Annotated in this window: 50 protein-coding genes, 1 tRNA gene and 1 pseudogene (1 of these 52 running past the window's edge); 25 read left to right on the top strand and 27 right to left on the bottom strand. The window is 69.4% G+C overall.

Features of this window, described 5'->3' with window-relative positions:
- Window positions 1-36: 36 nt before the first annotated feature.
- The 8 genes from ACIWVC_RS13295 to ACIWVC_RS13330 all read right to left on the bottom strand — a co-directional run bounded on the left by ACIWVC_RS13295 (window position 37) and on the right by ACIWVC_RS13330 (window position 8,330).
- Window positions 37-1,257: a cytochrome P450 gene (locus ACIWVC_RS13295; protein WP_396454188.1), complete on the bottom strand. Its 1,221-nt coding sequence runs from the start codon at window positions 1,255-1,257 to the stop codon at window positions 37-39.
- 25 nt (window positions 1,258-1,282) lie between these two features.
- Window positions 1,283-2,557 carry an MAB_1171c family putative transporter gene (locus tag ACIWVC_RS13300; protein WP_396446874.1) on the bottom strand — a complete coding sequence of 425 codons (1,275 nt, stop codon included), beginning with the start codon at window positions 2,555-2,557 and terminating at the stop codon, window positions 1,283-1,285.
- A gap of 42 nt (window positions 2,558-2,599) precedes the next feature.
- On the bottom strand, window positions 2,600-3,145 hold the full coding sequence (locus ACIWVC_RS13305) for a hypothetical protein (protein WP_396446873.1): 546 nt from the start codon (window positions 3,143-3,145) through the stop codon (window positions 2,600-2,602).
- A gap of 137 nt (window positions 3,146-3,282) precedes the next feature.
- The gene (locus tag ACIWVC_RS13310; RefSeq protein ID WP_396446872.1) at window positions 3,283-3,720 is read right to left on the bottom strand and encodes a helix-turn-helix domain-containing protein; all 438 of its coding nucleotides are present in this window, start codon (window positions 3,718-3,720) and stop codon (window positions 3,283-3,285) included.
- Between the two features lie 278 nt (window positions 3,721-3,998).
- A complete protein-coding gene (locus tag ACIWVC_RS13315) occupies window positions 3,999-4,781 on the bottom strand; it encodes a hypothetical protein (protein ID WP_396446871.1) in 783 nt (260 codons plus the stop codon).
- A gap of 585 nt (window positions 4,782-5,366) precedes the next feature.
- Entirely contained in the window at window positions 5,367-5,846 is a 480-nt protein-coding gene (locus ACIWVC_RS13320) for a hypothetical protein (RefSeq protein ID WP_396446870.1), read from the bottom strand.
- 101 nt (window positions 5,847-5,947) lie between these two features.
- Window positions 5,948-6,895 (bottom strand): phosphotransferase family protein, encoded by a 948-nt coding sequence (locus ACIWVC_RS13325; RefSeq protein ID WP_396446869.1) that lies wholly within the window; start codon window positions 6,893-6,895, stop codon window positions 5,948-5,950.
- Complete coding sequence (locus ACIWVC_RS13330; RefSeq protein ID WP_396446868.1) at window positions 6,888-8,330, bottom strand: XRE family transcriptional regulator; 1,443 nt, start codon at window positions 8,328-8,330, stop codon at window positions 6,888-6,890. The genes ACIWVC_RS13325 and ACIWVC_RS13330 overlap by 8 nt, the downstream gene beginning before the upstream one ends.
- A 354-nt stretch (window positions 8,331-8,684) precedes the next feature.
- On the opposite strand from ACIWVC_RS13330, the gene ACIWVC_RS13335 reads away from it, so the two are divergent.
- The 17 genes from ACIWVC_RS13335 to ACIWVC_RS13415 all read left to right on the top strand — a co-directional run bounded on the left by ACIWVC_RS13335 (window position 8,685) and on the right by ACIWVC_RS13415 (window position 26,516).
- The gene (locus ACIWVC_RS13335) at window positions 8,685-9,221 is read left to right on the top strand and encodes an ATP-binding protein (RefSeq protein ID WP_396446867.1); all 537 of its coding nucleotides are present in this window, start codon (window positions 8,685-8,687) and stop codon (window positions 9,219-9,221) included.
- Complete coding sequence (locus tag ACIWVC_RS13340) at window positions 9,218-9,634, top strand: hypothetical protein (protein ID WP_396446866.1); 417 nt, start codon at window positions 9,218-9,220, stop codon at window positions 9,632-9,634. Before ACIWVC_RS13335 ends, ACIWVC_RS13340 begins: the two co-directional genes overlap by 4 nt.
- A gap of 151 nt (window positions 9,635-9,785) precedes the next feature.
- Window positions 9,786-10,082 (top strand): hypothetical protein, encoded by a 297-nt coding sequence (locus ACIWVC_RS13345; RefSeq protein ID WP_243718290.1) that lies wholly within the window; start codon window positions 9,786-9,788, stop codon window positions 10,080-10,082.
- Window positions 10,033-10,605: a DUF6879 family protein gene (locus ACIWVC_RS13350; protein ID WP_396446865.1), complete on the top strand. Its 573-nt coding sequence runs from the start codon at window positions 10,033-10,035 to the stop codon at window positions 10,603-10,605. The genes ACIWVC_RS13345 and ACIWVC_RS13350 overlap by 50 nt, the downstream gene beginning before the upstream one ends.
- A 23-nt stretch (window positions 10,606-10,628) precedes the next feature.
- On the top strand, window positions 10,629-11,486 hold the full coding sequence (locus ACIWVC_RS13355; protein WP_396446864.1) for a helix-turn-helix domain-containing protein: 858 nt from the start codon (window positions 10,629-10,631) through the stop codon (window positions 11,484-11,486).
- 166 nt (window positions 11,487-11,652) lie between these two features.
- The gene (locus tag ACIWVC_RS13360) at window positions 11,653-11,829 is read left to right on the top strand and encodes an FxLD family lanthipeptide (protein ID WP_396446863.1); all 177 of its coding nucleotides are present in this window, start codon (window positions 11,653-11,655) and stop codon (window positions 11,827-11,829) included.
- An 82-nt stretch (window positions 11,830-11,911) separates the two neighbouring features.
- Window positions 11,912-14,998, top strand: coding sequence for a lantibiotic dehydratase (locus ACIWVC_RS13365; protein ID WP_396446862.1), 3,087 nt, complete (start codon window positions 11,912-11,914; stop codon window positions 14,996-14,998).
- 29 nt (window positions 14,999-15,027) lie between these two features.
- Entirely contained in the window at window positions 15,028-16,263 is a 1,236-nt protein-coding gene (locus tag ACIWVC_RS13370) for a lanthionine synthetase C family protein (RefSeq protein WP_396446861.1), read from the top strand.
- 23 nt (window positions 16,264-16,286) lie between these two features.
- A complete protein-coding gene (gene fxlM / locus ACIWVC_RS13375; RefSeq protein ID WP_396446860.1) occupies window positions 16,287-18,398 on the top strand; it encodes a methyltransferase, FxLD system in 2,112 nt (703 codons plus the stop codon).
- Window positions 18,399-18,454: 56 nt separating this feature from the next.
- Window positions 18,455-19,519 (top strand): hypothetical protein, encoded by a 1,065-nt coding sequence (locus ACIWVC_RS13380; RefSeq protein WP_396446859.1) that lies wholly within the window; start codon window positions 18,455-18,457, stop codon window positions 19,517-19,519.
- Between the two features lie 87 nt (window positions 19,520-19,606).
- Window positions 19,607-20,155, top strand: a complete 549-nt coding sequence (locus ACIWVC_RS13385) for an ATP-binding protein (protein WP_396446858.1) — start codon at window positions 19,607-19,609, stop codon at window positions 20,153-20,155.
- A 726-nt stretch (window positions 20,156-20,881) separates the two neighbouring features.
- Window positions 20,882-21,937: a MarR family transcriptional regulator gene (locus ACIWVC_RS13390; RefSeq protein ID WP_396446857.1), complete on the top strand. Its 1,056-nt coding sequence runs from the start codon at window positions 20,882-20,884 to the stop codon at window positions 21,935-21,937.
- Window positions 21,938-22,035: 98 nt separating this feature from the next.
- Entirely contained in the window at window positions 22,036-23,265 is a 1,230-nt protein-coding gene (locus ACIWVC_RS13395) for an AAA family ATPase (protein WP_396446856.1), read from the top strand.
- A 53-nt stretch (window positions 23,266-23,318) separates the two neighbouring features.
- Entirely contained in the window at window positions 23,319-25,199 is a 1,881-nt protein-coding gene (locus ACIWVC_RS13400) for a hypothetical protein (protein ID WP_396446854.1), read from the top strand.
- A 118-nt stretch (window positions 25,200-25,317) separates the two neighbouring features.
- A complete protein-coding gene (locus tag ACIWVC_RS13405) occupies window positions 25,318-25,659 on the top strand; it encodes a hypothetical protein (protein WP_396446853.1) in 342 nt (113 codons plus the stop codon).
- Window positions 25,656-26,117, top strand: coding sequence for a hypothetical protein (locus ACIWVC_RS13410; RefSeq protein ID WP_396446852.1), 462 nt, complete (start codon window positions 25,656-25,658; stop codon window positions 26,115-26,117). Before ACIWVC_RS13405 ends, ACIWVC_RS13410 begins: the two co-directional genes overlap by 4 nt.
- Before the next feature lie 18 nt (window positions 26,118-26,135).
- Entirely contained in the window at window positions 26,136-26,516 is a 381-nt protein-coding gene (locus tag ACIWVC_RS13415) for a hypothetical protein (protein WP_396446851.1), read from the top strand.
- 74 nt (window positions 26,517-26,590) lie between these two features.
- Here ACIWVC_RS13415 and ACIWVC_RS13420 read toward each other — a convergent pair whose 3' ends face one another.
- The 8 genes from ACIWVC_RS13420 to ACIWVC_RS13455 all read right to left on the bottom strand — a co-directional run bounded on the left by ACIWVC_RS13420 (window position 26,591) and on the right by ACIWVC_RS13455 (window position 36,580).
- Complete coding sequence (locus ACIWVC_RS13420; protein ID WP_396446850.1) at window positions 26,591-27,202, bottom strand: DUF2637 domain-containing protein; 612 nt, start codon at window positions 27,200-27,202, stop codon at window positions 26,591-26,593.
- A complete protein-coding gene (locus tag ACIWVC_RS13425; RefSeq protein ID WP_396446849.1) occupies window positions 27,199-28,188 on the bottom strand; it encodes an NlpC/P60 family protein in 990 nt (329 codons plus the stop codon). The genes ACIWVC_RS13420 and ACIWVC_RS13425 overlap by 4 nt, the downstream gene beginning before the upstream one ends.
- Window positions 28,188-29,114, bottom strand: a complete 927-nt coding sequence (locus ACIWVC_RS13430) for a replication-relaxation family protein (protein ID WP_396446848.1) — start codon at window positions 29,112-29,114, stop codon at window positions 28,188-28,190. Before ACIWVC_RS13430 ends, ACIWVC_RS13425 begins: the two co-directional genes overlap by 1 nt.
- Complete coding sequence (locus ACIWVC_RS13435; protein WP_396446847.1) at window positions 29,111-31,624, bottom strand: type IV secretory system conjugative DNA transfer family protein; 2,514 nt, start codon at window positions 31,622-31,624, stop codon at window positions 29,111-29,113. Before ACIWVC_RS13435 ends, ACIWVC_RS13430 begins: the two co-directional genes overlap by 4 nt.
- Window positions 31,621-33,492 (bottom strand): VirB4 family type IV secretion system protein, encoded by a 1,872-nt coding sequence (locus ACIWVC_RS13440; protein ID WP_396446846.1) that lies wholly within the window; start codon window positions 33,490-33,492, stop codon window positions 31,621-31,623. The genes ACIWVC_RS13435 and ACIWVC_RS13440 overlap by 4 nt, the downstream gene beginning before the upstream one ends.
- Window positions 33,493-34,488: a PrgI family protein gene (locus ACIWVC_RS13445; protein ID WP_396446845.1), complete on the bottom strand. Its 996-nt coding sequence runs from the start codon at window positions 34,486-34,488 to the stop codon at window positions 33,493-33,495. It abuts the gene before it with no gap.
- A complete protein-coding gene (locus tag ACIWVC_RS13450) occupies window positions 34,485-35,942 on the bottom strand; it encodes a hypothetical protein (RefSeq protein ID WP_396446844.1) in 1,458 nt (485 codons plus the stop codon). Before ACIWVC_RS13450 ends, ACIWVC_RS13445 begins: the two co-directional genes overlap by 4 nt.
- A 347-nt stretch (window positions 35,943-36,289) precedes the next feature.
- A complete protein-coding gene (locus ACIWVC_RS13455; protein ID WP_207933299.1) occupies window positions 36,290-36,580 on the bottom strand; it encodes a pilin in 291 nt (96 codons plus the stop codon).
- Window positions 36,581-37,263: 683 nt separating this feature from the next.
- On the opposite strand from ACIWVC_RS13455, the gene ACIWVC_RS13460 reads away from it, so the two are divergent.
- On the top strand, window positions 37,264-38,268 hold the full coding sequence (locus tag ACIWVC_RS13460) for a hypothetical protein (RefSeq protein WP_396446843.1): 1,005 nt from the start codon (window positions 37,264-37,266) through the stop codon (window positions 38,266-38,268).
- Here the strand turns inward: ACIWVC_RS13460 and ACIWVC_RS13465 are convergent.
- The 3 genes from ACIWVC_RS13465 to ACIWVC_RS13475 form a co-directional block, all read right to left on the bottom strand.
- Window positions 38,232-39,791, bottom strand: coding sequence for a tyrosine-type recombinase/integrase (locus ACIWVC_RS13465; RefSeq protein ID WP_396446842.1), 1,560 nt, complete (start codon window positions 39,789-39,791; stop codon window positions 38,232-38,234). The two genes, ACIWVC_RS13460 and ACIWVC_RS13465, sit on opposite strands and share 37 nt — an antisense overlap.
- A gap of 63 nt (window positions 39,792-39,854) precedes the next feature.
- Window positions 39,855-40,178: a helix-turn-helix domain-containing protein gene (locus ACIWVC_RS13470; RefSeq protein WP_396446841.1), complete on the bottom strand. Its 324-nt coding sequence runs from the start codon at window positions 40,176-40,178 to the stop codon at window positions 39,855-39,857.
- A gap of 3 nt (window positions 40,179-40,181) precedes the next feature.
- A complete protein-coding gene (locus tag ACIWVC_RS13475; protein WP_396446839.1) occupies window positions 40,182-41,273 on the bottom strand; it encodes a tyrosine-type recombinase/integrase in 1,092 nt (363 codons plus the stop codon).
- A 206-nt stretch (window positions 41,274-41,479) separates the two neighbouring features.
- On the opposite strand from ACIWVC_RS13475, the gene ACIWVC_RS13480 reads away from it, so the two are divergent.
- Entirely contained in the window at window positions 41,480-42,364 is an 885-nt protein-coding gene (locus ACIWVC_RS13480) for a TRM11 family SAM-dependent methyltransferase (RefSeq protein ID WP_396446838.1), read from the top strand.
- Window positions 42,365-43,150: 786 nt separating this feature from the next.
- On the opposite strand, the gene ACIWVC_RS13485 is transcribed toward ACIWVC_RS13480, so the two are convergent.
- A complete protein-coding gene (locus tag ACIWVC_RS13485; protein ID WP_396446837.1) occupies window positions 43,151-43,393 on the bottom strand; it encodes a hypothetical protein in 243 nt (80 codons plus the stop codon).
- Between the two features lie 123 nt (window positions 43,394-43,516).
- On the opposite strand from ACIWVC_RS13485, the pseudogene ACIWVC_RS13490 reads away from it, so the two are divergent.
- Window positions 43,517-44,203: pseudogene (locus tag ACIWVC_RS13490) on the top strand (recombinase family protein); the annotation flags it as partial.
- A 551-nt stretch (window positions 44,204-44,754) separates the two neighbouring features.
- Here the strand turns inward: ACIWVC_RS13490 and ACIWVC_RS13495 are convergent.
- Window positions 44,755-44,830: transfer RNA gene (locus ACIWVC_RS13495), tRNA-Glu, on the bottom strand.
- A gap of 73 nt (window positions 44,831-44,903) precedes the next feature.
- Window positions 44,904-46,571: a metallophosphoesterase gene (locus tag ACIWVC_RS13500; RefSeq protein WP_396454184.1), complete on the bottom strand. Its 1,668-nt coding sequence runs from the start codon at window positions 46,569-46,571 to the stop codon at window positions 44,904-44,906.
- Between the two features lie 32 nt (window positions 46,572-46,603).
- Between ACIWVC_RS13500 and ACIWVC_RS13505 the strand changes: the two genes are divergently transcribed.
- Together ACIWVC_RS13505 and ACIWVC_RS13510 are read left to right on the top strand one after the other, a co-directional pair.
- Window positions 46,604-46,945 carry a metallopeptidase family protein gene (locus ACIWVC_RS13505; RefSeq protein ID WP_396446834.1) on the top strand — a complete coding sequence of 114 codons (342 nt, stop codon included), beginning with the start codon at window positions 46,604-46,606 and terminating at the stop codon, window positions 46,943-46,945.
- Between the two features lie 95 nt (window positions 46,946-47,040).
- Window positions 47,041-48,369: an MFS transporter gene (locus ACIWVC_RS13510; protein WP_396446833.1), complete on the top strand. Its 1,329-nt coding sequence runs from the start codon at window positions 47,041-47,043 to the stop codon at window positions 48,367-48,369.
- Here the strand turns inward: ACIWVC_RS13510 and ACIWVC_RS13515 are convergent.
- Entirely contained in the window at window positions 48,366-48,743 is a 378-nt protein-coding gene (locus ACIWVC_RS13515; protein WP_396446832.1) for a PspC domain-containing protein, read from the bottom strand. The genes ACIWVC_RS13510 and ACIWVC_RS13515 overlap by 4 nt on opposite strands.
- Before the next feature lie 139 nt (window positions 48,744-48,882).
- On the opposite strand from ACIWVC_RS13515, the gene ACIWVC_RS13520 reads away from it, so the two are divergent.
- Window positions 48,883-50,034: an acyl-CoA dehydrogenase family protein gene (locus ACIWVC_RS13520; RefSeq protein WP_396446831.1), complete on the top strand. Its 1,152-nt coding sequence runs from the start codon at window positions 48,883-48,885 to the stop codon at window positions 50,032-50,034.
- A 97-nt stretch (window positions 50,035-50,131) separates the two neighbouring features.
- Window positions 50,132-51,151, top strand: a complete 1,020-nt coding sequence (locus ACIWVC_RS13525) for an aspartate-semialdehyde dehydrogenase (RefSeq protein WP_396446830.1) — start codon at window positions 50,132-50,134, stop codon at window positions 51,149-51,151.
- 4 nt (window positions 51,152-51,155) lie between these two features.
- Here the strand turns inward: ACIWVC_RS13525 and ACIWVC_RS13530 are convergent, their stop codons facing one another.
- From ACIWVC_RS13530 to ACIWVC_RS13545, 4 genes are all read right to left on the bottom strand, one after another.
- Window positions 51,156-51,374, bottom strand: coding sequence for a DUF2277 domain-containing protein (locus tag ACIWVC_RS13530; protein ID WP_396446829.1), 219 nt, complete (start codon window positions 51,372-51,374; stop codon window positions 51,156-51,158).
- A gap of 390 nt (window positions 51,375-51,764) precedes the next feature.
- Window positions 51,765-53,282: a M28 family peptidase gene (locus ACIWVC_RS13535; RefSeq protein WP_396454185.1), complete on the bottom strand. Its 1,518-nt coding sequence runs from the start codon at window positions 53,280-53,282 to the stop codon at window positions 51,765-51,767.
- Window positions 53,283-53,358: 76 nt separating this feature from the next.
- On the bottom strand, window positions 53,359-55,776 hold the full coding sequence (locus tag ACIWVC_RS13540; RefSeq protein ID WP_396454186.1) for a M4 family metallopeptidase: 2,418 nt from the start codon (window positions 55,774-55,776) through the stop codon (window positions 53,359-53,361).
- Window positions 55,777-56,090: 314 nt separating this feature from the next.
- Window positions 56,091-57,119: an alpha/beta hydrolase gene (locus ACIWVC_RS13545; RefSeq protein ID WP_396446826.1), complete on the bottom strand. Its 1,029-nt coding sequence runs from the start codon at window positions 57,117-57,119 to the stop codon at window positions 56,091-56,093.
- Between the two features lie 119 nt (window positions 57,120-57,238).
- On the opposite strand from ACIWVC_RS13545, the gene ACIWVC_RS13550 reads away from it, so the two are divergent.
- Window positions 57,239-57,671, top strand: the 5' portion of a protein-coding gene (locus ACIWVC_RS13550) for an isocitrate lyase/phosphoenolpyruvate mutase family protein (protein WP_396446825.1). 299 nt of this gene lie beyond the right edge of the window; 433 of the gene's 732 nt are visible here — the first part of the coding sequence; the start codon lies at window positions 57,239-57,241; the stop codon falls past the right edge of the window.

The raw sequence follows: 57,671 nt of genomic DNA on the forward strand, positions 1-57,671 counted from the left end.
CGTGGGGTGATCCGCCTCTGATCGCCCGGATTGGCTTCAGCTGGTGGGGTTCCAGCGAACCGGGAGAGCGCGTAGGCCGCGCATCATCCGGCTGGGACGCCAGTCGAGCTGTTCGGGTGTGGTGTCCAAGCGCAGGCCGGGGAGCTCGCGCAGCAGGCCGGTCAAGGCCGTATGGGTTTCAGTGCGAGCGAGCGCAGACCCCAGGCAGTAGTGGGGACCGTGGCCGAAGGCCAGATGACCCGGAGAGGCCCCGGTGCGTGTGAGGTCGAGGGCTGCGGGGTTTGGATATTGGGCGGGATCGCGGTTCGCGGCGCCGATGCTGACCATGACGACCTGTTCGGCGGGGATCGTGGTGGGCCCGTAAGTTACCGGCTGGGTGGTGAATCTGACGGTGGCGATCCCAAGAGGGGAGTCGTAGCGGAGGAACTCCTCGATGGCCGGCGCAAGCCGGTCAGGGACGGTGGTCACAGCGGCGTGCTGGGCGGGGTGGAGGAGAAGGCCGAGAACGGCATTGCCGATCAGGTTGGTGGTGGTCTCGTGCCCGGCAACCAGCAGCAGCGCCGCCAACGACACCAACTCCTGCTGGCTGAGGCGGTCGTCGCGCTGACGGGCCGCTATCAGGCTGTCGAGCAAGTCCTCCCCGTCTCGAACGGAGACGTCGCGATCGGCGCATTGGTACTTGGCGGTGACCAGGTGTGTCATGTAATCGGCGATGTGGTGGGAAGCCCGGTCGCGGAAGGCCGGATCACCCGAGGTGAACAGGGCGTTGGACCACTCCCGGAGCAGCGGACGGTCTCGTTCGGGGACGCCCAGTAGCTCGCAGATGATGGTGACCGGCAGCGGTACGGCGAACTCGTTGATCAGATCGGCGGTACCCCTTGGGGAGATCGTCTCCAGCAGGTGATCGGTGATCTGCTGGATGCGAGGGCGAAGCCGGTCCACGGTGGCGGTGGTGAACGCTTGGGCGGCCAAGCGGCGTAGCCGTGTGTGGTCGGGGGGATCGGTGGCCAGCATCGTGTCTCGCAGTGGCGGAGCGATGTCGCGGCGATCGCCGAACAGATATCCGAAGCGGCAGGTGTCCTTGCTTAGCCGTGGATCGGCCAGGGCGGCGCGGGCTTCCGCATATCCGGTGATCAGCCAGACGTGATGCCCGCGGGAGGAGACTCTCACCTGCTGCACCGGGCCGTGGCCGCGCAGCTTGTCATAGATCGGGTAGGGGTCGCGATGGAAGTCGGTATCGAACACGAGGAGCTCCACGATCAAGGTCGGACGGTACGGGGCGTTATCGACATCTAGGACGCGTGTCCTTGGCGAAGTTCCCAGCCGGGCTCGCGGAGATGGAGAACGCCGAGGACACCCGCATCAGCCAGTCGGCCTCGCTGGCCAGGTCGTCGCCGGTACCGCCGTTCCACGTTTCCTTGCCTTGGTGACCGTTCTGAGGATCACGCTCGGTGGGGTCGTTGTTGGAGGTGTGCCCCTCTCCCGGGCGTCCGGACTGGTAGGCGGTCAAAGCCATGCGGACTGAGTTCGCCTCACGCGCTGCCGCTTCCTGACGAGGGTCGAGCGCGGCGCCACACATGGCGGCCGCGGCCTGTGATCCTGCGCCGGCATCCCGATAGGGGCCAAGGAGCAGCAGCCCGTCGCGGATCTCAATCACCCGGCGGTGGACCCCGTAGCGATAGCTGAAGCGATCCCGGCCGTTCCTGGGCAGCACGATCTGCGGCATAGCCGTGGTCAACGCCAGCCACAGGGGGTTCAGTCGACGGTAGGTACGCCTGTACTGCAGCCACCGCACAGGAGCCGCCGCGGCCGGTCCCCAAGCGGGCAAGGTCATGCCGATCGTGATCGCCAGCACCGCCAGTGCAGGAAAACCGACCGAGAACAAGCATCTTGGTGGGTGTAGCGGGCTGGGACACAACCCCGCTGGCTCCGGCAGCAGCGGACGTAGCCGCAGCGCTTGCGTGACCATTACCGCTGTCTTCTCGACCAGGTAGACGACCCCGAGGGCGCATCCCACGCTCACAATCCGCAGCCCGGCCCTCAGTTCGGGACGCGCTGCCGGGCCCGCGTACCGTACGGCGGTGACCGCCAGGACCACCAGTGCCCATCCCGAGAACACCACGTAGATCAGGACGTAACCAACAAGTGTTGGACGGTCGCGGTAAAAGTGGCCGAAGTCGATGACCGGTGGAAGGCGGCTGGACACGAACAGCCCGGTCATGGCGGTCACCGCGACTAACAGCGCCAGTCGCCAACGGCGGATGCGTACCCGGGCCTCCCTGGGAGGACGCGTGACGCACAACACGTGTGCAAGCGCTGCGAAGGCGGCGACCGTCGTACACAGGTTGGACAGCAGGCGGCCCAGATTGGGATACACCGCGTTCTCCACCTGCTGCGCGCCGCTCGAGATGAGCACCAGCGCTAGGCCGACGGTCCCCAACAGCAGGCACGTCGATCCCAGCCCGGGCGGAGGAGAGGAGCCGCGAAGGCCACGTGCTTTGGTTCCCGCCGCTGCGAACGCCGCTGCGGCGACCGTCCAGAAGAAGATGTTGACCAACAACAACCCCCGGATGTGCTTGTCGTCCGTTCGCCCAGGTGGCTAGTGGCCGGGCTTCCCCGTACCACTCGCTGGCGCCCCGATCGCTTCAGCCGCCTCGACCGGCTTGGAACCCCGGGACATCGAACAGCGCCCCCACGCACCCTCCAACTTGTCGAGTACTTCAGCGACGGCCGGATCAGCCGCGACCCGGTGGGCGGCCCTGCGAGGGCGTGAACGCTTGGCGACCAGAGTTGCGAAATACTCGGCCTCTTGCTCTTGCTCGCTGGTGTAGCTGGTACGTCCCAGCACGGCACGCACCAGCGCTGGGTTCAGATCGGGCAGCAGGTCCGCGGCCAGGTCGCTTACGCCCACCCCGCCTTGGTGACCTGCGATCAGATGGCCGATCTCATGCATCGCAATATGTTCACGGTGGAACACCGTGGTTCCCATCGGGATATAGATGTAATCGGCACCTGCGGTAGAGACGTATAGGCCACACAATCCTTCCGGCATCGTAGGGATCTGTATCACCCTCAATGCGCGGCCTGTATGGGCTGCGACGCTTTTGCAGAACTCCTCAAAATTCCATGGGTCGGGAATGCTCAACGCCTCCATACGAGTGCGGCATCGCCGTCGGAGTTCCCCTCCTAGCATTCTCAACCTTCCAGATTCCGTGCTGGGCACTCTTGTTCGGTGACTCGAATGGACATTTCGCTGCCGACTACATCCATGTCATTACTGACTCAGTTGCTCGGCGATGAATCAGTATCGTTCTGCCTACTTCGTTGCTCCAAGCGGGCGGTTGATTCGATCAGTTCACCGACCATCTGCTGCGCCTCGGGCGATAGTCGTAGGAAGTTGCGCAAGTGTGCGCTGCGTACCCCGGTGTCGCGCAAGACAGTCAGCAGTTCGATCTGCTCTTCGACAGCACGGAATACTTCGTCGTCAAAGAAATAGGAGGGAGGGACTCCAAAGAAGGTCGCCAGGGCTTCCAGTACACGCTTGGTGGGATTGTCGTGCTTGCCGGTTCGCAACTTCCACAGCGTATTGTGCGAGACCTTCTCTCCGGTCAGCTCTTCGATCGCGACCGTGGCCTCCTGGAGAGAGTAAGGTCCGCGCCCATCTGGATGCATCCGGCGAAACAGGTAGTCGACCTTGTGAGCGAGCGACGGAACCGCCACGGCATCGTCTCTCCTTTCCGGCGTAGTGTCGCCGCCTACCACAGAACACCCCCTCTCCTCGGACGTTGAAGAGCCTGGTCAACAGTATGTCACCGGCGCTTGGCGCAGGCGCTGAACTTGCCGACCGAGGTTAGTCGGTTGTGCATTTGCTACTTATGTCTTTATAGATCTTTTTGCCCGAGTCGGAGCGCCGCCATCTGCGGCCTGATTCCCCTGAGGCGATCCCAAAAGAATGCACCCGCAGCGGAGAAGCCTCGCTGCGGGTGCAAGCTTGAAATTCAATCCTCCAGGCCCGTGGTGGCTGCGATTCGATCATCTCGAATCGCAGCCAAGAGGCGGGCCTCCGCGTCCTGCCGCCGCTTGTACAGTCGGCTCGCCGGCACGCCCATGTCCCTGGCCATACATTGGATGGACAGGCCGTTAAAACGGGTCGCGATGATCAGCTCGGCACCGGCCGAGGTGATGACTTCCTGCCGCACTGCGTCCAGCAGCAAGGCAATCGGGTCGGTGTCGGAGACAGGTGGGCGACTGGGCAGTTCCCACGGGTCGCAGGGCACGTGACGGACGTCCCGTCCACGAGCCCGCAGCGCCCCCTTGCGCGCCCACAGGATGAGCCGCGCGGCGAGGTGCGGACGCTCGATGTCGATGCGCGGCAGCTGTGCGACGAACTCCGTCAGCAGCTCCGACACGATGTCGTCGATGAGCCGGCTCGGACTGGAACGGATCACGCGGGCGGCCGTGTTCTTCAGTCCCGGCATCGCCACACCTACGCAGCCCACCACCCAGGCGGGGTCGCCGGTCCTTGCTCGTCCGACGAGCTCCCGCCACGCGGCGTCCTTCAAGTCGTCCGACGCGGATGCCTCAAGCAGAAGCGTGCGGAGCTCCCCGAGGTCGATCGCACGGGCGGGTAGGCCGTGCCCGACCGCACGTCCGTCGACCACCAGCGGTCTTGGGCCCGTGGTCAGCAGCTGGAAGGCGCGCTCGGCGACGGCTAGCGCGTTGCCGGTGCGCTCGCCGGCGTTCGGCTGGACCGGCCGCTTGTTGTTGATCTGGTTGCTCATGACGCCCCCGGAAGGTCGTGACGGATCGATGGCGTCAGGTATCCGCCACGCCATGTGCACTTCATGAGCACTCCGTAGGCACCCGGGCGTGCTTACGACGTGCTCATAGGTTGCTCATAATCGCCCTGACCTGCGAAGACTCTGCTCTGGGTGAGGGGTGCGGTCGGGGAGGTAAAGTCAGCGTCTGTGCTTAAAAGCCGCGTGACCTGGCCACTTGTTCAAGGTCCGTAATTCGTTATGGGCTTGGCAAAACTGAACGCGCGCTCGGCTTCTCATCTCGACGTTGCGCGGCGGGATGTACCCCTACACGCCTCGGTACTAAAGAGGTCCACAGGTACGGCTTCCAGGTGCGTCACCTGACGGGGCCTGAACAGGCGGACCGGGAAGCTGCTTATACCGGCACGATCGCGAACTTGCGGCTGGTGGTGATTTCCGGCCAGGTCCGGACGGGCGGACGCAGGAGGTCAGCTTGGGTGATCCCTGACTTATCGCCGGAAATAGCACATGTATGGCATATGTGCCAGGCTTGTTTATGGGCGCGAACTTCCACGGAAGATCCAGGCGGTATGTGGACTCCGCCGCTCGTCAAGGTGATGTCTGACGTACGATCCTTCCAGCTTCCTTGACAAATTCATTGAGCGCGTTCTTCGCTTTCTCTCCGCTGGCCCTCACCTGTTCCTTGGTTGTTGCTTCGTGAATATTCTCTGCGGCATTGAGTGCCGTTTCTGCCAGGCGGAAAAGTTTGATACTGTCGGATGTCAGTTGAACTCGAAACAGTTCATGATGGGCAGTTGAGCGTGCACGGTAAGACTCTCCACGTGCATCATTATGGGCAGCGGATCCAGGTTCGTCTATATTCTTGTGCGCACGGTCGTACTCAGCGCGACGATAATCTACAAGTGCACCAGCGAAACTACTGAAAGCAGTGAGTTGTTCCTCCCGCAACTGGCGCTCTCTGTTGAACTGCTCCGAACGAGAGGTGTTCCATCGCTGCGCCAAAGCAGATACCAGTACACCGAGCAGCGTTCCTAGCACGGCTACGATGCTTCCCCAGATTCCACTCATGGAAAGTATTTGATCACATGCGAGGAGTGCTTTGGTCGGATGTCAACCAATGAGACACGGCCGATCCGTCAGTCTTGACGTGAGCCCCCTGGTCTCGGTGCCTAGCCCTGGGCTTCACCTGTTACTGCTGTCCCCCGGTCCTTCATGTGCCAGCGGGCATGGGTGTCGCCGACCTTTAGGCAGTGGAGGCGGCGGGCGAGTTCTCGACGGGAGAACGGGTCGCCGGGGGCGTTGCGGATGTGGATGCCGATGGCGTAGAGGTCGCGGATCTGCATGAGGGTTTCGTAGCCGTCCCATATGCGCAGGTCATAGCCGTAGGCGGCGGCGAAGTCGTTGACGTCCGTGGGTGAGAGGCCGAAGCGGCGTTCGCCGTGGTAGCTGTGGATCAGGTCCCATTCGCGTGGGCCGGCGGCGACGCTGTCCCAGTCGCCGAGGATCACGTGCCCGTCTCGATGACGGAGCAGGTTGTCTATCCACGCATCGCCGTGCAGAAGTGCTGGTGGTTCGTGGAACGGCAGGCCGTGCCATGCGTCGGTGAGGTCGGTTATGCGGTGGCTGAGCCAGACTTGATCGTCGTGGGTGAGGACGCCGGCCTGGTGTTGGACGGTTGTGCGGATGCTCGCCAGCGGATCCTTCAGCGTCCGGAGCGGGAACGGCGGCATCGGGCTAGCGTGCAGCCGTCGAAGTAGGCGGCCGAGATCGGTTGTGGTGGCCGGGTCCGGGGTTGTGGGGATGTAACGCCAGAAGGTGACGGTGGCGCCGTCAACGCTCAGGGGTTGGTCGGTGATCTCGTCGGCCGGTCGGACGGTGGGGAAGTCGCGGTCGGCGAGCCAGCGGGTGACTGCTAGGACGGTGGGGAGGCGCTCCGCGGCGGTAGGTGCCGTAGCGACACGCGCGATGATCGGCTCGCGGAGTTTGAACACCGCGTTGCTGCGCAGTCGGAGAAGTTCAGCGCCCGTCGGGTCGAGGCCGACCTGGTTACAGGCTTCGCCGAGGATTTGGCGGGCGCGCTCGTGGAGGTTGGGCGCGCCGGTCAGTTGGTTAGGCATCGCGGTGGCCAGGGATTGTGGCGTTGTCCAAGGCTAGGGCTTCTTCGAAGGTGTGTAGGGCCTTGTCGCCTCGGCGGTTAGCGGGGATCGCGGAGCGGACGTCGCGGGCGCGGACGAACACAATGGTCGTGCGTTGTTCGGGCGGCAGTGCCATGAGGGTCTGGGTTGCGAGTTCGCAGGCTTCGGCTTCCCGTGCGCTGCGGGCGAGCGTCGTCGCCCGGTCCAGTTGGATCAGCGCCGGATCGATCCCTGGGCTGTTCGGGCGGCACAGGGCCGAGGCGGTGTCATGCACGGCTTGAGCGCGTGGCCGGTCGGGTAGGTGCGCGTGGGCGCCGCTCATGTACAGGTAGAGGCGCTGCTCGGTGAAGTCGAAGGCCAGCGTTCCGGTGTTGCGATCCTTGATCTTGGAGAAAAGCTGTTGGGCTCGGGCTAGTGCGGCGAGGGCGCCTTGGCGGTCATCGAGGCGGGCCAGGGCACGTCCCTCGGCGGCTGCGGCGAGTGCTGTGGGAGAAGTGGGCTTCGCTCGGCCGAGTGCTTGGGCTTCCCGCGCGAGACTTACGGTTTCGGCTGGGTCGCCGTAGTAGTACGGGAGCATCGCTTCTTGTGCGCGGACGAGCGCGCGGAGTTGGGAATCGCCGGTGTCGTCGGCGGCCGTCTTGGCCGTCCCGTACCAGGCGCGAGCCTGGCGGATGTCGCCCAGCTTCATCAGGGCGTCCGCGCTCAAGATCGCCAAGGCAGCGGCGACGCGGGAGAGCCGACATTGGATCGGGCCTGGTTGCCGCTGAGAAGCCAGGTCGCGAACGTCGCTGAACTCCAGCATGAGCTGGCAAAGCATCGGCAGAGGCGGAGTGATCAGGTAGTTGCGCCGGCACCGGAGGACCATTTCCTCAAGGCGATCCATCTGATCCTCGGTGACCGTGCCGGAGACCAGGGTGCGGTCCATCTGCTGCCGCAGCGTTTGCACTTCAGCCAGTAGGCGGCCATGCGATATACGAGCGCTCCCGGCGAGGACGTCGTTAAACAAGGTTCGACGGGTGGTCTCGTCCTCGGATCCGTGGGACGGGCCGGGGTTGTGCAGGGCGCTTGGCGTGAGCACCGGCACGTCTGAGGTCGAGGACGAGGGAGGCGGCATACGGGGAGCCGGAACGAACGCGGTTTCGTGGGGATCGGCATCATCCGAGTAGTCGGCGGCCAGGCCGAGCCGGACGGGGTTGGCGCGGTACAGCCGTGAAAGGCGGTCGACGGTGTCAGGCCGTGGACGGCCACGGCCGTTCTCCCACACGTTCAGCAGATCGATGTTGGCATGCGGTTCTCCGAGGTGCTCGCGCTCGCATAGCTCGGCCAGACGGTCGATGGCGGTCCTAGCTGTCCAGCCTTGGGCGAGGCGGTGGGCCTTGAGCAGGCTTACTCCACAGCAGTGGTGGATGGCCTGCACCAGTTTCCACGTCCGCCAGTCCTCGGCCTGGGCTCGCTGGCGCCACCGGCGGGCGCATGACGGTGCGTGCTCTCCTCGGGCCATTCGTTCTCCCCATGCCGTTCTACCGAGGCCGGGTACCAGTGGGCTTCAGCGTAGACGCCACTGATCGACCCGGATTCCTTCTTGCCCAGCGTCCGCGGTGTTTCGGTGGACCGGCGACGGGTTCGTAACCGTTTCCGTGGCTGTGCCACGGGTTCTGCACATTCGTGGATTCCCCGCGATTGGCGCCACGCTGACTCTGCGTCACTGTTCTGGCACTCAGACGTGGTCAGAGGGCTGCGAGCCAGCCCGAACCGTTCAGGAGGTGTGGTTGTGGCGGAGTCCTCCAGGCTTGCGTGGGAGGTGATGTCCGGACAGAGCGACGAGCCTGTGAACAACGAAGGGACGGTGTGCGCAGGCTTTCGGTTGGAGGCGCATGACCTCCCAGACGACAGGACAGTGCGTCACGCTAGGGCGTTGGTCAGGCAAGTCCTACGGACTGTCGGCGCGGATGAGAGCGACGTTGACGACGCGGAGCTCGCCGTTGGTGAGCTTGGCGCCAACGCTGTCTCCTACGCCAGCGGGCCTTACGAGATCCGCTTCGTGATCGTCGCCGGACGTCCGACGTGGTGCGAGGTCGTCGACGGAGATAGCGACCTGGTCGGCCTCCCGAAAATCCTCGAGAAGCTCGACCACACTGACGCCTCGGAGTGTTCCTCGGAGGAGGTCCCGCAGGACAGCGGTCACGGCCTGGCCATCGTCCATCGGCTCTCGGGCGGCCGATGCAAGGTGTACCCCACGGTGATGTCCTCGACTGGACGGCCCGGCAAGGCGGTGGCGTTCGCGCTGTCGAGGAGTGGTGCGCGGTGACCAGCCGCCACAACCCCGATGTCGGCAGCACGCATGTGGTTCCGGTGCTTCAGTCGAGCCCGCGCGACCGGTTCGACCTGGCCCGCGACCTCGTTGACCACCTCAGCGACGCGGGTCTGTGCGCCGTCAGCACCTGGGAATGCGCGCCGCCGACCGTCTCGGTGTCGGCACGCCTTGCTGGCACCGATCCGTCGTCCAGTCGAGGTGTCTGGGGCTTGCCGTGGCCCGGACGGGACGTCCTGTATTGGCAGTGGCCGCGGACCGCGTACCGCGGCGGTGTCGTCGCCGGACGCTGGTTCGAGCCGTTGTGCCCGATCGCTGACACCGCTCGGGCCGCCGCCCATCTCGTCGCAGCCGTCCGGCTCATCGCTGCTCCGCCTGCGCCCCGTCCCCGTTCCTTTCGCACCAAATAGTCCACCCGACCTGGGGTCGGGGCCTGAAGGCTGCATCTTCCGCGCTGCTCGACCGTCTCCCGAATGCTCTGCGGAGGTTGGAACGTCTGTCCGTTCGGAGACTGGACGGCGGTCGGAGCGCGGGTGAATGTCTAGCCGACAGGCGTCACCCTTGGTCACACTCGCGACGCTGGAGGCTGTCGTGCGACTAAGTTTCGTTGGTATCACGCCGGACACCCCGACCAATGAGTGCCCGGCCGTCTACGTCGATGAGGACACCGGCGACGTCTGGTTCCAAGGCGAGCAGGTCACCGACCCGCGAGCACTGGCCGAGGTCGACGGGCACAGCCCGATCGGCGAGCACGAGGTGGTGGTGAAACTGCCGCCGGTGATGAGGGACATCATCCTGGAGGCGATCAATGGCACGTACGAGCGAGGAAGACGCGGGCCAGGCCGCCACGGCGAATGAGGAGACCGGGGCGCAAGTCCCCGAATCGTTCACCTCTCTGCTGAGCGGGTGCCGGTTCTCGGCCGTGCACCTGGAGCAGCGGGACGTCTACACCCCAGCCAATCGCGACTTCCTGCGGTGGCGGGACGGCGATCACTTCGACCCGATCGAGTGGGGGCGCGGCTGGATCGACCTGGTGGCGCCGCTGGTCGCCCGTGGGGTGACGGTGCGCCGCGCCCGGATCGTCTCCGAGCCGGTCACCGACTACATCCGGTTCGAGTACGGGGTCACGCCGATGAACGTGGCCGCCGGCGAGCAGGTGCGCTGGCTGCCCCGGCGCCGGGCGCTGGATGTGGCCGTGCCGCTGAACGACTACTGGGTGTTCGACGATCGGGTGGTGCAGTTCAACCATTTCGCCGGGGACGGCTCGTCGCTCAAGCAGCCCGAGAATCGCGACGAACCGGCCCTGGTGTCGCTGTGTCTGACGGCGTTCGAGGCGGTGTGGGAAAGGGCAATCCCGCACGAGGACTACAAGCCGGCCTGATCGAGACCATTGGACGTGCCACCGTGTCCCGCTCGCCCTCGTCGTCGGCGCAGGCTGCCCGGCAAGCGCTCGCCGACCAGCTGAAGGAGATCCGCAGCGAGGCGGGGCTGACCGCCAAGGCGCTGGCCGCCGAGGCGGGATGGGATCGGACGAAGGTCTCCCATATCGAGCACGCTCGCCGCTCACCATCCGCCGAGGACATCCGGACATGGTGCCGCGCGTGCGGGGTTGACGATCGGTCCGAAGACCTGGTCGCGTCGCTGCGGACCGCCGAGGGCATGTGGGTCGAGTGGCGCCGGATGGAGCGGGGCGGGCTGAAGCGGGCGCAGGAGTCCGTCGTTCCGCTGTTCGAGCGGACCCGCATGTTCCGTTCCTACTCGTCGTGGTTGCTGCCTGGGCTGTTGCAGACCGAGGACTATACCCGGGCCGTGCTGCAGGCGGTTCGACGGCGCCGTGGGCTGATCGACGACGTTGAGGCCGCTGTCGCCGTCCGGATGGAGCGCAAGCAACTCCTTCGCCGACCTGGACGCACGTTCGCGTTCCTGGTCGAGGAGTCGGTGCTGCGGACGGGGGTCGGAGGCGCGGACGTGATGCAGGGTCAGCTCGCTCACCTCGCTGAAGCGGGCGCCCAACCATCGGTGTCGCTCGGGATCGTTCCGATGAAGCCCGATCGCGAGATCCGCCAGGTCGAGGACTTCTGGATCTACGACGGTGACCAGGTCAGCGTCGAACTGGTCTCCGGCTACCTGACCATCACCAATCCGCGCGAGATCGCCATGTACGGGCAGGTCTTCAGCGCGCTGGGGGACGAGGCCGTATACGGAGCACGTGCCCGGCACCTTCTTCGGAGCGCTCTCGACGGCCTGAGTGACGGAAAGTGACCTGTCACATCTGGTCACACTCATCGCCTCGGTCGTCCGGCCGCTTTTAACGTCGCACTGCATTGCTCCCTCGCTCCAGCGGCTGCTGGAGCAGCGCCCAACCACCAGGTGGCGCGGCTTGGGCGCGTGTGCTTGTCAGCGTTCCAGCAAGCGGAAGGACCCCCAAATGAGCCACAGCACGATGGAGCCCCTCTCGTCCGCCGGGCAGACGGCGACCGAGGACCCGTTCGACCTGGACATCCGTGTCCTTGAGTTCAGCGACGCCGCCGCATCCCTGATCAACCTGACCGACGACGGATGCGGCAGTTCCTGCCCCAACGCCTGCGCCACCAACGTCGGCTGAAGCCGGCGAGCCACGCCGAGCGCTCAGGCGCTCGCCGGGAGCTGGGCCGCAAGCGGTGAGTTTCGGACGACGGGGGGGCACGATGGACGGCCGGTTGTATCAGTGCGGCGACTCGGCGTTTCTGCGCGCCGCCGCAATGACGGAACTGCCGGTTCCCTTGTGCCCCGATCTCTCCAGCGACACTCCGGAGCACGTCGCCCGGTGGCTCGTGTGGCTGCGGAATGTCTGGACAATCGACGCAGTCACCGACGCGATAGACCATGCCAGCCCCGGGTTGGCGCGGGAAGTGCAGAAAGTCTTGGCGACGGAAGCCTCCGGCGTTCGACGGGTACGGCGAACCGTGCTGTCTGTCGCCCGGTACGTCCTGCGGATGACGAGCCGGGCCACCCCCTTCGGCATGTTCGCCGGGGTGGCTCCGGCTTCGTTCGGGCAGAGGATCTCTTGGCGCTGGGACGACCATCACCGTGTCGTGGCTCGCGCGGATGAGGCATGGCTGGCGGACGTGATCGCCCGGTTGGAGTCGTGCCGGGAGCTTTTCTCGCGGCTCACTGTGGTCGTCAACGAGGTGGGTTTCCGGCGCGGAGATCGGCTGGTCGTTCCGTATCCGCCGCAGAGCCCTGATCGGCAGTGTGCGGCGGCGGCCGAGGTTTCGGTCCGTTGCACGCGGGCGGTCGAGCTGGTCATCGAGGCGGCCCGGTCGCCGATTCGGTGCGAGGAGCTTGCCGCGAAGCTCACGGCCGAGTTCCCTTCAGCATCCTTGCCGTTGATCGAGGAGATGCTCGCCGGCCTGGTGAAGCAGCACGTCCTGATCAGCAATCTCCAACCGGCGGCCACGGTCGTCGATGCCATCGGGCACGTGATCGAGCAACTTGAAGCCGCCGCAGCGGGCGCCATCCCGCAGGTCAAGGAGGAGTTGGCAGGGCTACGCCAAGTCCAGAGCAGACTGGCGCGGCACAACAGCACGACCGAGCCCGCGGCCAGGCGATCTATCCGGGCCGACGTGGTGTCCCGGATGAGTGATCTCAACGCCGAGTCCAACCCGCGGACTGCGCTGAACCTGCATCTCGACACCCATCTCGTTCTGCCTCGCGATATCGCGCGTGAGGCTGAGGCCGCGGCTTCAGTGCTTGCTCAGCTGACGGGCCATCCGTTCGGAACAGTGGCATGGCAGAGGTACCACACGCGCTTCTTCGATCGGTACGGCGTCGGCACGCTCGTCCCGGTCGTGGAGTTGGTCAATCCGGACGTCGGGCTCGGCTTCCCGGATGGATACCTGGGCGTCCCGGCACCGCCTCGTCCGCGAGTCTCCGAACGTGATGAGCGGTTGCTGGCGCTGGCGCAAGCCGCCGTTCTCGATGGACGTGACGAGGTCGTTTTGGACGAGCGGTTGCTCGAACAACTCGCGCCGGGCGAAACACCGCAGTGTCCGCCCCACCTCGAGATGTGCTGCCAACTGCGTGCGGTGTCCGTGGCCGCGGCGAACGACGGCGACTTCTGCTTGGCCGTAACCGGAGTCTCCCGGGGCGCGGCCACCATGACCGGCCGGTTCATCGGCTCCCTCAGCCGTGCTGATCAAGCTCCGTTGAGAGGCTCGTTCGAAGATCTTCCGACGCAAGATGCCGATGCGCTGCCCGTCCAGCTCTCGTTCGCTCCGCGCAACCACACCGCTGGGAACGTCAGCCGCGTCCCCGAACTGCTGCCGTACGTCGTCGGCCTCGGCGAGCACCCGGCTGGGGACAGTACCCGAATCCCGCTGGCCGACCTCGCTGTCGGCTGCGACGGAAAACGGCTCTACCTGGCATCCCGGAGCCTAAAGCGGACGGTCGAGCCGGTTGTGCCGCATGCGCTCGACCTACGGGCGCACACGCCACCGATCGTCCGTTTCCTCGCGGAGGTCAGCAGCGCGCAGACCGCCGTCGTCACGGGGTTCGATTGGGGAGCGGCCGGCCGCCTGCCGTTCCTGCCGCGGATTCGATACCGGCGCACAATCATCTCTCCCGCTCGCTGGATCCTCGATGCCGCGGAACTCCCCGCCGAGGGTGTTCCGTGGCCGCAGTGGAGAGCCGCTTTCCACACGTGGAGTGCCGGTCGGCGCCTTCCTCGCGCGGTTTTGCTGGCACAAGGGGATCGTCGGCTGACCTTGGACCTCGCCGACCCGGGCCAGCTTGCGTTGCTTCGTGCGAGCCTGCGGGGGGCGCGAGCGGTTGTCCTGGAGGAGGCCGCAGAATCCGGCGCCAACGGATGGTGCGGCGGACGCGCTCACGAGATCGTCGTCCAGCTGACGGCTACCCGCGCCACAGCCGAACGTCAGTCCATCGGGGTCCAGGTGGCAGGACGTGGCGACGGGCATGCGCCTGGAGCGTCGGCGTTGCTGTTCGCCAAGCTGTACGGGTCGCCGGATCGTCAGTCCGAACTCTTGGCTCGGTACGTCCCCGCCCTTCTTGCCGAGTGGGATGAGCAGCCGGGCTGGTGGTTCATCCGCTACCTCGATCCTGAACCGCACATTCGGTTCCGGATCGCTCTGGCCGACGCGAGCGAGTTCGGGGCGGCCGCCGCCCGCGTAGGGACGTGGGCGCAGCAGCTTCGCCGGCTGGGCCTTCTGCACGATGTCCAGTTCGCCACCTACTACCCCGAGACCGGACGTTGGGGAAGCGGGCCTCTGCTGGCGGCAGCGGAGGCCGTATTCGGTGCCGATTCACTAGCGGTCACAACCCAACTCACCGACCCGCCCGGAGAGCTCCACCTCCAAGCACTCACGGCAACGCAGTTTCTGTCGATCGCCATCGCGTTCACGGGCAGCTTGGAACTCGGGGTGTCGTGGGTGGCCCGACACGCGACGGTCAAGGCGCCTACGCCGCTACCCCGCGGCCTCCGGAATCAAGCCGTGCTCGTCGCCGACCCGACGGATGACTGGGCAGCGTTGTGTGGGCTTCCCGGCGGCCGGTCGATCGCGCGAGCATGGAGGTCCCGTGATCTGGCACTGGCCGCGTACCGTGCTCGTCTTGCCGAGGCCGGTGATGTCGACGCCGACGCTGTTCTGACTTCCCTTCTGCACGCCCATCACATGCGGGCTGTCGGGCTCGACTCCGACGACGAACGCGTCTGTCTCCAGCTCGCTCGCGCCGCTGCCCAAGCGTGGAAGGCCCGCCGCACGAGGAAGCACGTATGACACCGCTAAACCGAGAAGCCGGCCGAGCCATGGCCGATGCCATCGCCGAGCGCCTCGCCTCACCCTCCGAGGTCCGCGCGAGGAGGCTGCGTGACGATTGGTGGCCCCAGTCCCTTGCAGTAGGTGCGGCAGGGGTCGCGCTACTGCACATCGAACGTGCCCGTGTGGGGCTGGGCTCGTGGCAGCGGGCGCACGAATGGCTCAACGCCGCAATCAGTGAAGGCGTCACCGCGAGCAATCACGCTCATCTGTACTACGGAGCTCCGGCGGTCGGGTTCGCCCTGCACGCGGCCAGTGGGGAACAGGGACGGTATGCCCATGTCCTGGAGATCCTCGACGGTCATATCGCCGCTGAAACGCGCCGCCGCCTAGCCTCGGCGCACGCCCGCATGGACGCCGGCGCCCTGCCCGCGCTGGCCGAGTTCGACGCCATCCGCGGTCTCACCGGCCTCGGCGGCTACCTGCGGCAGCGCGACGCGAAAGGCCGACTGCTCAGCGAAGTACTGACCTACCTCGTTCGGCTCACCGAGCCCGTCAACGATCACGATGAGTCCCTGCCAGGGTGGTGGACCACCCTGGCGCCCTCGGGTCGGCTTTCGGGCGAGTTCCCCGGCGGTCATGCGAACACCGGCATGGCGCACGGCATCGCCGGCCCGCTCGCGCTACTCGCGTTGACGATGAGAGACGGCCTGGCCGTGGACGGTCAGGGCGAGGCCATCATCCGCATCTGTACCTGGCTCGATCGCTGGCGCACGGACGACGGCCCTTGCGCCTGGTGGCCCTACTGGGTCACCCGTACACAACTGCGCGGTGATCAACCCATTCCGGCGAAGCCCTCACGTCCTTCCTGGTGCTACGGAACCGCGGGCGTAGCCCGTGCTCAGCAGTTGGCCGCCCTCGCTATCGGTGACCGCGCTCGGCAGGAGATGGCCGAGCGCGCCGTCGTCGGTGCCCTCACCCACCCTCTGCAGCTTGCCGCGATATCCGACGCGTCGCTGTGCCATGGCCACGCTGGACTGTCGCAGATCATGACCCGCTGCACCGCTGACGCAAGCGTCCCCATGACGGGATACCAGTTATCGCTGCCGCAGGCGTTGATCGACCACGAGGACGACGCTGAACGACTTGCCGCGGAACTCCTCCGGTCACCTGATGGACGGTTCGGACTCCTTGAAGGCGCCGCGGGCGTCGCCCTCGCGCTCCACACCGCCGCCTCTGGCTCTCCGCCCGTCTCCGGCTGGGACTCATGCCTACTGATCGCCTGATCGGGATCGCGGAGGGAACGAGCGTGGACACTGGCGACTGGCCGCAGGTCGTCGTTGACTTCCCCAACTGGCGCGCGGCTGAGGACACCGCGGTGAACGTCCTGCGACCGGCGCTGACCTGTGCCGAGGAGAACGGGTTGATCAGCCGCTGGTTCTTCGTCCGCAAAGCACCGTCCTGGCGAGTTCGGTACGTCCCAGCTGACGGCGCCGCCCTGCCTTACCTGACAAATGTCCTGGACCGTGCGACTTCGGAGAACCGGCTGTCCAGATGGAGGGCCGGCATCTACGAGCCCGAATCGGTCGCGTTCGGCGGTGCGTTCGGTATGGACGTCGCCCACGAGCTGTTCCATCGCGATAGCCATCACGTCCTCACGTACTTGGCCCGACCGACGGCCAGCCGGATGTTGGGGCGCCATGAACTGGGCGTGCTCCTGTTCAGCGTGCTGATGCGCGCCGCTGGACAGGACTGGTACGAGCAAGGAGACGTCTGGAGCCGTGTCGCCTGGCACCGTCCTGCCGTGGCCGACCGCTCCCCTTCCCCGCGGCTGAGGGTGGCCGTCCACAAGCTGATGACCGTCGATGTAGGGCCAGCCAGCGACCTCGTTGACGGGGGCGCGCTCGCCGCCATCGCGCCCTGGATAGCGGCCTTCGAGCAGGCGGGACGACGGCTGGCCGAATTCGCCGCGCACGGGGTCCTCGAACGCGGGCTCCGGGCCGTCTTGACCCACCATGTGATCTTTCATTGGAACCGGCTCGGTCTGACCTACACCGATCAGCACACTCTGGCCAAACTGACAAGCGAGGTAGTCATGGGAACCCTGCGCGACGGCGCGTCAACACCAAGCCCGAACAGCGACGACTCTAGGGTCCCCGAGGTGGACATGCAGACCAGCCGGACGCCCGACCTGACCGAGACCGCGGACCGTTTGCGGGACGCGCTCGCCGACGCGCTGCGCGACAACGGGACGGTGCGCAGCCCACAGGTCGAGGCCGCATTCCGTGCCGTCCCCCGGCACGTGTTCGTCCCGGACATCCCGCTTGAGCAGGCTTACACCGATAGAACCGTCCACACCAAGCACGACGATGACGGTGTCTCCATCAGCGCCGCGTCCCAGCCGACGATCGTGGCGATGATGCTGGAGCAGCTCCAGCCGACACGCGGTCAACGCGTACTCGAACTCGGGGCCGGCACCGGGTACAACGCCGCCCTCCTCGCGCACCTCGTGGGCGACGAAGGCCACGTCACCACGATCGACGTGGACGACGACATAGTCACCGGCGCCCGCGACGGCCTGGCCGCTGCCGACATCAAGAACGTCCACGTCGTGCTCGGCGACGGTGCGCTCGGCCACGCCGAGGGCGCACCCTACGACCGCATCATCGCCACCGTCGGAGCAGGCGACCTCCCCCTCCCGTGGCTGGACCAACTCGCCCCCGGCGGCCGACTCGTTGTACCGCTGCGGCTGCGCGGCGGAGTGTCCCGCTCGATCGCCTTCGAACGCGACAGCGACGGACGCTGGCTCGGCCGCAACAGCCGGCTGTGCACGTTCATGCCCCTGCGCGGCATCGCCGATGACGCGCGCCGCGTGATCCCCCTGACCGCCGATGGATCGGTGTGCCTCCACACCAACCGAGAGCAGTCCGTAGACGAGTCGCTGCTGAGCAGGGTCCTGGAGACGGCGCCCAGCGAAGTGTGGACGGGCGTGTTGTTCAGGGGCGACGAATCCTTCGAGTGGCTCGACGTCTGGCTCACGTGCGTCATGGACAACGCGCTGAGCCGGATGCCGGTCGAGCGCATCGCGGTCGACCAAGGTTTGGTTCGTCCCCTGTTCGGCTGGGGTGCGATGGCCGTAGCCGACAAGGGCGACCTCGCATACCTCACTCTCCGTCCCCACGACCCCGCGAGCGGGAACCGTCGGATGTACGAGGTCGGAGTTGTGGGCCATGGCCCAACGGGGAACGCTCTGGCCGGTCGGGTTGCCGATGCCATCGGAACCTGGGATCAGAGCTACCGATCTCGGCCCGTCGAGTTCGAGATCGAACCGGGAACTGTGGGGCAGGACACCGCCGCGCCGGCGCCGGGCAGGTTCGTCTTCGAGCGTCCGAACACGCGCCTCACCATCACTTGGCAATGAGACCGCCCCTAAGCCAGGCCGCGCGACGGTTCCCCCTAGTCGCACGTCAGCGGCCGGTGTGCCGACCGCTCGCCGAGCGAATCCAAGAGATCACCGACCTCGCCCGGACCAGCAACCAGTCGGCCGATACCGCTGATGGGCTCGCCGCAGCTGCGGCCGCGCAGAACCGGGCGGCCCTGATCGCCAGCGACTGCGGCATGCCCGACCTCGCGGCTTCCCTGTGCCGACAGCAGTACGAGCTGTACATGGACGCTCGGCCGCTGACTGCGCAAACGGCGAAGTACGCGCTGGAACCGCTCATCAATCTTTCCCGGCTCCTCATGCGCGCCGGAGATCCAGAAGCCGCCTCCAATCAGCTCAAGGAGCTGTATCGGGCCGTCCGGACGAGGGGGTCGGCGAGGATCGGCGGACGGGACCTCCCGCTCGGGGACCTGACTTGCTCTGGGCACGAGCACCGCGACCTGTGCCAGTGGCTATGGGGCGTGATGCTCGCCGACGGTCTCCGCGCCCTGGCCGCAGCCGGCAGCTGGGAGCGTGCAGTCGCGTTCGCGCAGCAGCATCGAGGCGTCGGCCGTCGACTTCTGGACGGCCGACAGGCCATGATCATCGCCCAGGCGCTCACCGGAAAACCGGAATCGGCTCTGTCCTGCGTCGAGCAAAGTAGTACTTCAGAAGTATGGGAAGAGGCCGTTGCGGCCTGCCTGGCCATGTTGTGCCGACGAGCAGCCGGGCGTCCGCCGAGCACTGCAGATACCGCCGCAGTGGACAAGTACTTGGCGCTCGAACAGATCCCGGAACTCACGACCTTCCGTGTCCGCGTAGCCCTCACGGCGATCTGCCTCTCCGGTAGCGACAGCGGTCCAATAGTCAGCCGGATCGCCAGCGAGATTCCTGATATCGAGGACGGCTACGTTGCGCAAGAGCTCCTTCGAAGTCCCGACCTCAAGGGGAAGCTCACCGCATCCCAACAAGAACAGCTTTTCTTGGCCGTGAAGTCTGCCGGTCTTGGCCAGGGGAGAATTCCTGAACCTCTGCACACGAAACTGCTCAATGCAGCTGAAGAGAGCAGACGTGCTGCGGCGAAGGTTCTCCAAATCCATCCGGCTGCCCAACTTCCCTAAAGCGTCCGACCCAGTTCACCGAACCTGCCCGTGGACCAGCGGTGGGTATCTGACACTTGACCCGACGTAAGAGATGCCTATTAATGGGTGCTGTCAATCACGTCGTTCGGGCGGGTCGCGGCACTGGACGCGCCCGAGGAAGGAACGGGGAAAGTGAAGAACAGGATGTGCTCTTCCGCTGAGTGGCTCCGGGGTTCGGAGCCGATGCGGTGGCGTCGGGTCTACCCGGGCCGGGCCGATCAGGTGCGTGTGGCGCGGGTGTTCGCGGCCACGCTGTTCGAGGGCACCGGGCGTGAAGAGGATGTGGCGGTGGTGGTGGCTGAACTGTCCACGAACGCCGTCCGACACTCGCGGTCGGGTGAGGGGCGAGGCTGGTTCGGCCTGGAGGTCACGCTGGCTGAGATCGCCTACATCGCAGTCACCGACCTGGGCGGGGGCTGCGTGCCCACGATCCGGTCGGAGACGCCGGGGTGCGAGCCGCGGGTGGGCGGCTATGGCCTGCTCACGGTGTCCAAGCTGGCCTTGGCGATGGGGGTGCACGGTAGCCCAGACGACGGCTTCACCGTCTGGGCCGACATGGACCTGCGCCGCCACACCCAGGACGGTCCGGAGCAGCAGGTGGCACTGGTGTCGTAGCGAGGGCCCAGCCTGTCGGTAGCAGGCTGGCCCCTCGGGGGACAGCGTAGAGCAGCCCTCTTCGAGGGCGGGGCTCCGTCCGCAGATCCGGCGTCTACCGGGTTGCGGACGGAGCCCGCCCATGTTTGCGCCGTTTTCTTCGTTTCCGTCTTCAGGTGCGACGCATACAGATGGCCGTGTCTTTTCGGGGTTCTCTTCAGTCTTCTTTTCGGGGTTCTTCTCGGGCTTCTGTCTATGACCAGAAGCCCCAAATGCGTACGTCGGTGCAGGTGGATGCGCTGATGCATCTTCTGTTCGCGCGCCCGACTCGTCACCAGGACGACCCCTGGTAATAGCTCGCGATGTGGGTTCTGGTTCTCCTCCTGCCTCTACTCCTCTCCTCCCGGTCGGTTAACCACCCCTCCCTACATCACCGGCCAATTGCCGGTGGGTCAGTCCGCCGGCGGCCGGGTCAGCGCGGTGCCGTTCAGAGCCGAGGCGTGGGGTCGCGGTGACCGGTGAGTCGATGAGGTGAGAAGAGGCGCGAAACATCTCGCATGAGGTGTTCACGGGTCACGCCGCCGCACCTTTCGATGCATGGGACCTCGGAAAAGGTGTTCGCGTGATGAGGTGTCCGGTTATGAATTGGCGCAAATCTGCTTTACCGGCGGGTGGGTTTAGCGGGTGTGGGCGGGATTGGTTAGGTCGTTCAGCCGTTGAGGTGATAAAAAATGTGGCCGAAGGTGCTTGCCTGGTCGTGCGGCATCGAGAAATGGTCGACCTGCCGATGAACGGAAACGGCGCCGGGAATCCGGTCGCCGGTCACATCGAATGGGAGACGAAATGGCCGCGAAGAACATCACCGCGAATGGCCCCACCGGAAACGGCGTCACGGGCACCGAGAACGCCGGAAACGGCGCCGCCGCTGTCACGGGCGGGGCGCGCCCGTCCGGGGCGGCTGGGGACGTGTGGGACGCGCTGACGGCCGCCCCGGGCGCCACCGTGACCGCGATCGCGGAGGCGTCCGGTGTCAGCCGCGCCACCGTCACGCGCACGCTGACCGCCCTGGAGCGCGACGGACGCGCCACCCGCACGCGCGGCGGACGTGACGGCGGTAAGCGCCAGCCCGACACCTGGCACCCGGTCACCACCACCGACACCGATCACCCCGCCACGGTCGAAGACGCTCCGGACACCTCCGCCGAGGACGCGCCCGCCGCTGAGGCGAACACCGAAAAGGCGAACACCGAAAAGGCGAACACCGACGAGGCGCCCGCCACCACCGACACGCCGGACGCCACCGAACCGGCGGGCACCGAGCCGACCGGTGCCGACACCGGCGCCGGGGACGGTGACGCCGAGGACCCGGGTGCGGGGCTGGATGCGGCTGCGGTGGCTGAGGCGCGGGATGCGCTGACGGGGCTGCAGGACGCCATCGCGGCGGCGTTGACCGCGCTGGATGCCGGGGACGGTGCGGCGGCGCTGACGGCGGTCGAGGGCGTCTACGGCGGGTCGGGTAAGGCGCGGCGGCTGGTGCGTACGGCCGCGAACGGGCGCCCGCGCAACGCCTCGGGCAAGCCGCGCTCGGCTCCAGGTGAGATGCGCACGAAGGTCGCCGCGCACCTGACCGGGCACCGTGGGGCCGCGTTCACCCCGCACGAGATCGCCAAGGTCATCGGGCACTCGGCGGGGGCGGTGTCCAACGCCCTGGACCGGCTGACCGAGTCCGGTGAGGCCGAGCTGGTGTGCGACCGCCCCCGCCGCTTCACCGCCGCCCGCCACGCCGTCCGCGCAGCCCGCTGACCGCGCCGCACCGACCGCACCGACAGCCCGGGGGCGGGCCACCGTGCCACCGCCCGCCCCCGTCGCCCTGAACCACCCACACACCAAGGAGCCACGCCATGACCACCGTTCCCACCACCTCGACCGCCGCCGCTCCCGCGACCACGGCGCCCGCCACGGGTCGCCTGGGCCAAGGGGAACTGCGCCGCAGGGTCGCCGCCATCCTGGCCGACCGGCCCGGGGCGACGTTCACCCCAGGTGAGATCTCCCGGGAGCTGAGCCGGTCGGCCGGTGCGGTCAGTAACGCGCTGACCGTGCTGGTCGACCGGAGACAGGCCGAGCTGGTGGCCACCGGGCCGCGCCGCTACCGGGCCACCACGACCACCGCCGAGGCCCTCAAAGGCGGCGGCACGGCACCCGCCCGCACGACACCCACACCCGCCGCCGCACCCGTACCGGCGCCCGCCGCCGCGCCGACCAAGGCCGTACCCGCCCCGACACCCGCCACGTCGGGCGGGTCGGGGAAGGCCGCCGCTACGGGCGGGAAGGGTGCGGGTGGGCCGGTGGTGCGGCCGAACGGCCAGACCTATCACCCGCGCCGGTTGGCGGACCTGCCGGACGTGGCGGCGCTGCGCAAGCTGCGCGAGGCGTCCATCCCGGCCATGTTGTACGGGCCTCCCGGGACCGGGAAGACGTCCCTGGTCGAGGCCGCCTTCCCGGACCTGATCACCGTCGCCGGGGACGGTGACACCGCCGTCGCCGATTTCGTGGGCGAGTACACCCAGGCCCCGGGCGGGGGCTATGAGTTCGTCTACGGGCCGCTGGTCACGGCGATGACCGAGGGCCGCGCCCTGCTCATCGATGACGCCACCCTCATCTCGCCCAAGGTGCTGGCCGTGGTGTATCCGGCCATGGACGGGCGGCGGCAGATCATCGTCAAGGCGCACAAAGGCGAGGTGATCACCGCTGCCGAGGGGTTCTACGTGGTCGCCGGACACAACCCGGGTGTGCACGGCGCCGTGCTCACCGAGGCCCTGGCCTCCCGGTTCGCCGCGCAAATCCGGGTGTCGACCGACTACGACCTGGCCCGCGCCCTGGACATCGCACCCCGCGCTGTGCGCGTCGCGCGCAACCTGGCGCGCCGTCAGGAATCCGGCGAGATCGGCTGGGCCCCGCAACTGCGCGAATTGATCAACTTCCAGAAGGTCGCCGGTGTCCTCGGTGACGAGGCGGCGGTGGCCAATCTTCTCGGCGTCGCCCCCGAAGAAGACCGCGACGTGGTCGCCGAGGTCGTCAGTTCCGTCTACGGACGCGCCGTCGCCCCACTCGCCCTCGGCCAGCAGGTCTAACCCGCACCCGCACCCGCCCGAATACGACCGCGCCCTACTCACCGGAGGAACCCATGGCAACGCACGTCATCCCCGCACCCGCACCCGTCGCCACGACCGCCGCACCGTCCGGCACCGGAACTGGTGCCGCCCCCGCGCCACCGGCGCCGGTGACCGGGCTGAGCGGGGCGTGGCTGCGGCTGTCGGCCGCGTTCACCGAAGCCGTCACCGACCTGACCGACCGCGAAGACCTCACCGTGCAGTGCGCGCCCGGCCTCGGACGAGGCGCGCCGGGTTGTTTCGTCCCGACGCTGGCCACCATCGAGCTGGACGGCATCCACCTGCGGCAGGACCCGGGCACGTGTGACCCGGCATGGCCCGCCGACCGGGACCGCTACCCGGCCATGTGGGGCGTGCTCACCCACGAGGCCGCCCACGCCACCCACACCCGCTGGGCGGTACCGGACAGCGCGTCCGCCGCCGCAGCCGACGCCGCCCTCGCACTAGAAGAATCGCGGATCGAGGCGGCCCAGATCCGCCGTCGCCCCGTCGACCGCCGCTGGCTCCGCGCGTCCGCCACCAGCCTCATCCTGGCCGACTTCACCACCCCGCCCACCGGGGCAGCCACCAGCGGCCCCACCGGCGCGCCCGCGCCGTCCGGTGGCGCTGCGACCGGTGCGCCGAGCACCCCATCGGCCGCCCCGCCGGTCACGACACCGCACGCGGCGATGACGCCATGGAACGCCGGACGCGCCGCCGCGCTGATCCTGGCTCGCACCGACGCCGGAATCCTTGAAAAAGAAGAAACCAAGCCTCTGGCCCACGCCGTCCTCAACGTCCTCGGACCCAGCCGGTTGAGCGCACTGGCCGCGATGTGGCACCTCGCGCACGCCACCGGCGATGACGACGGCGACACCATGATGGACCTGGGGCGGCGCTGGTGCCGGATCCTGGGCGTCAACCCCGATCAGCCCGCCCCGCCCCCGCCGCCCGGAACGCCGGGCGCCTCGGGCGACCCGTCCCCGCTGGCCGAGGCGCTCGGCGCCACCATGGCCGCCGTCCATAATGCCGCCGCCACACCCGCCACCGGCTCACCCACCCCCGACCCGGCCGAGAAGCGGCGGCAAGAGAAAGACGCCAAGAACACGGCCGACCGCGCCGCACGCCGCGTGTTCGGCGCCAGCAGCACCGCCACCGCGCGGCGCGGCGCCACCCGCACCACCGGCACCCGCCCACCCAACCCAGGTGAGCAGGCCGCCGCCCGCCGTCTGGCCCGCCGGTTGCGCGCCGCCGCACACCGCGACCGCGTCACCACCACCCACACCTCACCCACCCCGCCCGGACGGCTGTCCATGCGCGGGGCGCTGGCCGCCGACGCCCAACGCGCCGCCGGAACCGTCCCGACCGCCGAACCGTTCACCCGCACCACCCGCCGCCACGTGCCCGCGCCGCCGCTGCGCATCGGCATCGCCTGCGACGTGTCCGGCTCCATGAACGCCCTGGCCGCCCCGGTCGCCTCCGCCGCCTGGATCATCGCCCGCGCCGCCGGACACATCCCCGATGCCCTAGCGGCAACCGTCATCTTCGGCGCCCGCGTCCGCCCCATCGTCCACCCCGGACACACCCCGAACACCGTGACCACGTTCGCCGCCCGAGACAACTACGAGAACTTCGTCCAGGCCGTCGACGCCCTCGACTCCGCCGTCGAACTGACCCGCCCCGGCGCCGCCCGCCTCCTGGTCATCGTCTCCGACGGCATCTTCAAAGACGACCAGCGCGAAGACGGACAGCAACGCCTTGACCGGCTCACCGCCGCCGGATGCGGCGTGCTGTGGCTATCGATGTCCCACCGCACCAGGGCCATGAACGGCGCCCACCTGGTCACTCTCGCCGACCCCGCCGCAGCCGCCGACGCCATCGGCGCCGCCGCTGTCCGCGCCCTACGCAGCGCCTGACCGCCCGCCGCCCGGTGCGCCCCACACACGGGGCGCACCGGGCCGTTACCGGCCCCTACCGGGCGGCACAGCGGCACCCGCCGCCCGCTACCGGGACGGTCCGGGACCATCCCGGCGGGTGGACAGCATCGGGTGCCGCAAGACCAAGGAAGTCCCCAACCACGGCAAGGAGAGACCGACCGTGAACTGCATGGAGTCCTACATTCGTGACCGCCATGACGGCGCCCACCAGCGACGTTGTGAGGCAGAGGCGAAGATGCTCGTCGCCCTCGACGAGACAGAAGACACCGCCACCGAGGTTGCTGCCGCCACCATCACCCGCGCCTCCGCGAGATGGTGTGACGAGCCGGTCACCGGCATCGACCATGAGGGCCTGGACCCTGTCCAGGCGCTGTGGCGCGCCCGCGGCACCGCCCGCCTGGACGCGTTCACCGTCCACGCGGACAGGATCGCCCGATGAGGCGCCGTCCGGCCAGCGACCGGATCTCGCGATCGTCCGCCGAGTCACTTCTCGGCCAGATCACTCTCCTGGGTGAGGCCCTGGAGCGCCTCGACCATGTCGACTCGGTTCAGAGAACAACGACCTTCGAGGAGGCGGTCACCGAGCTGACCGCGGTCGCCCGTGAAGTCGTCGCCATGGCCCACCCCGTACTCCAAGACGAGCAGGCCCTCGCCTCTGCTCTGCTGACCGCCGCCGATGCCCGAGGAGACATCCCGTCGGACTGCGGTGCCTGCGATGAGGTCGCTGACGGCCTTTGCGGCGACCACGCCGACGTCGTCGCCTCCGCCGCACCGTATGACGCGCTCGGTAACGCGCTCATCGGACATGGCTACGAACAACTCCGCACCGACCACCAGGCACTGGCCTACGGCGACCATCCCCGAACGCACCCCGCTGCCGCGACTGCGGCGAAGTGAACCGACCAAGGAGTTTCGATGCCCCGCACGATCAGAATCGATGATGAGGTCGCTGCCTTTCTGGAGCGCAGCAGGCGCGAAGGTGAGACTGTCGATCAGTTCCTGCGCCGCTGGCTCGGCCTCGACCCGGCCCCGGACCGCACCGGCCGGGGCGGTACCGGCTCGACGCTGACGGTCCCCCAGCGCGCCGTCCTGGACGTGCTGACCAGTACCGGCGCCGCGATGACCGCCGCCCAGATCACGGTGGCGGCGGCGATCAGCCCGGCCGCCACCGGCAAGGCACTGCGGTACCTGGAACAGGCAGGCAAGGTCCAACGTCACCACGTGCCCGGAAACGCCACCCTCCGCTGGCACTACCAATGGCGGATCACCACCGACCGAGCCCAGGGCGAGACCTGACCGGGCACCCGCCGAGGTCGGCCTCCGCTAAAGGGGAGACCGGCACCTTCCCCCGCCCCGTCCTGGGCACTGCTTCAGGACGGGGCGGTGGGCTGGGTGCCGATGATGATCTGTTTGACCTTGCGGCGATCTATGCCGTACTTCTCGGCCAGATACCGCTGAGAAACCGGTCGGCCGGGTCCGTTCAAACTCGCGCGGTACTCGGCCAGGACGGCCTGCTCGACAGGCTGTTCCAGCCTGGCGCCGTCCGGATGGGGCTGCTCCAGATTGGTGCGTTTCGGTTCCGGCACGCTCACCCGGCGGGGTGCCGCGCGGCGGGTGAGGGTCATCAGCAACTCGAACGAGCCGACCAACGCCAGGGCGGGCCAGGCGCTGACGAGAGCGCCGATGGGCCCGTGGGCGGCGCCGTGCGCCACGTTGGCGCCCACCGTGGCGCAGATGCCCGCAGCCAGGCTCCACCCGGCCAACGCCGGTACGGGGCGGTTGCGGCGGCTGGCGTCCAGGATCACCATCGACGCCGCCCAAATCAGGCCGTCCACGGTGAACGGAACCAGCCGCGCCGTCGCGCCGGTTTCACCGTGGGAGCGGACCAGGTCGAGCATGTGCGCGTAGGAGATGAGCGCGGCCACGGCAGCGACCGCCACCACCGCCAGCGCCGTGGTCACTCTGATCAGTCGATCGGTCACCGGCCGGCTCCGCTCGCCGGTGCCTCTGCTTTGCGGTGTGCGGTTGGGCGGGTGAAGCCGAGCAGCGTTGAGCGGCGGTAGGACTGAATCTGGACGACGGTGCCGGTGTGCGGTGCGGCGATCATCTTCCCGCTCCCGATGACCAGGCCGACGTGCCCGGGATTGCTGGTGGAGGTGCCAGGACCGGAGTTGAAGAACACCAGGTCGCCCGGCTGCTCACGCCCGGTGGGGACGCGGGGGCCGTGCCGCCACTGCGCACCGGACACGCGCGGGATGCTGAGACCGGCGGCGCGGTAGGCGGCATAGGTCAAGCCGGAACAGTCGAACGCACCCGGCCCCGTCGCGCCCCAAAGATACGGTTTGCCGAGTTGCGCACGGGCGAACGCAATCGCCTTCGCGGCAGCGTGACCGGGAGGCATCACGGCCGAGAAGGCGCCGACGCAGTCTGCTGGAGTCGCGCCGAGCTGAGCAGCTGTGCGTTGAGCGTAGGCGCGCGCTTGTCGGACGACCTTGTCCACGTAGGCGGCAGAGTGGTTGTACTGGAACAGTGCAGCCCGGAGGCGTTCGGGTGCGCCGCCGTGCTTGAGGTAGCGGGCGGCGGCCGGGATCGCATCGGCAGGGTCATAAACATCCCTGCGGCCGTCCCGGTCGCCGTCGACACCGAACACGGCCCAAGTGCCGGGCATGAACTGCATGGGACCGGCCGCTCCGGCATGGTTGCGGCCCGAGGAGATACCGGGACCGGGGCCCCTTCCATGGTCGGACTCGACCTTCCCGACCGCCGCCAGGACGTGCCACCCGATCCCGTACTCTTCTCCCGCTGCGCGGTAAAGCGTCAGATACGCAGGCGGGATATCGGCGGCGGAGCTACCGGGCTCAGGCTGGCAGACGGCCTCTCCGGAGCCGGGCATGACCGCGCCGATCACCGCGACGAGCACGGCCATCAGGACCAGGACGCCGACGGCTGCTGCGATGGCCAGCGGCATCAGGAGCCCGCCGAGTCGTGCGCTTGAGCGTCGTCGTGCTGGCGGACGGTGGCCCACAGGCGCGCGAGATCGCCGAGGCGGCGCCGAGGGCCGGTGGCGCCGGCGGGCTGCCACACCGGCCCGGCGGGCCCGTCGAATGAGCTGGCGGGCGTGTGTACGGCGGTGGCGACCGGAATCTCGGGTGTGCCGAGCAGGCGGCGGAGGTTGGCCTCGCGTTTGAATGAGGGCAGCCAGAACAGGACAGGTGTGGTGGTGCCGGTGGCTTCGGCGAGGTCGGCGTAGCCCCCGAGTTTGGCGGTGACCCGGGCGAGAGTTTCGGTGCCGGTGTCGTGTTCGAGGAAGAAGTCCAGCGTGGCCGCGGTGCCGTCGGCGCGGGGCTCGGTCCAGCGGCCGAAGGCGTCCGGCCGGGCCAAGTCCCCCCACAAGGCCGCACAGCGGTGCTCCGACCACCACTGCTCCACAGCGGCCCTTTGACGCCGGGCGTAAGCGTGCAGGGAGACGAAGAACTCGTTCACGCCGATCTGGTGGGCGAGGCGGGGTGAGACGGCGATGGCGGTGGCGGTGTCCTGCCGGTAGCCGAACTCGGCGAGGCTCTGGCCGTGCTGGACGGCCAGGACATGCGCGCCGACCGGGCCGAGGACCCAGTGCCATGGCTTGGAGCCGACGGGTGCCCAGGGACGGAATCGTAGAAGGGCGTGGTGGTTGTGCAGGTGGTTGAGACGCTGTCGGGCTCTTTCTGGGGTGGGGAAGAACAGTCGGGTGAGCTGGTCGGTGGTCAGGACGCGGTGCTCCCAGAGCAAGGCCAGCAGGTTCCGATCGCGGTCGGTGAGCCGGTAGGCCAGTTCCGCGAGGAGCTCGGGGGTGACTCGTGGGGCACGGTTCTGGGTTCCGCGTAGTCGGGTGCGGGTTGTGCGAGGCCGGGTCATCGCTGCTCTTCCTCTGCGGGCGGTGGGGCACCGGCGTTCACCGTGGTTGCCCGATCGGACCTTTCGGCGGGTGTGAGCGGTGAGGCCTCCAGGTCCCGCAGAGCGACCTCGGGGATCGAGCGTGCGGTGCGCTGGGTTGTGAAACGTTCGCGTGATGCGCTGCGGATTGCGGTTGCCCGTCCGGGGATTGAGGCGGGTAGTGGGCGGGTGCGGAAGGTGAAGGGCGGGGTGGGGGTGTTGCCGTCCATGAGGCGGGCGGCGGCTTGGTAGGCGCCCAGGTGGGACAGGTCGTGTGGGGCCAGGAGCGGTGCGGTGTGGCGGGCCAGGTCGGTGGCGTCTTCGGGTGAGGCGGCGAAGTAGATCTTGTTGCGGGCGTCGGCGGAGACGGCTTCGCGGAGGTCTTTGGGGAGTTGGGACAGGTGCTGGTGGGCCAGGGTGAGGCTGAAGCGGTAGGCGCGGGCTTCGGCGAGGATGTCGCTGATGGAGCCGGGCAGGTTGAGGAAGTTGTGGGCTTCGTCGATGTAGGCGGCCGCGTCCGGTCGGTCATGCTCGGTCTGGGTGGCGCGTGGGGTGATGGCCTGCCAGGTCTGCGCCAGCAGCAGTGACCCGAACAGGCGCACGGCGTCTTCTCCGAGCACGCCCTTGGGCAGGCGGGCGAGGATGAGGCCGCCGGAGGCGAGGGTGCCGGCGAGGTCGACGGTGGATGCGCCTCCGGACAGGGTGTCGCGGATGAAGGGGCGCAGCAGGACGGCGCGGAGTTTGTTCATGACGGGGCTGATCATTGAGGCGCGTGCGGCGGGGGTGAGTTCGTCGTAGGAGGCCCAGAACCCGCGGAGGAGTTCGTCGGTGACGCGTGCGGTGACGCGGGCGCGGTAGGCGGTGTCGATGAGGAGTTTGGGGATGTCGCCGAGGGTGGCGCGGGTGCCGTTGACGCGGGTCAGGGTGAGGCAGGCGGAGCGGAGCAGGTCGTCCAGGCGGGGTCCCCAGGCGGAGGTGAAGCAGCGGCGGAACGTGGTGACGATCGACTCGGCCGCAAAGGCCGCATCGTGCCCAGCGAGCACGTTGAGGCATGGTGGCCGGCCTGGCGCGGCGGGGTCGAACACGACGGTGTGGCCGATGGCGCGTCCGGGGAGGCGCTGCAGGACGTCGGCGACCAGGTCGCCTTTGGGGTCGATGACCAGCGCGCCGCGCCCGGCGGTGGCGTCGGAGAGGATGAGGTTGGCCAGGAAGGTGGACTTGCCGACGCCGGTCTGGCCCAGGACGTGCAGGTGCTGGCGGGCGCCTGCGACGGTGAGGCCGACCGGGCGCGGTGCGCCGGCTTCGGAGTCGCCCAGCACGCGGACGCCGGGGCCGGAGACGGGGATGGCGGGTGAGGGCGCGACGGGGCGGGCACCGGCGCGGGTGACGCCGGGTGCGGCCAGGTCGTAGGGCAGGTGCGCGATTGCGGCGAGTTCGGCGACCGACAGCAGGTAGCCGCGGTGCAGGCGCCGCTCGGCCAGCCGGGTGACGGGGTGGTGGAGTCGGCGGCGGCGCAGGTATTGGTGGCCGGAGGTGAACAGCGCGAAGGTCGAGGCGGTTTCGTGGGCGTGTGCGCGCAACCACCCGGCGGTGACTTGGTCGGGGTGGCGGCTGGCCACGCCGTAGCGGATCTGGACCTCAAAGCGCGGCTGGGCGGCTTTGCCGAGGATGGCGCGGACCTGTTCGGCGCGCTCAGGATGCTGGCGGGTGAGTTCGCTCGGGTGGTGGTGCCCCGACATGCCGGGGGTGACCAGGTCGAACAGGAAGCTTTGGGGTGCGGTGGAGCGGCCTCCGCGCAGTGCTGACGCCGCCCGGTGTGCCTTGGTGAGGCGGCGTCCGGTGGCGGGGCGGGCGAGGATCTGCACGGCGAGGTGTTCGCCTTCGGCGAGGCCGGAGGCGGTGCCGAGCAGTCCGCGCAGGGGGTCGGTGTCGTGGTCGCTGGTGAGCGGGAAGTGTTCGGGGCGGGCCAGGACCAGCCGCCCGCCCGCCGCCCGGTACTCCTGGTCGAGCGGGAGTGGTGGTGTGGCTGGGTGGGTGGTGAGGGTGGCGCCGGGCCAGGACGCCCGGATGGTCTTCTCGACTATTCCAGGCGGGATGGTTCCGGGGACCCAGATGTGGAAGTGGATTCCGTTGTGGTCGGCGTGGTACTCGAACGCCAGGTGCGGCTGCCCGAAGATCAGGCGTTTCCAGCGCGGGTGCGTGAGGCCGATGAGCCGAGCCCACCAGGCGGCGGCGGAGGCCGCTTCGACCTTCGGTGGCACCGCGACCTCGATCAGCCGGGCGCCGGGCTCGAGTCGGCTGTTGCGCCAGTCCCACAACACCCACCGCGCGCTCGCCCAGGCAGCGGCAGCGCCAAGGACGCCCAGCGCGGCGACCGGCCCGTGATGGGTGGCCAGGTCGATCAGCTGGTGCGGAGCGTGGCCGAGGTCCGACAGGAGTTGGTCCAGATCCGTGCTGCTGATGGTGTTCTGGAGGTCAGTCGTGTGGGTCATCGCTGGTCGCTCTCCGTGTCCGAGGTTGCAGTGACGGCGTGCTGCTCGTGGCCGGCGAGTTCGGCGGGGTCGGTGGTGACGAGTCGGTGTTCGTGCTGGCTGGCGACGGCGGAGAACGCGGCCCGGTCTGATCCGGCGCCGGTTCCGCACAGCAGTCCTTGGCCGCGGTCGGCTGCGAGGAGGAAGGTCTTTTCGCCGTCGGTGAGGTCGAAGGCGTCGGTGATCTGGTCGATGGCCTGGGGTGCTTGGCGCAGCAGGATCTGGGTGGCGGAGTTGGCGATCACCGCCTGCCCGAGGTCGGTGGACAGCAGGTCGCCGGCGTCCTGGGTGACGACGGCGAGTCCGGCCCAGTGCTTGCGGGCGGACTTGGCCAGCCGGTACAGGAACCGGGCGCCCTCGTCTTCGCGCATGAGCGTCCAGGCCTCGTCGACCACGACCAGGCGGCGGCGCCGGTCGGCCGGGTTAGCGACAGTGCGCCAGATGGCGTCCAGGGCGAGCAGCATTCCGACGGTGCGGACCTCGTCGGGCAGGTCGCGCAGCGAGAAAACCACCAGGTGCCCGGTCGGGCGGGTGGTGGTCGGTCCGGCGAACAAGCCACGGTGGGAACCGGTCACATACGGCGCCAGCCGCGCCGACAGATCGGCCGCCGTACTCGCCTCCGGAGCCCCCGTTTGCGCGATCGTGTCGAGTTGGGTGGCCAGGTCGGCCAGGACGGGGGCGGGACGCGTCCAGGTGCGGGGGTCGGAGCCGATACCGCGCACCCGGTAGGTGGCCAGCACCGCGCGGTCCAGGACCGCCCGCGCCGCCGGTGTGAGCGGCTCGTCGAGCATCGCGCTGATGAGTGTCTGCAGGAACAGGGCACGGCGGATGAGGGTGTCTTCGCCTTGCCCTTCCGGTAGGTCGAAGGGGTTGAAGCAGACGCCGGGTGCGCCGAGCGCGATGTGGGTTCCGGCGACGTGGTCGCACAACCGCCGGTATTCGTCTTCGGGGTCGATGACGGCGACGTGGACGCCCTGGTAGAGCAGCCGGAGGGTTTCGAGTTTGGTGAAGTAGGACTTGCCGGCGCCCGAGCGGGCGAGGGTGACGGAGTTGTAGTTGTCCTGGGCGAACCGGTCCCACACCACCACCCCCGAGGAGTAGGCGTTCAGCCCGTACAGCACCGGCGTGTCACCCAGCACCGGCTGCAGGTCCGGCGAGGTGAACGGGAACGCGGCGGCGAGCGCAGCGGTGTCGAACACCCGCCGCGCCCCGATCGAGTCGGCTGCCAGCGGCAGAGTCGATGTCCAGCCTTGCAGGGCGCGGAACGTGGTCGGCTGGGCGTCCAGCAGCAGCGAGGCGGCCAGCGCCCGCACCCGCTGCACCTCACCCTCCAACACACCCGAGTCCGGGGCATGGACGGTCAGGTACAGGCCGACGCGGAACAGGCGGCCGTGCCCGCGGGCCAGCGAGGCGGCGAGTTCAGCGGCGTCGTCGGCTGCGGCCTCGGCGGCGAAGTCGGCCAGCCGCCCCCGCTGCGCGTCGGCGCGCGAGGCCGACTCCAGCCGGGCGAGCTGGCGGCGGAGCCGCTGCGCGGCAACCAGCGGCGGGATCGGGTCGATGTGAACGGAGACGTCGAGGCGGCCGGGGTAGGTGAGCAGCGCTTCCAGCCAGCCCGCGCCGACCTCCCGCGGGTACCCGGTCACCGCGAACGATGCGCACACCCCGCCGGGCAACTCCAGCGACCGGGCGCTGACGCGCAGCGCCGACGGCCCGAGCCCCAGGTCGGCCAGGCCGCCTTCATGACTGTCTTCTGCGAGTTCGTCGCCGGGAGCGCCGGGCTGGGCGGTCAGGCCGAGGGTGCGCGAAAGCGCACCAAGCGAAAGCCGCATTCAGTCCTCCTGCCGGTGAGTGATCACGTCATCGGGTGCCGCGTTATCCACAAGGCGGGGTTCGCCTGGGGATAGAGAGTCGGTCATGACGGCGGTGGCGCTCGCGGCGTCCAGGACCTCGGCGGGTATGGCGAGCGCGGCCAGGGCCTGCTCGGCCTCGGCGGCTCGGCGTAGGGCGACCGCAGCCGCGGTGTCGCGGCCCACTCGGTGGCGTTTGCGCTGCCGCCATGGCAGGGCGGGTGCCGGGGGCGAGGAGGGGACGTGCCCGGTGATGACGATGAGGACCTGCCGGATGAGCAGGTCGTGCTCGGCGCCGAGATCGGCCAGAAACGCGGCATGCTCGGACGCGGCTTGCTCCAGCGCGGGGTCGGGTAGTGCGGGGGCGTGCTGGGTGATGTGGTCGGCCAGTCCGGTCAGGTCGACCGGGCGGGCTTGGACCAGGAGTTGGACGGGGGTGTCCAGGGAGTTGAGCCAGCGGCCGAACACCGCCACCAGCCCGGCCTGCTCACCCGGTGTTCGCAATCCGAAGGTGAGGGTGCCGGCGCGGACGATGACGGCGACACCGCCCGAAGCCAGCTCCAGGACCCCGTCCTGGCGGACGGCGCGGACGGGCAGCCGCAGCGGTTCGGGGAGCCGTCCGCGCATCCGGCACCAGGCCGGTGGCGGATGCACCGGCCCGGCAGCCGTGACCCGTTCTTTCGTTCGTCGTAGGTGGCGCAGGGCGGCCAGGGCGGAGCGGTCGAGGTTCATGCCGTCGTGGCGTGCGACCGCCAGCACGACCCCGGCCGCCACGACCGGCACCAGCACCGCGACCAGGACCGGGATCGGCACCAGCGGCCCGAGGGTGAGCAAGAGCCACAAGCAGAGGGCGGCGGTGCCGGCCAGGATCGCCAGTTGCCGGGCGGTGAGGCCGTACAGGATCTTGTCCGGCTGGTCGACGTCGGCGGGGATCTTCACGCTCATCGGCGCCTCGGTGTGCTGGTGGCGGGGGCTCATCGGCGCCTCCTGGATTTGGGTGGGTCGATCCACAAGGTCAGCTGCCGTCGCGGGACGGGACGTCTGGGCATGCCGGGCAGCATCAGCTGCCCCGACCGCACCCGCGGCCGCCCACCCGCCGCCGCAGCGCCGCCGGGTGCGGGTGACCGCGGCGAGCGGGTCACCGGGATCGGCAACGCCAGCTGCGTCGGCCGCCGCGCGGTGGTCTTGCCGGCGGGGCCGGGTGCCGCCGAGATCGGCAATGTGAGCTGCCTCGGGCGGCGGCCGGTTTGGTGGTCGCGGTGGGGTTCGGGTGGCTGGCCTGGGGGCATCGGGAACGCTCCAGGAGGCATCGGGATCGCACCAGCGGGCAGCGCGAGCGGCGGATCAGACGGACCGGGCGACCCCAGCGCCACGGACGGTGTTCCAGGGGCTGCGAGGGCCGGGCGTGGCAGGCCGGGCATCGTCGGCACCGGCCGGAAGTACTGCCGAGGTGGCCGTGGAGACGCGAACGAAGACGGCGGAGGTGAGGGGGTCCAGGACTTGCCGGTGGGGACGCGGCGGCGCGTCAGGGCACCCAGACCGCGATAGAGGATGAGGCTTTTGACCATTCCGGTCAGCGCGCTGGGCTGAGCGGCGCGCCAGATGGTGCGGGCCACCCACGACGGGACACGGACCATGATCCACAGCAGGCACAGCGCCAGCAGCAGATCAATCCCAGCCCCCGAGGCGATCCCGGGAAACCCGCCGCCCGAGTCGCCGGGCTGCCCGTCGACATCGGAGAACAGCAGCCGGAACGCGGTCGCCAGGATCAGGGACTGGCACACCCCGATCGCCAGAACACCGGTGATGCTGCGCCACCACAACCGGGCCAGCCCGTCGGTGATCGGCAAGGCGTGGAACATCAGCGCCACGGGTGCCGCGGCGATCAGCACCATGGTCAAAGCGACCCGGATGATGTAGATGAACGCCAAGCACAACGCCAGCACCACCACACCCAGCCCGATGAAGATCGTGAACGGCTGATTGGGCACCAGGCTCGCGGCCAAGTAAGCGGTGATCGCCTCGGCGACCCGGCTCGGTTCCATCGCCTCGGCCCCGGCGCTGAGAAACGCCCCCGACAGGCCGTTGGCGAAGGTGATCGCGTACCCGATCAGGATGAGGCTCAGGTTGGAGCCCGCGAACGCACCCACCAGCCGCGCTACCAACTGCCCCGGCGTCAGCTCACTGCCCGGGAGCGAGTGCCCGGCGATCAGCAGCACACCACCCGCAGTGATGATCAGCACGTAGCAGGTGTTGGCGATGGTTTGCGACACACCCCACAGGTCCTTGGCGCGCACCATGCCGGGCGAGTCCAGCGGCGGGGTGCCCAGCACGGTCTGCGCCAGCAGGTCGCAGACCGGCTCGGCGGCGCTGGTCACCAGGTCCGCGAACCAGCCGTTCACCGCCTGCTTGGCCAAGCAGCCCATGTCCATGAACCCGCACCCCGCGCCCTCCGCGCCGCCATCGCCCGGAGTTTGCTCGCCCGGTGTCGCTGGAGCCGGTGAAGAGCCCGGGGCCGGTGACCGGGCCGGTTCACCAGGTTGCGACGGGAGCGGAGACTCAACCGGAGCGGATGGTTGCGGCGAAGACGGCGGCGGCGTAGTAGCGGGCGCCTGGGGTGACGGAGTCATCGCTGGCTGGGGTGCGGGATCGGCTGCACTCCAGACCGGTCCGGCCACCGCACCCAGCACCATGCTCGCCGTCAACATGACCAGCAGCGCCACCGCGATGGCGGACGCCACGGACCTACGCGGACGAGCGGGCGGGCACGTCGGGGCGGTCACGGTGCGCCGACGATGCCCTGGAGGATCTTGACCAGCAGCGGCGCCAGCACCGCGACCGAGTACCCGATAGCGGCGTACCGGAGGGTCTTCTTGGCCGCCTCGACCTCACCGGGGTCACCGCCGGCCAGCATGTAGCGGACCCCGCCGATCGTGGCGAACAACGTCGCCAACCCCACCAACAACCCCACGATCACATCCCGCAGGTTGTTGATCACCTCATCCAGCGAGGCGGCCGCGGCGAGGTTGGTGCTGGCTTCGGCGACACCGGGGACCAGCAGCGCGGTCATCACACACCCGACCGTCCACACTACCGACTCCGCCACCAGCCGCCGCCGCGACGGCCGTCGGCGCAGCGTTACACGGCGACCTGCGGATGGAACGGGCGCAGATGAGGTGGTGCCGGGCCGCACAAGGCGGCTGCTTCCACTGGGGTTTCGGGCAGGCCACTTTGAGGCGAGTTGATGGACGATTCGGTGTGAGTGTGTGCGGGTGCGCATGGCAGCGTCTCCGGAATGTGATCGACGGAAATCGGCTGCCAGCCGTGCGATCAGCGGGGAAACGGCGCGGCCCTCGGGCTGCGGGTGTCCTCCTGACGGGACATGCGAGACGGATGATTGCGGCGGGGACCGGGTTTCTGGCCGTCCGCTCAAGGGCCGCACCGTTCACCGGCGATCTCGACTGGCACCCATGAAGCACCGCCGAACAGGCCCCGATTCACCGTCTCCGCGGCATCCTTGACCAAGACTTGGGTAATCCAGTGGACGAGTCACCCCACCGTGAGCCGTAGCGAGCCCCGAGCCGATAAGCGTTTACGGCTTCTCAAGCCGTCCGCATGGGGATGAGCGCCCAGTCACGGGCCGCTCGGCTGTCCTTGACCAGATCATGACGCGGCCGATCGTGAAAACCGGGCCCTGCGGCGGTGCTTTATCAGTGCACGGGGATCGGGTGGCCGTCTCGGGTCACCCAGTACATGAACCACACGCCGTCCAGCCCGCACCACCCACCCAGCAGCAACAACCCGCCCGCCGGTCAGCGCCGCATGGTCCCGCTGACCGTCTGGCTGTGCTCGGACCCTCGCAGCGTAGAAAGGTCTCCCGGACCGGGCGCCCGCTCGAACCGAGACAAGTCCGGTACCGCAGTCTGCGTTCAGCACCGCCAGACCGTCGGGCGGGAACTGGCTCAGCACCTGATCAGTACCTGCACCAGCGACGGGGCACTGGTCGCCGAAGGCTTCACCACCAGTGAAGCCACCCTGGTCGCCGCCGCCGAACTCGACCGCCGCGCCATCGCGCTGGTCCCGCACTTCCCACTCGCCCAGCACATCGGCACCCGGCTCCGCGCCACCCTGGACCAGCGGCACCTGACGCGAGTGCAGATGCGTCCCGTCCGGCCCGACCAGATGGCCAAAGGCTTGGCGGACCACCTCGGACAGGTCTCCCTGGTCATAGGCGCCCCGCCGCCCTACGAGACCGGCGGGCACAACACCAGGCGCGGCGCAGCCACGGGCTGCCCGGCATGCCGGGCCGACCTGTGGATGCTCTCCAGCGAACAACTCGGGTTGTTCATCGCATCGGCATGGCGGGTGCTGGCCCCCGGCGGCGTCCTGGCGGTCATCACCACGGCCCGTCACCAGGCCGGACGCCTCATCGACCCCGCACCGCGCATCATCCGTCACGCCCAGAGTCTCGGGTTCCGCTACGTCCAGCACGTCATCGCGCTGCGCGTCCCAATCGAGGGCGACGCACTGGTCGTGCAGGCCGGCCCCACTGACCTCGCGCACCTGCGCGACACCCGCTCCAGCGCCCATCCGCCCACGGTCGGGGTCCACGCCACGGTGTCCCTGTTCAGCAAACCCAAGATGCCCGCGGGTTCAGGAAAACCGAAGGGTTCTCGCGATGAACCCGAGGGTGGGTGGCGGGGTTTTCCGCCTGAGGACCCTCAGGTTCGTGGTGAAGACGGGGGGGCGTGTTCGTGAGGGCGTCGCAGGAGTTGCCGGGCGGAGTCGGCGTAGCGGATGGCGGTTGTGGCGTTCAGGCCGAAAACGACCGCGAGGTGCAGTGGGTCGGCGCCGTTGGTGAGGGCTTCGTCGAGCTGCCGGTCGATGCGCAGGGCTTCGAGGGTGGCGGGCAGGCCGCGCAGGATCCGGTTGAGCCAGGCGTGGCTGACGGGGGCGGTGCCGTTGGCGCTGATGGCGCTGATCATCAGGTGGGGGTTGGCGGTGCCCGGCCAGGTCGTGCGGCGGTGGGTGAGCCAGTCGGTGAGGAGGCGGTGGGTCAGGTCGTCCAGGGGGCGGGTGCGCCGGTCGATGGTGAGCCGTCGGTTGGGCAGGTCGACGTCGTCGAGTGTGAGGGCGCGGATCTGGCTGTGGCGGGCGGCGTGCACTGCGGCCAGTGCGATGTAGAGGCGCGCCTGGGGCGTGGTCGCGGCGGTGATCGTCTGGTCGATGTCCTCGGGTTCCAGGGGTTGGAAGACCCCGTGTTCGAGCCGGCCGACCTTGACGCGGGCGGCGGGGTCACCGAAGACGAGGTTGTTCTTCTTGGCCCAGGCGAACAGGGAGCGAAGGGTGGTGAGTGCGTACTGACGCTGCCGGCCTTGCAGGGTCGCGGCGTGGTCGAGCACGTCATCGCGGGTGACTTCGCGCGGGTGGTCATAGCGGGTGGCCCAGTGCTGCAGGGCGGGCAGGACCGCGGCGAGGTAGTTGCGGGCGGTGACGTCGTTTCGGGGCAGGGAGCGGGGTCCGCCGTCATGCAGGGTCCGCGCCCAGTGGGCGGCGGGTTCGGCGAAGGCCGGGGCCAGACCGTGGAGTTTGCGGGCGAGCCAGCGGTCGAAGGTGGTGGGGCGGTCTTCGACCAGAATGCCCATGGTCGTCAGCACGTGCAGGGTGCGGGTCGGCGCGGTGGTGGCCCGCTGGCGAAGGAGGGGCCAGATCACCGAGGCGCGCAAGGGGTCGGCTCCGGTGTAGTCGGTCAGCAGCGTGGCCAGGGAGCGGTTCACCGCGCGGGCGACGTTGCCGCTCCAGCCGTGGAGTTCGGCCAGCTGGTGCGCGACGTGCAGGCCCCAGGCCAGCCAGGGGTTGTCTGGGAGCGGGTCGCTGCGCAGGTTGAGGCGGCCGTGCCGGTATCCGGGCGGCAGGCCGGGCAGCGCAAGCTGCAGCCAGGAGGGCCGGGGCTCCGAAGCCGGTGGCGGGGGCGGTTTGGCGGCCAGGCCGGGGGCGCCGCTGCCGACACCGTGACGGCGGGGCCGTTTGGGGACGGTGTCGCGCACGCCGCCGGTTCCGGCGAGGAGCAGTTGGTGGTGGCGGACCTGCCGGACGTAGGGCAGCAGCATCCGGTGTCGGGGGGCCTTGGGCGGGGGCCGGTCGAGGCCGGCCTGGACCCAGCAGGACCGGCAGTGGTCCTTCTTCAGATGCCGGTCGCGGCCGCAGGCGGCGCAGGGGCCGGTGCCGGGGTTGCGCGCCTGGAAGCCGTAGCAGGGCGGGCAGAGCCCGCGGTGGGCCATGCCGCCCCAGGCGTCACAGGCCAGACAGCTGGCCGCCGGCCACTTGGGTGTTCGGCTCACCGGTCAGGTGGGCGGAAGCGAACGGCCGTCACGACGGCGAGGCAGCACTGTCGGGCCGGACGAGCCCGCGGCGGCGGCCGGTTCCTGGGCCTGGGGCAGGGTGTCGACCTTCTCTGGTTCGGGGATCAGCAGCTCGCCGATCTGGCAGTCCAGGACTTTGCAGATGACGTCGAGGTCGGCGAGCTTGACCGAGACCGGCTGCCCGGACCACAGCCCCGACATCTTGCCGGCCGAGATGACAAGACCGTGCTCGGCCAGGCTGCGCTGCAGCTCCGAGGCCTTCCAGATGCCGCGGTTCGCCGCGGCCAGGCGCAGGTTCCATCTCACGGTTCACAATCCCTTCAGCCGAGCGGCGGCACGTTCCTGGCCGGCGATCCAGGCGTCTTCGACGTGGGTTCGGTGGACGTGCACGTAGTGCATCGTGGTGGCGATCCAGGCGTGTCCGAGGGTTTCCTGGATCGCGACCAGGTCCATCCCGCCCGAATACAGCTGGCTCGCGCAGAAATGCCGCAGCACGTGCGGGGTCAGCTTCGCCGTCCAGTCCGGCAGGTGCCGGGTGGTGGCCTCGGCGAGCGCGGCGCGGAGCCGGTCGTCTCCGATCCGGCCGCTGGAGCCGTCGGCGTTGCGGCGTTCGGAGGGGAACAGCGGTGCGCCGTGCCGGGTGTGGTCGTCGTCGAAATGGCCCCACACGTCCTGCACGAACCACCGCAACGTGCGGTCCGCACCGTTGATCAGCGGCACCATCCGCTCACGCGGACCCGAACCCCGCGCGCCCTTGCCATGCCGGACATGGAGCTTGCCGAACCGGCCCAGCCCCCACTTCACGTCGGCCAGGTCCAGGGTGCGGACCTCGTTGATACGCAGCCCGACGTCGGCCATCAACTTGGCGGCGGCGTAGTTGCGGGCGGCCGGCGCGAACTTGCGGCAGGTCGCCAGATCGGCCCGCCATCCGGTGAACAGCCGGTCGATCTGGGCGGTCGATGGGGGGATCCGCAGCGCCGCCCCGCGTCCGCCGCGCGGCCGGTTCATCTCATCGATCGGGCACGCCACCACATGCCCGGTCAGCTGGTGGATCTCGGCCTGGTGCCGCAGTTCCAGGAACAGGAAGTAGGTCTTGAGCGCCTGCGCTCGCGCCAGCCGGGTGCCCTTCGCCGCCTTCCGCAGCACACGACCGAAATACAGATCGGCGTCGGCGGGCTGCATCTCCCACAACGGGCGGCCGAGCCAAGCCCGGACCTGGTCCAGATGACCGACATCACCGCTGACCGTGCTGTCGGCGAGCCCCGCAGACGCCCGGGCGAGCACGAACCCGGCCAGTACATCGGTCTCGAACGCCGCGACCTCCTCGGGCCCGGCAGGCGCACGCACATCCCGAAGATCCCGGACCGCCGCCAGACCCAACCCGAGCCACCACACCTTCACACAAGCCACAGCTCGATCGGAGCCAACGAAATGTCTTCAGAAACCCTGAAGATCCATCAGCAGGCCATGATCGCACAGCCCGAGACCGCGAAACACCAGCCCCAGCTCCACAAGCAGACGGCCGCACAGAGCCACACAGACAGGAACCTGCGGGTTGTTGCACAGAGTTCACCCGGCACCGACAGCCCGCACAACGGGAGGACCCGATGAACCACGAACACCTCTCCCGCACCAAGGCGTTGCCGTCGGTCCTCGCGACCGGGCAGCGCCCGTCCCGGCTGCAGCGCCACGGCCGCTACACACCCGAGTCGATGCGCCACCCCGGCAAAATGCTGCCCGCCATCGCCGCCACCGTCATCGGCGCCTTCACTCGTTCCGGTGACCTGGTCATCGACCCGATGTGCGGCATCGGCACGACCCTCGTCGAGGCCATTCACCTCGGCCGCGACGCCGCCGGCGTGGAGTACGAGCCCGACTTCGTCCACCTCACCCTGAACAACCTGCGCCACGCGCACACCCAAGGCGCCATCGGCACACCCCAACTCGCCTGCGGCGACGCCCGCAACATCGCCACCATCTACCGGAACCTGCACGGCAAAGCAGCGCTGGTGCTCACCTCACCGCCCTACGGCTCCCACACCCACGGACACATCAGCTCCGGACGTGACAACGGCGGCGGCAGAATTCTCAAACGCCACCACCGCTACTCCACCGACCGCGGCAACCTCGCATACCTGCCCCTGCCCGGCCTCTTGGGCGGCTTTGGCCAGATCCTCGTCGGCAGCGCCACCTTGCTGAGACCTGGCGGTGTGATCGCCGTCACCGTCCGTCCCATCCGGGCCAAGGGCGAGCTGATCGATCTACCGGGCCAGGTCATCGAGACCGCGCGCCACCACGGCCTGGCGCTGACCGGCCGGTACGCCGCTCTCCTAGCGGGCTTGCGGGACGGCCGACTGGTCAACCGGGCCTCCTTCTTTCAGATGCTCGAAACCCGCCGTGCCCGCGACCGAGGCATTCCCGCTTGTGCCACCGCTCATGAGGATCTCTTGGTCTTCCAGCCCTCGACCGACCTGCCGGAGGCGAGCCGTTGACCAAGAACCGACGCAGTAGGCAGGGAAGGCGTAACCGGGTGCTGGAGATGCTGGCCATTCTCCAGATTGGTCTGTGCGGGCGCTGTGGGCGTGCTCGCTACACCACCCGCCGCACGGCCCGGCGGGCCGCCCGCATCGCGGCCCCCGGCATCCGGCTACGCGCTTACCGATGCGGCGACGCCTGGCACCTGACCAGTCCGGCGGGACGGTCTCAGCACATCACCCCGCCTGTCACTGTGCCGCCTGTCCACCCGCAGACCAGTCTTCATCTCCACGGAAAGAGCAAGGGTGACGACCTCGATCGCCGCCGTGGTGAGTGCTGTAACGGTCGCCGTGTCTGCAGCCTTGTTCTTGAGCCCAGAGGTGTGCCGTCATGTCTGGCCTGGCCGCACACGGGCCACCACATCCCCGCTCCCCGGTGGATGGCGGACCGGTGAGCGAGTCGGAGAAGCAGACACAGGCAAGTGCCGAGCAGCCGCGGCTGACCTGGCGGTTGAACCTTGCGGACCCGTCGTTCGAGGGTGAGCTGGCTCGGGCACAGGCAGGCGCAATCAGAGAGGTGTTGACTTGGTGGGCGAATCACGCAGCCCGATCCCACTCGAGGTGTTCACCAGAGGGACCCAGAGCAGCCGATCCGCAGGACTGACCGGTCCCGGCGGCGGGTTTCGGCTGGACGGGCCACTACGGGTGGCCTTCGCGGGACGGACCTCGACCGAGGATAAGCAGGATCCGACCCTGTCGCTCCCGCGCCAACTCGCCAACAGCCAGACCGCGCTGCACACCGCGCTACCGGGACAGGCCGTCATCGTCGCGCACTTCTACGACATCGAGTCCGGACGCAAGGATCTCGACACGCGTGGATTCGGGCGCGGACACGAGCGGTTCAACATCCCGATTCCGCGGGACGGTGGCATCCAGGACCTGCTGCTGGAGGCTGCCCAATCCGACCGACGGTTCGATGTGGTGATCTGCGAGTCCGTCGACCGGATCGCGCGCCGCACCTACGTCGGAACCCAGATCGAGAATCATCTCGAACGCCTCGGCATCCCGCTGTGGGCTTCTGACGAGCCGATCAACCTCAATGGGAAACGCTCATCTCAGGTACTTACGCGGCGGGTGAAGCAGGGCGTGGCCGAGTGGTACGTCCTGGAGATGCTGGAGAAGTCCTGGGGCGGCTTCGAGATCCACACCCAGCAAGGCTTCAACGTCGGCCGTCCGCCGTACGGGTACGCGGCCAAGAAGGTCCCCCACCCGGTGGCCGCGCGCCGAGAGCAGGGAGCCACCAAGCACGTGCTGGTCCCAGACGAAGTGCGGGGCCCGGTCGTCCAGGCGATCTTCGAGATGCGGATAGGTGAACGCCTGGGGTATCAGGAGATCGCCGACCGTCTCAACGTCGACCTGGAGCGGAATCCGGCACCAGTCGCCATGGCCAAGTCCCGGAGTGTGGGCAGGTGGACCTACTCCTCGGTCCGCGACGTCTTGTGCAACCCCAAGTACACCGGCTACATGGTGTGGAATCGGAAAGCGACCTCGTCGGCGGGCGGGAGGAGTAACCCGCCCGAGGCGTGGGTGTGGTCCGGTGAGCCCACTCACCCTGGCCTGGTGACGATCGAGGTCTTCACCGCGGCGCAACGGGTCGCTCGCGACAACGCACGGTCCCGGAGTCGCTCAGGTGGCCCGAGCAGGCCCAAAAAGCCTCGGCGGGTCTTCGTGCTTAGGTCCTACATGACCTGCGGGCTGTGCGGGCGGCGGATGTTCGGCAAGCAGGACTCCGGCCACACCTACTACGTGTGCAGCCCGAAGCGCGCCTACCTGCCCGACGGGCATCCCGCCGTGATCCGGGTGCGGGAAAAGCCTCTGCTGGAGGGGCTGAACGAGTTCTTCAACCGCGAGATCTTCGGTGCCCACCGCCGCGAACGCCTGCGGGCGCTTCTCGCCCACATGGACGGCGAGCACCTACACGAGCACCAGAGGCAGGTCGCGACGGCCAAAGCCAAGATCAAGGACCTGGCGCGGAGGCAAGCGCGCATACTCGATCCACTGGAGAACCTGGAAGAGCCGACCCCGGCACTCGTTCAACGTGTCAACGAGCGCGCCGCCGAGATCGCCGCGGATCTGAAGGCAGAACAGGCCAGGCTCCGGGAACTCCAGGAGACGGCGCCCCTCCGCCCGGCACCCGAACTGCTGGATCTGCTGCCGACCGGACCGGTCGACCTGGAACTACTCCCTGAGCCGACGCTGCGGCGGCTGCTGGATGTCTTCGGGTTGAAGATGCACCACGACCGGGAGAAAAGCCTCGTGGACTGCGAGGTGACGATCACATCCGAAATCGTCGATATGCAGCGCGACGCCGCAAACGCGGTGATCGGTTCCGGTCGAGCCGGTTCCGTTGGTACCCCCTACCGGATTCGAACCGGCGCTACCGCCTTGAAAGGGCGGCGTCCTAGGCCGCTAGACGAAGGGGGCCCGGGTGGTGGCGGGTGCGGTCGCCACTCGACCTCGTCAGTCTAGAGGACGTGGCGGGGCGGCGTGCAAACGGTTACCCGGTGCGGGTGGGGGACGGGAGTCGGGCGCCGGGGGCGCTCTCGGTGGGGGACGGGCTGCGGGACGGCCAGTCCGAGGGGAACTCGGACGGGAACGGGGAGGTCGGGGAGGCGGGTGGGGAGGAGGCCGGGGGCGTCGGGTTGATGGTGCGGTCGGGGTCGGGTTCCAGGTGTCGTTCGATCTGGGCGGAGGTCAGGCCGAGGCCGCCGAGGCGCAGGTCGTCCCAGCCCTGGAGGCGGTGGGTGGCGCGGCTGAAGTAGAGGACGGACAGCTCGATCGGGGTGGGCTCCTCGTGTTCGAGGCCGCGGAGGCCGGCGCCGCCGGTGGAGCCCTGGATGAAGAGGCGGGTACCGGTGGGGAGGAGCTTGGTGGACCGGGAGTGGGTGTGGCCCGCGAGGATCAGGGGCGTGATGCCGGAGAACGCCTCGCCCTCGGTGGGGTCGTGGGTGACGACGATGTCGGGGGTGGTGCCGGAGGCGCGGAGCTTGGAGGCGTAGCGGAGGCCCTCGGCGCGGAGCTGGTCGGCGCCGACGAAGTCGTCGCGGGTGCTCTTGTCGGGGGTGAAGCGGGGGTCCCCGACGCCGTAGATGCGCAGGCCCTTGACCTCGCGGGTGTCGTCGTCCAGGACGATGGCGTTCTTCTCCCGGCCGACGGCCTTCTGGGTCTCCTTGGAGTCGTGGTTGCCGCGGACGTAGACGTAGGGGACCTTCAGGTCGGAGATGGCGTCGGCGAACTTGTCCTCCGGTTTGCTGCCGTGGTCCATGAGGTCGCCGCTGTCGATGATGAGGTCGACCTTGAACTGGGTGGAGACGGACTTGATGACGTTCCACGCGGCGGGGTTCAGGTGGATGTCGGAGACGTCCAGGACGCGGATGGTGGACGGGTCCGGCTCGTAGGTCGGCAGGGTCGAGGTGGTGGTGTAGAGCTCGGAGACGTTGCCGACGAGGCGGGCGAGCTGGGCGCGGTAGGCGGAGAAGCGCTCGACGATGCTGCGGGCGTCGCCGACGATCTGGGGGGCGTTGGCGAGCAGGCCGGTGTAGCGGGGTTCGGCGATGGACTGGGGGTTGAACGTCGCCCAGGTCAGCAGGGTGACGGCCACGAGGCCGGCGGCGGCGGAGCCGAGGCCGAGGAGGGCGCGGCGCCAGGAGCGGAAGAGGATGAGGGACGCGGCGAAGCTCGCGGCGAGCGCGATCAGGACGGCGCGCACGAGCAGCTCGATGAGGCCGTGCCGGATCTGGCCGGCGATCCGGTCGGTGAGGCGGTCGATCTCGGTGTCGTCCTCGATGAGCTTCTTGGCCTGGTCGGGGCGCAGGTCGGTGAGCCGGGCCTCCAGGGTGACCGGGCCCTCGTGGGTGTCGAGGCGCAGGGAGCCGAGGGGAGGCAGCTTCAGGGTCGTCCCGCCGTGCAGGGACGGCTGGAGGGTGAGCTGGACGTCGGTGGGGCCGACCGGGGTGACGTAGCGGCCGCCGGCGATGAGGCCGAGGTAGCCGCCGGCCAGGCCGATGACGATGACGAGTCCGAGGCGCGTCCAGCGGTGTGCCAGGAACGGTGAGACGCGCCGGGCGACGGGGGAGCCGAACCGGTGGACGCGGTCGGCGGTGACGGCGCCGAACGCGCGGAGTGCTGCGATGGCCTTGGTCAACGCGGCGCGGACCTTGGGCACGTGTTCCCCTTCTATCGAGCAGAATCGATGGCGTGATGGAGTTGTCGCGCGATGAGTTCGAGGACCTCGTGGCCGAGGCCCTCGACACCATCCCACCCGAGTTGACCGCCCACATGCGCAACGTCGTCATCGTCGTGGAGGACGACGCGCCCGAGCGCGGCCTGCTCGGCCTGTACCAAGGGGTACCCCTCACCGAGCGGGGCGACTGGTACGGAGGCGTCCTGCCCGATCACATTTCGATCTACCGCAACGAGATTCTCCGGATTTGCGACACACGAGAGCACGTAGTGGAAGAAGTCCGGATAACGGTGGTGCACGAGATCGCCCACCACTTCGGGATCGACGACGGGAAGTTGCACGAACTCGGATACTGACGCAAAGAATTGTGCACTGTAGGTCACGTAACTGCCACGCAGCGTGAGTTAATAGGGGAGGGCGCCCGTACCGGGCGGGCTGAACTGGAGCGTGCGTGGCGGGAAGGCAGACCGGCCGGCATCGTCGTCCGCCGGAGGAGCAGGCGACCTACCGCGAGGTGTTCGCGGTCGGGGAGTTCCGTGCCCTCTGGCTGGCGCAGGCGCTGTCGTACATCGGGGACCAGCTGGCGCAGGTCGCGCTGGCCGTGCTCGTGTACGACCACACGCGGTCGACGCTGCTCACGGCGCTGATCTACGCGCTGACCTACCTGCCGCCGATCCTCGGCGGGCCCGTGCTGTCCGGGCTGGCCGACCTGTTCCCGCGCCGCACGGTGATGGTCGTCTGCGACGTGCTGCGGGCCGCGCTCGTCGCGGTGATGGCGCTGGTGGTGATGCCGGTCGGGGTGCTGTCGGCGCTGGTGTTCCTCGTCGTCCTGCTGGGGACGCCGTTCTCCGCCGCGCGCGCCGCAGTCATGCCGGACGTCCTGGAGGGCGACAGATATGTGGCGGGCTCGGCGATCGCCAACATCACCCACCAGGTCACGCAGGTGCTCGGCTTCCTGGCGGGCGGCGCGGTCGTCGCGATCGTCGGGACGTACGAGACCCTCGCCCTGGACGCGCTGACGTTCGGCGCGTCCGCCGTCATCCTGATCGGCGGGCTGCGGCGGCGGGCCGCCCCGCGCCGCGGGGAGCGCGAGTCGCTGCGCTTGCTGCGCGGGACGCGGGACGGCGCCCGCCTCGTGTTCGGCGACCCGGTGCTGCGGTCGCTGGTGCTGTTCGCGTGGCTGTGCGCGTTCTACGTGATCCCCGAGGGGCTGGCCGTCCCGTACGCGGCGACGTTCGGCGGCGGCGCGGTGACCGCCGGGCTGCTGCTCGCGGCGATGCCGACCGGGATGGTGGTCGGCTCGCTGCTGTTCAGCCGGTTCGTCCGCCCGGCGAACCGGCTGCACGCGATGGGATGGATGTCGATGCTGGCCTGCCTGCCGCTGGTCGGCGCCGGCGTCCACCCGCCGCTGTGGTGGGTGGTCGGGCTGTGGGCGCTGTCGGGCGTCGGCAGCGCCTACCAGCTGGTGGCGAACACCGCGTTCGTGGCCGCGGTCCCCGCGTCGGGGCGCGGGCAGGCGTTCGGGCTCGCCCAGTCGGGCATCCTCGCCGGCCAGGGCGTCGGCATCCTGGTCGGCGGCGCGGCGGCGCAGGTGCTCGGGCCGGAGACGGTGGTGGCGCTCGCGGGCGTCCTCGGCCTGTCGTGCGCGGCGATGCTGACGCTCGGCTGGAACCAGGTCCGCGGCGGCGTCATCGCCGGCAAGCGCGCGGGCCCGGTCGCCGCGGCCCCGCCGCCCGGCCGGGGCGAGGGCGAGATGTCCGGTGCGGGCCGGGCGGGTTAGGCGCCGGCGCGCTCCTTCTTGAGCGACTCCTTCGTCTTCTTCACGGCGTCCTTGACGCTCGGGGACTCGCTCACGTTCTTCATGAAGTCCTCGGCGATGGAGGTCGCGGCGCCCTCCTCCGGGATCAGCGCCCACCCGATCAGGTAGAGGCCGACGCCGGCGCCGCCGAAGAGGTTGAAGACGACCAGGCCGATCCGGACGATGTTGACGTCGATGCCGAGGAACTCGGCGGCGCCCGCGCACACGCCGGCGAGCATCCGGTTGTCGCGGGGCCGCCGGAGCTTCTTGGCGGCGGTGTCGTCGGTCTGCGCGGTGTTGTCGGTCTGGGCGGTGTTGTCGGTGCTGTTCTGGGCGGTGTCCTTGTTCATGTCCATGCCTCGATCATGCCCAGCGGGCGGCGGATAGGACATCGGGATTCGCCCTGATTCACCCCTGAGTCCACCCCTGGCCGCCCGGGGCGCCGTCCCCGACGTACCCTCGTGGGCGGACGGCCCCGGAACGGAGGAGACCAGCATGGACGTGCTGCGCGTGGACGACCGGCTCACGGACGAGGAGCGGATGGTCCGCGACACCGTGCGCGCCTTCGTGGCGGAGAAGGTCGCCCCCCACCTGGCCGGATGGTTCGAGGACGGGACGTTCCCCGCCCGGGAGCTGGCCCCGCGGCTGGGCGAGCTCGGCCTGCTCGGGATGCACCTGCGGGGCTACGGCTGCGCCGGGACGAGCGCCGTCGCGTACGGGGTGGCGTGCCGGGAGCTGGAGGCGGCCGACTCGGGGCTGCGCAGCTTCGTGTCCGTCCAGGGGTCCCTGGCGATGGCGGCGATCCACAAGTACGGGTCGGAGGAGCAGAAGAACGAATGGCTGCCGCGGATGGCGGCCGGGGAGGCGATCGGCTGCTTCGGGCTGACCGAGCCCGACCGCGGCTCCGACCCGGGCGACATGCTGACCCGCGCCCGCCGCGACGGCGCGGACTGGGTGCTGAACGGCACCAAGATGTGGATCACGAACGGGTCGATCGCGGACGTCGCGGTCGTCTGGGCGCAGACCGGCGACGGGATCCGCGGGTTCCTCGTCCCCAAGGGCACGCCCGGGTTCACCAGCAGCGACATCCACCAGAAGCTGTCGCTGCGCGCGTCCGTCACCTCCGAGCTCGTCCTGGACGACGTGCGGCTCCCCGAATCGGCGATGCTCCCGAACGTGAAGGGCCTGAGGGGGCCGCTCGGCTGCCTCTCGGAGGCCCGCTACGGCATCCTGTGGGGCGCCGTCGGGGCCGGGCGGTCGTGCTACGAGGCGGCCGTCGACTACGCCAAGACCCGCGAGCAGTTCGGCAGGCCCATCGGGTCGTTCCAGCTCACGCAGGAGAAGCTCGCCTGGATGGAGGTCGCCCTCGGGCAGGCCGGGCTCGTCGCCCTGCACATCGGCCGCCTCAAGGACGAGGGCGAGGTCACACCGCAGCAGGTGTCGTTCGGCAAGCTCGCGAACGTCCGCGCGGCCTTGGACGTCGCCCGCCAGGCCCGCACGGTCCTCGGCGCGAACGGGATCACGCTCGAATACCCGGTGATCAGGCACATGAACAACCTGGAGAGCGTCCTCACCTACGAGGGCACGCAGGAAGTGCATCTGCTCACCCTCGGGAAGGCCGTCACCGGCCTCGACGCGTTCCGTTAAGGAGCGGTCGACCTTTCCGCGTAGTGTTATTGCCTGGACGTTGCGCCATCGACCTGGGCAGACTCACCGGGTCAAGCGATCTACCAGAGGGAGCGGCATGAGAGTCGGCATCGTCGGGGCCACCGGACAGGTCGGGGCCAAGATGCTCGAAATCCTGGCCGAACGCGGATTCCCGGTCGACGAGCTGCGGCTGTTCGCCTCGGCGCGCTCGGCGGGGCGCAGGCTCCCGTGGGACGGCACCGAGATCACCGTCGAGGACGCGGAGACCGCCGACTACGCCGGCCTCGACATCGTGCTGTTCTCCGCGGGGAAGACCACGTCCCGGGCCCTGGCGCCGAAGGTCGCCGCCGCGGGCGCGGTCGTGGTCGACAACTCCTCCGGCTGGCGGATGGACCCGGACGTCCCGCTCGTCGTCGCCGAGGTCAACCCGCACGCCGCGCGGAACCGCCCCAAGGGCATCATCGCGAACCCGAACTGCACCACGATGGCCGCGATGCCGGTGCTGCGCCCGCTGCACGAGGAGGCCGGGCTGACCGCCCTCGTCGTGTCCACCTACCAGGCCGTGTCGGGCAGCGGCCTCGCGGGCGTCGCCGAGCTGCACGACCAGGCGTCCAAGACCGTCCAGAACGCCGACCGGCTCACCCACTCCGGCACCGCCGTGGACTTCCCCGAGCCGTCGGTGTACGTGCGGCCGATCGCGTTCAACGTGCTGCCGATGGCGGGCTCGATCGTGGACGACGGCCTCGCCGAGACCGACGAGGAGCAGAAGCTCCGCAACGAGAGCCGCAAGATCCTGGGGATCCCGGAGCTGAAGGTGTCGGGCACCTGCGTCCGCGTCCCGGTCTTCACCGGCCACTCGCTGCAGGTCAACGCCCGGTTCGAGCGCCCGATCAGCCCGGAGCGCGCGAGCGAGCTGCTCGCCGGCGCGCCCGGCGTCGTCCTGTCGGACGTCCCGACCCCGCTGCAGGCCGCCGGCCAGGACCCCACCTACGTGGGCCGCATCCGCCGGGACGAGACCGTGGAGAACGGCCTCGCCCTGTTCTGCTCGGGCGACAACCTGCGCAAGGGCGCCGCCCTGAACACCGTCCAGATCGCCGAGCTCGTCGCCGCCGAGTGAGGACCTAGCGAGCGCGCCCTCCTCGGACCTCCAGCGTTTCGAGGAGGGCCGCCGTGCTGTGCGCGATCTCCTCCACGGCCCGCTCGAACGCCTCCGCGTTGTGGGCCGCGGGCGCCCGGAACCCGGAGATCTTCCGGACGTATTGGAGCGCCGCCGCCCGGACGTCCTCGTCGGTGACGTCCTCCGCATAGGGCGGCCGGAGCGTCTTGATGCTTCGACACATGCTCCCATTGTGACCCTGAGGTCGGACGTTTCGCGGGGTGCCCGGCCACCGCCGCGCCCACGCGACACCCCTGGGCGCCGCGATCGCGTCCGAAAAGGGGAGGGAACCGGCCGCAGACACAGTTGGGCCCCCGGGCCCTCGTGTCCTGGGAACTGTAGACACGAGCGCCCGGGGGTCCGGCGGGGGGCGGGGACCCCGGTGGCGGGTCGCACGGCTCGGGCCGAGATTCGTGCCGTGCGCCCGCCGGTGATCAGCCCTGGGGGTGGAGGGCGGGCTGTTCAGCAGTGCACCGCGCGGGCCTGCCGGGTGTCAACGAATCCATCCGGCACTGGATTTTCAATTGTGTGAACGGGCTCGTGGAAAACACTGAAACCGGCCTTTGAGCTGCGCCTACGTGGTGATCTTGAGGTCGTCCAGGCCGGCTTCGACGAGGCTGGCGGAGCCCGCGTCGGCGGCCTCCACCAGGATGCGGACGGTCTGCCCGGCGTAGCCGGAGACGTCCGCGGTCTGCGTCTGCCAGGACCCGGCGCGGTTCGTCGCCGCGCCCGTCTGGTTCAGCACGGTCGTGGACCCGTTCGGCCCCACGACCCGCACCCGGAGGTAGTCGGCGGACGAGCTGTTGTTCAGGTGGGCGAAGAACCAGGAGAACGACAGCGTTCTCGCCCCCGCCGGGAGCGCGATGGCCGGCGACCGGATGCTGCTGGTGCCGCCGTCGAGGTCGTACGTCCCGGCGTCGGTCCCGGCCGCCGCGCCGGTCACCAGGGCGCCGCTGCCGCCGGCGGCGGCGAGCTGCAGGCTGATGCCGGACCAGCTCGTCGGCTGCGGGGTGCCGCGCTCCCAGGCGCCCGCGGTGGCGGTGTCGGAGCCGTCAGGGTCGGCCGTCCAGCCGGTGGCCGTCTCGAAGTCGTCGGAGTGGACGGTGTCGCCGGGCGGCTGCTGCGTCCCGCCGTCGCCGCCGAGCGTCCAGACGGCGTGCGCGATGGCGTCGGCGTTGCGGTCCAGCGCGGTGTCGTCGATGTTGGACGTGGTGTCGCACGACGAGTGGTAGCAGCGGTCGAACGCGACGCCCGCCTGGCCGCCCCACAGCTGCGCCTGCTGGGACGTCTTGCGTCCCTCGGCGCCGGTGAACAGCCCACCGGCGGGTATGCCGGCGCGGATGAACGGGCCGTAGTCGGAGCGCCCGTCGAACGCCGTGTCCTGGACGGGCACGCCGATCGACGAGAAGTACGACCGGAGCACCCGCTCGATCTCGGCGGACCCGGCCGGGCCGCCGCTGCCGGACGACCCGTCGCCGTCGTAGGCGAAGTAGCCCGCGTTGGGGGAGCCGACCATGTCGAAGTTCAGATAGCCGGTGATCTTCGACCGTTCGCTCGGCGGCAGGTTGTCGACGTAGTACGTCGACCCGACGAGGCCGAGCTCCTCGGCGCCCCACCACGCGAAGCGGAGGTGGCGGTCGGGCCGGTGTCCCTCGCGTGCGACGGCGAGCGCGGTCTCCAGCACCGCCGCCGTGCCCGAGCCGTTGTCGTTGACGCCGGGCCCGGCCGTGACGCTGTCGAGGTGCGCGCCGGTCATCAGGACGTCGTCCGTGTCGCCGCCCGGCCAGTCGGCGATCAGGTTGTAGCCGGTCGCGCCGCTGCGCGAGAACGACTGGACGCTGGTCTGGTAGCCGGCCGCGTCCAGCCTGCCCTTCACGTAGTCGAGCGAGGCGCGGAAGCCGGGGCGGCCGTGGGCCCGGTTGCCGCCGTTGGCGTTCGCGATGCCCTGCAGCTGCGACAGGTGGGCCTTGACGTTGGCGAGCGGGATGTCGGGGGCGGCGGCCGCGGCGGGCGCCGCCGAGGCCGGGAGGGGCAGGAGGGCGGACACGGTCAGGGCCGCCGCCCCGAGCACCGCCATGGTGCGCGATCTCATCGATCCTCCGAGTCGGGGGAGGGAACGGCCCGTGACGAGGGAGCGGGCCCCGTCACGGGCCGCGTGCGGGAGGCGGTCAGGACCGGGTGATCTTCACGTTGTCGAGTCCGGCTTCGACGAGGCTGGCGGAGCCCGCGTCGGCGGCCTCCACGACGATGCGGACGGACTGGCCCGCGAAGGCGGACAGGTCGTACGTCGCCGTCTGCCACGCCCCGGCCTTGTTGGCCATGGCGCCGCTCTGGTTCAGCACGGTGCCGGCGCCGTTCGAGCCGACGACGCGGACGCGCAGGTAGTCCTCGGTGGAGCTGTTGTTGAGGTAGGCCAGGTACCAGTCGAAGCTGAGCGACAGCGTGCCGCCGGGCAGGCTGATCGCCGGGGACCGGACGGTGGTGACGCCGCCGTCCACGTCGTACGTCCCGGCGTCGGTCCCGGCCGCCGCGCCGGTCACCAGGGCGCCGCTGCCGCCGGCGGCGGCGAGCTGCAGGCTGATGCCGGACCAGCTCGTCGGCTGCGGGGTGCCGCGCTCCCAGGCGCCCGCGGTGGCGGTGTCGGAGCCGTCAGGGTCGGTGGTCCAGCCCTGGTCCGTCTCGAAGCCGTCGGAGAAGACGGTCCCGCCGGGGCCGCCGTTCCCGACCGTGAGCGTGTAGACGGCGGTGCGGTCGACGGACGCGCCGTCGCCGAGCACCGTGATCCGGTACGTCCCGTCGGCGGTGCCCGCCGGGACGCGGACCGTCATCGTGGCCGACTGGCCCGCGGTGACGGTGCTCGGCGAGAACGACACGGTCGGGCCGGACGGGCTGCTCGTCGCCGACAGCGCCACCTGCTGCGCGCTGCCCCCGGTGACGGCGGTGTTCACGGTCGCGGTGACGGTACCGCCGGCCTGCGCGCCGCCGGACCCGGGGCTCAGCGACAGCGAGAAGTCGTTCTGCTGCTGCGTGCCGCAGGACGCCTCACCGCTCTGCGCCGGGACGTTGATCGCGCTCCACGCGGCCTTCACCGCGTTGCACTCGGCCGGCGAGCCGGGGAACAGCTCCAGCGCCGCGTTGACCGTCTCGACGCGGGCGCGCGCGTGGCTCCAGTTGGTGACCTTGCGGTTCAGGCCGCCCATGAAGATCTGGCCGGCCTTCTTGATGCCGATGCCGGTCACGGTCGAGCCGTTGCAGGTGGGGCTGGCCGGGTTGCCGTTGGACGGGTTCGAGCCTTCGGCCAGGAGGTAGAACCAGTGGTTCTGCGGGCCGGCCGCCGCGTGCACCTCGGTCCGCGGGATCGACGACGAGTAGCAGTTCGGGTCGCCGAGCGCCTGCGGGTTGTACATGTTGCGGATCGGGCCCGAGCCGACCAGGTCGACCTCCTCGCCGACCAGGTAGTCCGGCGGGTCGAAGGTGGACGGCTCGTTCATGTAGTGCTCGGTCAGCGCGCCGAAGATGTCGCCGGCCGACTCGTTCATGCCGCCCTTCTCGTTGCCGTTGCCGCCGCTGTCGCCGCCGGGGGTGTTGGTGAAGACCGCGTGGCCGTTCTCGTGCCCGACGACGTCCACGGACGTGGCCTGCCTGGTGCCTGCCTGGTTGCGGCCGAAGCTGGTGTAGCTGCCGTTCCAGTAGGCGTTGGCCTGGTTGAGGCCGACGCGGAGCGGGAACCCGCCGCCGCGGCCGTTGATGCCGCTGCGGCCGAGCCACTCGCCCAGCATGTCCCATTCCTTCTGGACGGCGTACAGGGCGTCGACGCAGGCGGTCTCCAGGTCGGTGCCGCTGCCGTTGCCCCAGGCGCTGTCGGGGCCGGTGTAGGTGGAGCCGTTCTGGCCGCCGCACCGGACGCCGGAGCGCTGCGGGTCCGTCATGGACGTCGCGGCGGTGCTGAGGTCGACGGTGCCGTGGTAGTAGCTGCGGTCGTCGGCCGCGTCCCGGACCTCGTCCCACGTCTTGACGACCTTGCCGGTCTTCGCGTCGACGAGGACGTGCAGCTTCGTCGGGGCGTTCTTCCGGGTGCCGCTCACGACGGTCTCGTAGACGAGCCGTCCGGAACCCTCGACGACCACCATCAGGCGGGGCGCGGTCGCGCTGTCCACCTCGGACACCTGGGCGCGGGAGGTCTTCGCGGCCTTCGCCGCGCTGATCTCCGCCCTGGTCGACACGCTGAGCTTCTTCGTCTGGTCGACGGACGTGCTGAGGACGCCGCCGCTCGCGTTCGTGGTGACGACGAAGTCGCCGCCGTACACGGGCAGGCCGTCGTAGGTGCGCTCGTACTGGACGTGCTGGAGGCCGCGCAGCCCGGACGTGACGCCGCGCCGGACGATCCCGTCCTTCGCGGCGACCTTGAACTCGGCGGGCTTCGCCGCGACCAGGCGGTCGGCCGAGGCGGCGGCGACGGTGCGCGGATCCGGCTTGGCCGGGGCCGCGGGGGCGGTGCGGGCGGTCGCACCGGTGGCGGGGGAGGACATCGCCACGGCGAGGCCGGCGGACAGCACCGCCGCCCCGATCGCGGTCTGGTGTCTCACGGGGGTGCTCCTTCCACGTGCCGGGGCGGTGCGCGGGGACACGTGGAGCTCCTTGTGGGAGCGCTCCGCGGGGCCACCGGTCGCCCGGCGGGGGTATGGATGGGGGACTCATCCGGATGAGCTGCCCGAAGTGCAACCCGAATTGTGAAAAGTGTCAATGAATCCATTTGTTATTGGATTTTCAATTGAGTGAACGAAACCACTGAAAAACCCCTTGCATCCAGCGCGAACGGGCCGGGCCGATCTTGTCGGCCCGGCCCGTGCCGGTGGGAACCTTCGGCGCGCGGTGAGCGTTGCGGCCCCGCGCCGCCGGGCTAGGGGGCGATGCGCCGGCAGAGCCAGGCGAGCGCCATCGGGTAGCGGTAGTCGATGCCGCCGTGGCCCGCGTCGAACAGCTCGAAGTGGATCACGTCCTCCCGGACGCCGTTGTCGAGGAGCGCCCGGTGGAACGCCTGGGCGCCGATGTCGAGGAACCACTCGTCGCGCGTCCCGCCGTCGATCCATATCGCCCGCTGCGAGCGCATCGCCTCCGCGTGCGCCGGCACCATGCGGACCGGGTCGAAGGACAGCCAGCGCTCCCACACGTCCTGCCGGATCACCCCGGTGACCGGGTCGAACGGCAGCTCCGGCGCGCCGTCCTCGCGCGCGGTGTAGCAGAGCGCCATGCCGAGGACGTTGAGCAGGTCCATGTCCTCCGGCTTGGTGAACGACGCGCGCGAGTTGAAGTCGTTCCACCAGCGCCAGATGTCGCCGTCGTACTTGCGCAGGTGCCGGACGCACTTCGGGAACTCGGGCAGGTAGGAGTACTCGAACAGCGCGTCGCCGGCGTGCGTCGCGAGGGCGCCGAACAGGTCGGGCCGCAGCATCGGCGTGATCATCGCGCCGTAGCCGCCGCTGGACTTGCCGCTGATCGCGCGGTGCTCGGGCGCGTCGAGCGTCCGGTAGCGGGCGTCGACCCAGGGGACGACCTCGTCGCAGATGTAGGAGTGGTAGCGGCCGGTGCCCGGCGAGTCGACGTACTGGCTGCCGCCGTGCGCGGTCCAGGCGTCGACGAACACCACGATCGCGGGCGGGGCCTCGCCGGACGCGAACACTGCGTCCGCCGTCTCCGGGAACGGCTGGCGGTACGGCGTCCGGTTGCGCCATATCCCGACGTGCCCGGTGAACCCGGTGATCACGTACACGCTCGGGTAGCGGCGGTCCGGCTCGTCGTCGTAGCCCGGCGGGACGTAGACGAGGAGCGGCCGCTCGTGCGGGTCCTTCAGCGGGTTGCCGCGCAGCAGCTCGCTGCTCACGGTGTGCTCTTCCAGGCGTCCGGCGAACTCGGCCGACCACGGCAGCATGGGCGCTCCCTCATCGCGGGTGGATGATCACATTGACGCTAACCCAGGCGGACGGCGGGTCGGGCACGATGCCTTCCGGCGCGCCGCCTGGTCTGCACTCATGAGGGAAGGAGACCCATATGACTGACAACGCTGCGAAGCTCCGCGAGCTGCACCGGCCCGGCGACCCGCTGCTGCTGCCGAACGTCTGGGACGCCGGCAGCGCGCAGATCGTCCAGGAGGCGGGGTTCCCGGCGCTCGCCACCGCCAGCGCCGCCGTCTCCGCGATGCTCGGCTACCCCGACCACGAGGGTGCGCCGGCGGAGGAGATGTTCGCCGCCGCCGAGCGCGTCATCCGCGCCGCGACCGTCCCGGTCACCGTGGACGCCGAGGCCGGCTACGGGCTGCGGCCCGCCGAGCTGGTCGAACGGCTGCTCGCGATCGGCGCCGCCGGCTGCAACCTGGAGGACACCTACGCCGGCGAGCTGGCGAAGCCGGAGGAGCAGGCGGAGTTCCTCGCCGCCGTCCGGGCCGCCGCCGGCGACGCCCTGGTGATCAACGCGCGGATCGACA

Source organism: Actinomadura sp. (genome assembly GCF_044508335.1).
Classification (GTDB): domain Bacteria; phylum Actinomycetota; class Actinomycetes; order Streptosporangiales; family Streptosporangiaceae; genus Spirillospora.

Bases quoted from the DNA above. Each gene is read 5' to 3' on its own strand.
- ACIWVC_RS13315 (WP_396446871.1), bottom strand. From the start codon at position 4,781: ATGAGCAACCAGATCAACAACAAGCGGCCGGTCCAGCCGAACGCCGGC.
- ACIWVC_RS13320 (WP_396446870.1), bottom strand. From the start codon at position 5,846: ATGAGTGGAATCTGGGGAAGCATCGTAGCCGTGCTAGGAACGCTGCTC.
- ACIWVC_RS13325 (WP_396446869.1), bottom strand. From the start codon at position 6,895: ATGCCTAACCAACTGACCGGCGCGCCCAACCTCCACGAGCGCGCCCGC.
- ACIWVC_RS13350 (WP_396446865.1), top strand. From the start codon at position 10,033: ATGGCACGTACGAGCGAGGAAGACGCGGGCCAGGCCGCCACGGCGAAT.
- ACIWVC_RS13360 (WP_396446863.1), top strand. From the start codon at position 11,653: ATGAGCCACAGCACGATGGAGCCCCTCTCGTCCGCCGGGCAGACGGCG.
- ACIWVC_RS13365 (WP_396446862.1), top strand. From the start codon at position 11,912: ATGGACGGCCGGTTGTATCAGTGCGGCGACTCGGCGTTTCTGCGCGCC.
- ACIWVC_RS13370 (WP_396446861.1), top strand. From the start codon at position 15,028: ATGGCCGATGCCATCGCCGAGCGCCTCGCCTCACCCTCCGAGGTCCGC.
- ACIWVC_RS13395 (WP_396446856.1), top strand. From the start codon at position 22,036: ATGACCACCGTTCCCACCACCTCGACCGCCGCCGCTCCCGCGACCACG.
- ACIWVC_RS13400 (WP_396446854.1), top strand. From the start codon at position 23,319: ATGGCAACGCACGTCATCCCCGCACCCGCACCCGTCGCCACGACCGCC.
- ACIWVC_RS13410 (WP_396446852.1), top strand. From the start codon at position 25,656: ATGAGGCGCCGTCCGGCCAGCGACCGGATCTCGCGATCGTCCGCCGAG.
- ACIWVC_RS13415 (WP_396446851.1), top strand. From the start codon at position 26,136: ATGCCCCGCACGATCAGAATCGATGATGAGGTCGCTGCCTTTCTGGAG.
- ACIWVC_RS13425 (WP_396446849.1), bottom strand. From the start codon at position 28,188: ATGCCGCTGGCCATCGCAGCAGCCGTCGGCGTCCTGGTCCTGATGGCC.
- ACIWVC_RS13430 (WP_396446848.1), bottom strand. From the start codon at position 29,114: ATGACCCGGCCTCGCACAACCCGCACCCGACTACGCGGAACCCAGAAC.
- ACIWVC_RS13435 (WP_396446847.1), bottom strand. From the start codon at position 31,624: ATGACCCACACGACTGACCTCCAGAACACCATCAGCAGCACGGATCTG.
- ACIWVC_RS13440 (WP_396446846.1), bottom strand. From the start codon at position 33,492: ATGCGGCTTTCGCTTGGTGCGCTTTCGCGCACCCTCGGCCTGACCGCC.
- ACIWVC_RS13445 (WP_396446845.1), bottom strand. From the start codon at position 34,488: ATGAGCCCCCGCCACCAGCACACCGAGGCGCCGATGAGCGTGAAGATC.
- ACIWVC_RS13450 (WP_396446844.1), bottom strand. From the start codon at position 35,942: ATGGACATGGGCTGCTTGGCCAAGCAGGCGGTGAACGGCTGGTTCGCG.
- ACIWVC_RS13455 (WP_207933299.1), bottom strand. From the start codon at position 36,580: ATGACCGCGCTGCTGGTCCCCGGTGTCGCCGAAGCCAGCACCAACCTC.
- ACIWVC_RS13460 (WP_396446843.1), top strand. From the start codon at position 37,264: ATGAACCACACGCCGTCCAGCCCGCACCACCCACCCAGCAGCAACAAC.
- ACIWVC_RS13465 (WP_396446842.1), bottom strand. From the start codon at position 39,791: ATGGCCCACCGCGGGCTCTGCCCGCCCTGCTACGGCTTCCAGGCGCGC.
- ACIWVC_RS13480 (WP_396446838.1), top strand. From the start codon at position 41,480: ATGAACCACGAACACCTCTCCCGCACCAAGGCGTTGCCGTCGGTCCTC.
- ACIWVC_RS13485 (WP_396446837.1), bottom strand. From the start codon at position 43,393: ATGATTCTCGATCTGGGTTCCGACGTAGGTGCGGCGCGCGATCCGGTC.
- ACIWVC_RS13515 (WP_396446832.1), bottom strand. From the start codon at position 48,743: ATGGACATGAACAAGGACACCGCCCAGAACAGCACCGACAACACCGCC.
- ACIWVC_RS13520 (WP_396446831.1), top strand. From the start codon at position 48,883: ATGGACGTGCTGCGCGTGGACGACCGGCTCACGGACGAGGAGCGGATG.
- ACIWVC_RS13525 (WP_396446830.1), top strand. From the start codon at position 50,132: ATGAGAGTCGGCATCGTCGGGGCCACCGGACAGGTCGGGGCCAAGATG.
- ACIWVC_RS13530 (WP_396446829.1), bottom strand. From the start codon at position 51,374: ATGTGTCGAAGCATCAAGACGCTCCGGCCGCCCTATGCGGAGGACGTC.
- ACIWVC_RS13535 (WP_396454185.1), bottom strand. From the start codon at position 53,282: ATGAGATCGCGCACCATGGCGGTGCTCGGGGCGGCGGCCCTGACCGTG.
- ACIWVC_RS13545 (WP_396446826.1), bottom strand. From the start codon at position 57,119: ATGCTGCCGTGGTCGGCCGAGTTCGCCGGACGCCTGGAAGAGCACACC.